This window comes from Psychrobacillus faecigallinarum, from assembly GCF_014836595.1.
Taxonomy (GTDB): domain Bacteria; phylum Bacillota; class Bacilli; order Bacillales_A; family Planococcaceae; genus Psychrobacillus; species Psychrobacillus faecigallinarum.
Map to the genome: position 1 here is coordinate 115,344 of NZ_JACSQO010000005.1, position 57,671 is coordinate 173,014.

Consider the following 57,671-nt stretch of genomic DNA (forward strand, 5'->3'; position numbering starts at 1 on the left):
TATAACGGATGATCTGGTCCCACTAATTGAGGTCCTACTGAAGCATAAAGCTCTCCGTTTTCATCCTGTTCGATTTCTGCCACATGGCGGTAACGGAGCCCGGTATCCTTCGCTTTACGCACATCCTCTAATGTAATTTCATCGATACCTACTACACGTACCTCGTTCCAATCAGGCTGTTTTCCAAACGCTAATGCACTTAAAATCATTAATTTGCGAAATGCATCCTGACCAGAGATATCATTGTAAGGATCTGCCTCCGCATACCCTAATAACTGTGCTTCTTTTAACGCATCTTCAAATGGAGATTCTTCTAAACGCATTTGTGTCAAAATATAATTGGACGTTCCGTTTAAAATGCCTTGAATCTTTTTCACTGAGTTTACTTGAAGTAGATTTTTTAATGTCTTAATAATTGGGACTCCACCTGCAGTGGTCGCCTCATACCCTACAAAAACTCCTCGTGACTTTGCACGTTCCTGCAATGGGATACTATATTTTGAGAACATGACCTTATTTGCTGTAATGACGTGACAGCCCTTGTCTATCGCTCTACATAAATAGCTATAAGCCGGCTCTTCGTTAACTATTGCTTCAAAAACTACTTGAAGCCCAGGAATATTTTCAATATCCTCAAAGTCATCTGTCACTAATACGCCTGGGGTCTCGGGTCTTTCTTTAGCTAAATTATTAATGAGAATCGCACAAATTTCGATGTCCAATCCTAATGACTTTTTTAAGTCTTCTCGTTTTTCATTCACAATGTGATAAATCCCTTGGCCGACTGTTCCAAATCCTAAGATTGCTGCTTTTATTTTTGCCATGCTGTCTCCTCCAAATGAATCTGTACAATTGAATTTAAATAATCGTACTTGAATAAAATTTCAATTAACTAATTGACTATTTTACATATTGTAGACTATTTCCACTCAATTAACAACAAAATTCTATCTAGAGAGGACATTTGTTTTCTCTAAAAGTACTTTTCCGAGTGCTTCTTGTAAATCTTCTACTGCCTCCAAGCCTACAGACAAGCGAATTAGATCCTCTGTAACCCCTGTTTTTACTAAATCCTCCGGTGTAAGTTGTTGGTGAGTAGTGGAAGCTGGATGAATAATTAGAGATTTTGCGTCTCCCACATTTGCTACATGTGACCAAATCTCTATATTATCGATAATATGTCTACCTGCTTCTCTACCTCCCTTTGCTCCAAATGTCAAAATAGAACCGTATCCATTCTTTAAATACTTTTTAGCAAGTTCATGTGTAGGATGGCTTTCAAGCCCTAAATAGTTAACCCATGAAACTTCCTCATTGTCATTTAAGTACTCCGCAATTTTCTGGGCATTTTCGTTATGTCTTGGCACTCGTAAGTGAAGTGTTTCTAATCCTTGAAGAAAGGAGAAAGCTGCTTCTGGGCTTAGAGAAGGACCAAAATCACGTAGCAACTGGACTCTTAGCTTTATAGCAAATGCCACGCCTGGAACATCGATTCCGTAGCGCAAACCATGATAGGTTACGTCTGGCTCTGTAAAGCCCGGGAATTTTTCAGAATTCCAGTTGAAGTTACCTCCATCAACTACTACTCCACCAATTGTTGTACCGTGACCTCCAATCCATTTTGTCGCCGAATGGATAACTATATGAGCGCCATGCTCAATTGGATTTGAACCAAACGGAGTAGCGAAAGTATTATCTACTAGTAATGGAACCCCCACTTCGTTCGCAATGGTAGCTACCTGCTCCACATCCAGTACATTTAAGCTTGGATTTCCAATAATTTCAGCAAAAAAACCTTTTGTCTTCTCAGTAACTGCTGATCTGAAATTCTCAGGATCCGTTGAATCTATAAACTTTACAGTAATTCCATAGCGAGGAAGTGTATGAGCAAAAAGATTAAAGGTCCCTCCATATAAGTTTTCAGCTGCGATAATTTCATCTCCAGCGCCTGCAATATTTAAAATAGAAAATGCAATGGCTGCCATCCCTGATGAAAGGGCCACTGCGGCAGTACCTCCTTCAAGTAATGCAATTCTTTGCTCAAAAACATCAACTGTTGGGTTTGTTATTCGGGAATAGATGTTACCAGTCTCTTTTAATGCAAATAGATTTTGAGCATGCTCAGTGTTTTGAAATACATATGAGGTTGTTTTGTGAATCGGTACCGCTCTTGATCCTGTGACTGGATCCGGTTGTTGTCCACCATGCAATAGAAGTGTTTCTTTTTGAAGATTTGTCATTTTGAATTCCTCCGTTATTAGTAGATTAGATGGATGCTTGGAGGCGGGAGAGGATTATAGAACTGCCAATGTAAAAACCCCTCTTCACTTAAGAAGAGGGGTCAAATTGACATGTTCCTCCTCTTATCTTCCAAATTCATAAAAGAATTTGTAGGATTTAGCACCTTTCCAAGTAAAAGAACTTGGTGGTTGCCGGGCATCGTAGGGCCTATTCCCTCCGCCACTCTTGATAAGAGTATTAGATTAGTGTTCCATCTTGTTACACAGTATAAATCCTCCGTTATTTATAAGTCAAGTTATTTTATATAAAATTCTGAAACTTCATCATTTTATAATCGTTTAATATAATAGATAGAATATTATTTTTGGGGGTGTCATAGAATGATTATTTGGAGTGTTAGCATTCTTTTAATAGGCTACTTAGTTGGTTCGATTCATGGATCAAAATTAGCCCAATGGATGAGTGGTGTTAATATAAAAAAAGAAGGCTTAAATAATTCAGGAGCTTCCAACGCCACCATAGTGCTTGGATGGAAGTATGGCGTTTTAGTAGGAGCCATAGATATTTTAAAAGGCGCAATTATGATTATTGGGGCAAGATTAATTGCTCCGCAGCTGACCTCACTTAGTACCTCTGAGCATGATTTTTTGCTTTATATAGCTGGTGCTGCTGTAATCTTAGGGCATAACTTTCCTATTTACACAAAATTTAAAGGCGGTAAAGGCACAGCTTCCATCATTGGAGTACTGCTAGCGTTACATTGGCCGATTGGATTAGCAGGACTATTATTGTTAATCTGCATCACACTTTTGACTGATTATTTATTGATAGGTGTATTCTTTTTCTACCTTATCTTTATAGGAGCCTCTATATGGACCGCAGATGGAATAGGTCCAATCATAGTTGCAGGATTTCTATTTCTAATGGCGTCGTTCTTACATATAGAGAATGTTCAGCGGTTAATTCGAAAAGAAGAAGTAAAGATTTCCTCTGTTATGAAGAAAAAAAAGCCATCACTGTAAAAGGAGTGGTTAAATGAGCAAAAAAAAGAGGTGGATTGTGCTAGTTCCTTTAATAATAATGGCAACTAGTGGAGTCGGTATGTGGATGCTTACAAGCAAATGGCTAGAGGATGGATTAAAACCTAAGGCAAACGGTTCCAATGAATACGCAATTGTGTTAGGGGCCAAGGTTAAACAAGGCCAGATTCCTTCTCTTGCACTACGATATCGTCTAGAGGCTGCACTAGAATATGCAAACACATATCATAATGTAAAGCTCGTTGTGACTGGAGGACAAGGACCGGACGAGGATATAGAGGAAGCAGTGGTTATGAAGGAATATCTCATGGAGAATGGAATCCCCGAGAGTCGAATAATCGTAGAAGATCAATCCACTTCTACGTATGAAAACCTTCTGTTCTCCCAACAGCTTCTACCCGATAGCGTTACCTCTGTCACAATTATTACGAGTGATTTTCATCTACAACGGGCAAAGATTATTGCAGAAGGAATAGGATGGAATGCAGATGTGGTTGCTGCTAAGACACCACTAATTTCAGAGTCAAAATTGCGATTACGTGAAAGGGCTGCCTTGCTCAAAACCTTTGTATCTGGAAAATAATAAAAGGGAGAGATGCAAAAATTATAATCTCTCCCTAGCTAAAAGAACGGATTGACTTCTTTATCCGAGCTCCCTTTGTTACATCGATTCTCCTCTGTATCTTTCTATCCACTATAAGCTCTTGCAGAGTTTACTTGAGGCTCTTTTTAATTCATCGTTAATCCTTCACCCAATAAGTGCTGCCATCATCTTTTCTATCTAAAAACCCATACTCGATTAAATAACGTCTTAACGTCACATAATCCTCATAGACATTTTTTAAGATCGTATTTATTTCTTTTTCAGTGTAATTTTTCTCTTGTTCAAAACGTTGAATAATAACTCTAAGTGTTGAAAGCTTTTGTTTTTCCTTTTTCGGAAATTTTAGCATTGGTCCGTTAATCCCCTCGGGAAAAAATTTGCTTTCGAGTTCAGCTTGTTCTTCTTCCGTGATATTGTAGCGATCATCCACCATGGTTGCATTCTTGTGAACAGGCAGGAATGCAGGGGCATGATTATCTCTTTCCTTCAACAGTTCCATCATTGTTAAAAATATTTTCGCCTGTCTTTCCTTTTCCTTTAGAACAAACCGATGATTTCGAATAGTTGAGGCACTCCCTATTCCTAGCTCCTTTTGGATCTCTAAATCACTCTTCCCCTCAAAAAATAGACGAATCAGACTGTTTTGATGTTCGGTCAAGCCCGTTAGCTTTTTGTTTAAACCACTTAAATACTCAAAAATTGACACATGTTTGTTGCCGATATGACGAATCATAAACTTCTCAGCTTCATATAACACATTATTCTCCGGGTAGATGACACCCTTTTCTATCTGTTCCCCACATAGCAAACACTGAAAAACGTTTGTTTCTTCCACGTATCCCTTTTTCATCTCTTCAATGGTAACTTCCCAAAATTTTTCTATCATGACTAATACAAACAACTCCTTAATATGTTTATTTATTTACAAACATATTATATTATTATCTATAATAAAACAAGTTAAATTATAAGTTGCAATTTATCTGAAAATAATAAACAATTAGAAGGAATAGATTAATATATATATAGGGGGAAATACGTTGGTTACATTTAAGGAATACAAATATAAGAGACCAGATTTACAAGAAATGAAGATGGCTTTTCATGAACTATTGGCTAAAATGAAGGAAGCAACATCTGTTGAAGAGCAGAACTCGGTGATTGAAGAAATAAATGCAATTCGCAACAATTTTTCTACTCAGGCTAACCTTGTTTATATTCGAGCTTCTATTGACACAAACGATGAATTTTATCAAAAAGAACGAGATTTCTTTGATGAAATTAGCCCTGAGGTAGATGAGCTTGTAACGGAATACTATAAAGTTCTAGTAAATTCCCCATATAGAAACGTATTGGAACAGAAATGGGGTAGCCAACTATTTGATCTTGCGGACTTTCAAATCAAGGGGTTCTCTTCAGAGGTAATCAGTTTAATGCAAAAGGAGAATAAACTAACTTCTGACTACTCTAAGCTTGTTGCATCGGCCGAAGTCGAGTTTGAAGGGGAAAAATATACACTCGCACAACTCGGAAAATTTACGGAGTCTACTGATCGTGAAGTAAGAAAAAAGGCTAGAGAAGCTTCAGCTGGATTCTTTCAAGAAAACGAAGAAAAATTTGATAGTATTTATGATCAACTTGTTAAAATTCGTCATGAAATCGCAACTACACTAGGCTATAAAAACTTTGTTGAGCTTGGCTATGTTCGTATGAATCGAATCGACTATAACGCGGAAATGGTTAAAAAATTCCGTGACCAAGTACGTGATCACATTGTTCCTCTTGCAAATAAGCTATATGAAAGACAGGCTAACCGCATTGGAGTAGATAAACTTAAATTTTACGATGAACCACTTAACTTCTTAACAGGGAATGCTACTCCACAAGGCTCTCCACAATGGATTATTGATAATGGGAAGAAAATGTATGAAGAGCTATCTCCAGAGACAGCTGAGTTCTTTCAATTTATGATCGATCGTGACTTGATGGATTTAGAAGCTAAAAAAGGGAAAGAAGCTGGCGGCTATTGTACGTTTGTAGATGACTATGAGTCTCCATATATCTTCTCTAACTTCAATGGAACCTCAGGAGATATTGATGTTCTTACTCACGAAGCAGGTCATGCATTCCAGGTATATACTAGTCGCAACATTGGGATTCCGGAATATATTTGGCCAACCTTCGAATCCTGTGAAATTCACTCGATGAGTATGGAGTTTTTTACTTGGCCTTGGATGGAACTTTTCTTCAAAGACCAAACAGAAAAATATAAATTTGCTCATTTAAGCAGTGGGCTTCTCTTCTTGCCTTATGGAGTAGCTGTAGACGAGTTCCAGCACGCTATATATGAAAATCCAGAAATGACTCCTGCAGAAAGAAAGGCCACGTGGAGAAATATTGAACAAATTTACGTACCTCACCGTGATTATGATGGCAACAGTTATTACGAAGCTGGTGGCTTCTGGCACCGTCAGGGACATATATACGCAAGTCCTTTCTATTACATTGATTACACATTGGCGCAGATTTGTGCATTCCAATTTTGGAAACGTTCCAGAGAGGATCGTGAAGCCGCGTGGAGAGATTATTTACACCTTTGTAAATTAGGAGGCTCTATGTCCTTCACCAAGCTTGTAGAGGAAGCTCATCTCATTTCTCCTTTTGAAGAAGGTTGCGTGGAATCAGTTATTGGTACGATTGAAGATTACTTAAATAGCGTAAACGACGCTGCTCTTTAATATTAGAAAGTAAGGGGTTTATACTTTATGAGAAATCCTGCTGGTTTTTGGATACGCTTTTGGGCAAGTCTGTTAGATGCAATTATTATTGGAATACCGTTATCACTAATTAGCTTCATATTTTTAGGAGAAGGTGATACTTGGCTTACCACAATTGGTCAGACATTCTATTCCTTTGCAGTACCTATTTTTTGGGTGGGATATACGGTAGGTAAAAGAATCACAGGTATTCGAATCGTCCAGATAGACGGATCTAATGTAGATATTTGGACGATGGTAAAGAGAGATTTAATCGCAGGGCTTCTTTATGGGTTGACTTTAGGTATTGGTGTCATTGTAAGTGCCTTCATGGTAGGTTTACGTGAAGATAAGCGAGCTCTTCATGATTTTATAGGGGGAACTTATGTAACACATAATCCTCCTTATTATGAAGATTAAACGCCTATATCTGCCCCGGCAAGCAAATTTAGAAAAGCGAAGAGGCAGTTCCCGAGCGGTGAGCGGTCTCAGCTTTTTGAGATTTGATCTCTAGTGTCCGAAGTATAGGACTGGGACAGCATGTCTCAGTCCTTTTAGTGTGGTTATATAGAATTTATTAGACTAGGACCTCATACAATATCAGGAAAATATTTGTAAATAACAAATTTAAAGGGGTGCAGTTATGTGGAGTAAAATCTTATCCATTGCTATTGCGTTAATGGGAATCATCTATATATTCTTGATTCCTCATGATCCAGTTGGATTAAAAATCACGTTCAAATTAATTCCTATGTTGCTTATTATTTTATTTGCGTTCCATCAAGCGCCTGGTTTGCCAAAGATTTATAAAACACTCATTATTTTAGGACTTTTTGTATGTATGCTTGCAGATGGATTAATTTATTGGTTTATAGTTGGTCTCATCACATTTTTGATTGGACATATTATTTACATTTTTGCCTTTAGAAAAATTAAGAAACATTCAATTCCTAAGTGGGCAGCCGCATTATTATTAATATATGGTCTCATTATGACCATTTGGCTAGCAGGAACGTTATGGTCAGAAAAGGAAACCATTTTAGCTGTTGCTGTAGTTCTCTACATAGCAGTGATATTAACTATGGGATGGAACGCTTTCCAAACAGGGAATAAATTCGTCATTATTGGTGCTACTTTGTTTATATTCTCTGACTCTATTCTTGCAATTAACAAATTTATAATAGACGTTCCTTATGAGCATGCGCTAGTAATGCTTTCATATTACGGAGCACAATTTCTATTTGCATTCAGTATAATTTCCCATTATTCCGCTACACGGAATAATCTGTTAAAATAAACATATGCTTTGCATATTGGAGGAGATTTTAACATGAAAGAAATACTGATTGAACGCTTAACCAGATACGCAAAAATAGATACTCAATCCAACGCTTCGAGCACTTCTTGCCCTTCTACCGAAGGTCAATGGGACCTACTTCATTTATTGGAGAAGGAATTAGCAGAGCTTGGAATGGAAGAAATAACATTAGATGAGAATGGTTACTTATTTGCTTCTCTTCCTGCTAACACAGATAAAGAAGTGGCTACAATTGGCTTCTTAGCACATGTGGATACAGCAACAGACTACACAGGCAAAAACGTAAATCCTCAGCTAATCGAAAACTATGATGGACAGGATATTCAACTAAATGATCATACTGTAATGTCTGTTACAGACTTTCCAGAACTAAAACAGTATGTAGGTCAGACATTGATGACTACAGATGGAACAACTTTACTAGGTGCTGATAACAAAGCAGGAATCGCTATTATTATGACTGCTATGGAATACTTCCTGCAAAATCCGGAAGTTAAACATGGGAAAATCCGTGTAGCATTTACACCAGATGAGGAAATTGGTCGTGGGCCACATAAATTTGATGTAGAGAGATTCGAAGCAAAATATGCGTACACAATGGACGGAGGTCCACTTGGGGAACTGCAGTATGAAAGCTTCAATGCAGCTGGCGTTAAAGTGACCACTCATGGTAAGAGTGTGCACCCTGGCTCTGCTAAGGGAAAAATGGTGAATTCCATTACAATGGCTACTAAATTCCAGTCTCATATGCCTACAGATGCCGTGCCAGAAAAAACAGATGGAAATGAAGGATTTATTCATCTGATGAATTTTAATGGAGATGTAGAAAAATCTGAGTTAAGCTACATTATTCGTGATCATGATCGCGAAAAATTTGAAGCTAAAAAACAGCTTTTCCAAGATACTGCAGAAAAAATTATAGCCGAATATGGAGAGAAAGCAATTACTGTTGACGTAAAAGACCAATACTATAATATGGGCGAAAAAATTACCCCTGTTATGGAAATTGTGGATATAGCGAAGAATGTTATGGTTGCATTAGATATTGAACCATTAATCATTCCTATTCGCGGAGGAACAGATGGTTCTCAGCTTTCCTTCATGGGTATGCCAACTCCAAATATTTTTACAGGTGGAGAAAACTATCACGGAAAATACGAGTATATCTCTGTAGATGCAATGGAAAAGGCTACAGAAGTGATGAAGGGAATCATTCAATCTTTTGAAAAACAGGCCTAAGTAGGTGCTTCCATGCGTGAAATATTATTAGGAATTCTAGCCTCACTATTTTTTGCTGTTACATTTATACTTAATCGTTCTATGGAAGTATCGGGGGGGAGCTGGCTTTGGAGCTCTTCTCTTCGTTACTTTTTTATGGTCCCATTTTTATTCTTCATTGTTTTCTTTAGAAATGGATTACCAACTATGGTTAAGGAGCTTAAAATTGCTCCATTAACTTGGTTAATCTGGAGTTTTGTAGGATTTGGTTTGTTCTACGCTCCTTTAACCTTTGCCGCTGCCTATGGTCCTGGCTGGCTGATTTCTGGAATGTGGCAATTTACCATAGTCTCAGGAGTATTATTAGCCCCCTTTTTCCTTGTAAAGGTTGGAGATCGACTCATAAGGCAGAGGATTCCACGGGTGTCCCTTCTTATATCTTTGATTATTTTGGTAGGTATTGTACTTATACAAGTACCTGATGTCCAAAACTTAAACGGGAGCATGTTGCTTTTAGGAGTTTTACCCGTTCTAATAGCCACTTTTGCTTATCCACTCGGAAATCGAAAGATGATGGAGCACTTAGAAGGCAGGCTTGATACATTTCAAAGAGTCCTTGGAATGACTATTGCTTCTATGCCATTATGGATTATACTTGCTCTCTATGCAGCCTTTACTGTAGGACTTCCTTCCAGCAGTCAAGTATTTCAGTCCTTTATCGTGGGAGTTAGCTCTGGAGTTATCGCTACCACCCTCTTTTTTATGGCAACCGATCGAGTACGAAACAACCAAGGAAAATTAGCGGCAGTGGAGGCTACACAATCTACAGAAATTATCTTTGTAATAATTGGAGAAATGATTTTATTAAGTATCCCTTTACCTCCTGCCTTAGCATTAGTAGGCTTAGGAGTTATTATCTTCGGTATGGTATTACACTGCTACTATACAACGGTTCAAAGTACTAAACTGATAACTTCTAATACTAGGCCAGATAACTAGAAAAAATAAGAGACACTCGTTAAGTCCTTTGACGAGTGTCTCTTTTTATATTTTGATTAACTCCTTGTTACACTGTAGCTTCTGCCACTTGGTTTTTTTCTGCGATGTAGCGAGCTACATGCTTGTAGCTAACAGCAAATACGATAAACGTGAGTACAAGGAATGCTACTAGGCAGATTAGAAGCACAAATGCATTTGCCATCATAAATCCAGGATCACCTAAAGAAATAACAGCTTTCAGACCTGCATTTGAGTATGTCAGCGGTAAAAACTTACTAAGTGCCTGTAAATTTTCCGGTAACATAGGTATCGGCAGATTGGATCCTGTTGTAGAAAGCTGAAGTACGATGAAAGCTAGAGCGATAAAGCGACCAATGTTTCCTCCTATTGCCACTAAGAAGAAAATAATAGACATAAACGCCAAGCTAACAAAGATTGTAAACAATATAAACAATCCAACGTTATTTACTTGAAGCTTTAAAATGAATAATGAAAATAAGGATACCATTAGACCTTGTGCTATAGCAAATAATGAAAGCTGCATTAGTTTACTTGCGTACCAACTAAACAGTGAACCAGGTAAAGTAACGGGACGTTTGAAGTCAACTATAAATGATAATATTAAAATGCCAACAAATAAAGCTAAAGAAATAATGTATGGGGCCGTAGAATCGCGATAATAGTTATAGCTATTCACCGTTTCACCTTTAAAGCTAACTGGATTAGAGAATTTAGTAATGTTGGCTTCACTCACTTGAATACCGCTAACCTGATCAGCTCCACCAGCTAAACCAGTTTGAAGCTCCTGACTTCCAGATTGCAATTGATTAGCACCATCATTTAGTGATGTTACACCTAAAGTCATCGTCTCCCAACCAACCGCAACAGTTTGGTTTCCATCACTAATTTGTGTAAGTCCTGCTTTTAAGTCGTTTACTGCATTTCCAATCTTCGTCCAAGAACTAGCTACAGTAGCATTTCCATTTGCTACCTGATTTGCTCCTGTTTTTAGTCGAGTAATTCCAGCATTAGCTGCTGTTTGCCCTTCCACTAATTGATTGATACCAGCATCCAGCTGCTTAGATCCAATGGTTAGCTGAGTCGCTCCTGCCACTAATGCATCTGCTCCCTGCTTTAACGGCTGAACCTGTTGATCAAATTGAGCAAGACCTTTTGTAATCGCATCACTCGTACCAACAAGAGTCATAAACTCAACATCTGTTGCAAGCTCAGGATGTTTTGCTAAATAACCTTTCAAACCTTCTGTTAACCCTTGAGAACCTCCTGAAAGCGTTTTCGTGGATTCCGTCACTTTAGCCATTCCGCCTGCTAACTGCTCCGCTCCTGGCTTTAACTGTTTCTCTAAGCCTGTCGATAATGTTGTACTCCCTGTACTAACGGTCTTTAATCCATTTAGTACTTGGTCAGATCCTGCTTTAAGAGAGTCTATGCCTTGAACAACCTCTTTTGAACCTGCAGCCAACCTTTTAATATCTTTCTCTCCGCCTTTAATCGAACTAAGTAATTGGCTAGCGCCATCCTCGGCTGTCTTAGCTCCAGATGCTAGCTTTTGGATATCTCCAGACTTCTCATTTAGAGATTGTAATAATTGACTCGTACCTGCGGAAAGATTAGCAGTCCCCTCATATAGTTTGCTAGAACCATCTGCTCCCGAAGCGAATCCATTAGAAATATCACCAAATCTAGCAAATAATGTTTTGGTGTAAGTCTCAGTAATTTTGTTTCCTAGCTGTTCTCGAATTTTTTCTGTTGCACTTTTGGTTACCTGAGCAGCCATGAAATTTAAACCTTCATTTTGAGTATAAATTACTTCTGCCACCTCTGGATTAGCATCAAGTACAGTCGTTACTTTTCTAGAAAAATCCTCTGGAATTTCAATTGCCATATAATACTTCTGACTCTTCAGCCCCTTTTCAGCTTCTTCCTTCGATACAAAGTTCCAACCAAGTGAAGGATTTTTCTTCAAGTCTGCCACTAAATCATTCCCCACATTTATTGGAGCTCCCCCTGATTCAGCGCCGGCATCATTATTAACAAATGCCACTGGTAAATTGTCAAGATTGTCATACGGTCCCCAAGTAGCAGATAACAAAACAGCTACATAGACTACTGGAATTAACAAAACTCCAATTAGTGAAAATAACACCCCTTTTTTCTCTGTTAACTTGGATAACTCCTTGCCTAACATTTGGAACGCACCCATACATAACCCCCTATTTAAATTAAAAAATGCAGAAATAAAAAATGAATGGCCATTCATTTTTATTTCTACATTAATTATATTTTAAATTTTTAGATTTTTCATTATTTTTGTTGAATAGTAATAATAGACTACAAATATCAAAATATCACTGTTCTACAATATGATTTTCCAATGCTCTTCGGACACTATTCACAAAGTCTCCACCAGCTCCCCAATCAAAACGGAGAAAAGCCCCTTGTCCTCCTCCAGAGGCAACAGCATGAACTTTTGTGTCTCCTTCTAGGTTATCCAATGTAATAGTTAGAGAAGCTCTATTGCTAGTTCTATAATAAAATTTTTCTATTACACAAACAACAACCTCTTGACTTCCCACAGAACGTTTATAAACGTCTAGAACCTTACCAGAAATAGACCCTGTAACAATTGATTCTTCTATCACTCTCAGAGCATTAATAGGTGTAATTTTCACATAAAAATCTCGCACATCTTTCATTGTAAACTCCCCCTTTCTAAATTTACGGTTAAAAAGGTAAAAGGTTCCAAATACTAACGGAAGTATCTATTTTGATTTAGCGCAAAAAATAATCAGCATCCTAATTGCAATCTTTAGGTAGGCTATAAAATTGTCATGCGGTTCATTCCATTTTCTCGTAAATAACTACTGTTGAATCGCTCATAATAATTAATATACAAACAAATTGGACAAGGATCTTTATAATAGCCTTTCCTACTGCTCCTGCTTCATCAATAATATATGATTATTATTACTTGCACTTCCATGAAAAAATTTATCGCTATAAAAGTTAATTGGGAATGCATCTACAATTTCAAATCTTTTTTAATCATCACCTAATGATCGATCTCTTAATGTCATTGTCCACTCGCTATCCATTAATACCTTCACATTTCCTTATAATTTGTCCTGTTTTGCTTTCTTTTATGTCTGGTTCATTCTGTTATTCACAATCCAGATAACATTAAAAAATTGAAGATACAATCCCACCGCTACTATTCCAACTAACCTTGAAAGCCAGGCGAGGTAAAAAATTCATAAAAAAAACGACATCACTTAGGATGTCGTTCAAAATATGCACGAACTTAACGTTGAGGGGGTTAAGTCTGCAAAAATTCAGCCACAATTTGGAGAAAAGTTGCTGGTAAGAACCTTCTCACTATTTGAGCAAGCTCTATACGATAATGATAATCATTTTCAATTGGGTTGTCAACTATTTATAAATTTTGGTTTTTACTTGGAATTATAGCTCTTATACTTTTTATAAAAATTTGATTAAAATCTAATATGCATATTCCCTAAAACTTTGGGAATAGCTAAGAACAATCCAAAAAAAAGGAGTGAGAAAGAATGGATCGCAAAATAGACAAACAAGTGGAAGTCGCATTGGAAAGCTTCAGTACTGATGAAAAAAATGATATCCTAAAAAACTTTACTACGTTTAAGGACTATCTATCTGACAAAGTGAGAATCGGTGAAAAAATGGGTCTTAGCGATGATACTTTAGCGAAAGCTACTGAAAAAGTTGCTGGATACCTTGCTGCTAACGAAGAACCGAAAAACCGAGAAGAACACCTATTACAGCAATTGTGGAAAAGTGCAGATAAAGATCAACAACATGCGCTTAGTCATATGCTTTTAAAGCTTACAAGAAATGAAGGATAGACGGGAAGAATCAGATGGTCGCTTACTCGATAATCCCGATAGGGTAAAGACAACGAAAATGAGTCTGTTTGATATGCATGAAGATATGCAAACCGTCGATGCAATTTCTGTAGAGGATTTAAACATACAGGTGCAAGATGAAAGAAATCATACCCACACAAAAGACCGTTCTTCAAGTGAAGAACGATTTCCCCCAAGATAAGTTTCAAAATGCTCCTAGTAGCAACAAAAAAGAATGCTCCGTTCCCCTCGGAGCATTCTTTTTTTTATTATAAATATACTAAGCATATTAGCACCGATAGCTGTTTTTTTACTATAGCCTAATGTGTCTAAAAGAAAGCTAATACATATCGCAGCTGTAAAAGTTGGTAAAATATAGCCGCCAGTAGAACCAAATAACCCCGCTTAATTGATTTATATATTTAATTATTTTAGGTGCACGAGGTAAGACTATTTCTTAATGCCAACGGTTTAATGCATTTTCTACCGATTCTAATTTCACCGTACTTTTTTGCATTGGAGGTGGGCAGGATTTATTGTAGGCTAAAATCTTTTCATTCACCTTTGTAACTCGGAAGTGCAGGTCCTCATTAAGACCCTGTGCATACTTCGTAGCGATATGCTGTAATTCATCACGGATCTCATGCTGTAGCTTGAGCCAATGTGGTTTATATCCGGCATCCTTAGCTACTTTCTGAAAGTGCTGAAAGATGTCCCCCTTAAAATACTCTTCAGAAAGCGGCTTTCCAGCGCCCTTTAAGTTTTCCATCCCACCAGTTTTTTCATAGTTCCTTAGAATGTCCCCCATCAAATCATTCACAGGAGGAATATATTCGTCTTTGTCCATCATTAATCCTCATTTCAAAGAGATATGTGGAGCTTTTTCCGACAAAACTAATAAGAATTTCTGTTGCTCACTAGGCGAAATAATCACACTACCAAGGGATGCTTTTTTATAGTGAATCTCAATTGCATCCTTGGAAGAAAGAATCCGATAACCAGCTAGAATCTGTGAAGTTTTATTGACCTTCGTAATATCTTCATATGGAATTTTACTTCTGAATGGTCCCCCTTTAATAAATAAATAATTCTCCTTGAAGGAGTATTCAATATCAAAGGTCAACCACAAAATAAACGCAACACACATGACAAACAATGAACTAATAATAATTACAGCTTTTACATCTACATTATCTGACCATAGTTCATAAACTACAGGTACCAGAGTAGCAAGAGCTACTATAGATATCGCACTCATGATTATATAAGTAAAGGTTTTATCAATTTTAGATTTAAAGGTCATCCCATCGCCTCCTAAACAGATTTCGTGGCTGTGTCCTTAATACCTTCCCGGTGGGCATAAATATTTTTCAAAATCGCTTTTACTACCGCATAGGTTGGTACCCCTAAAATGATGCCCATAAGACCGGCAATATTTCCTGCTGCTAAAATAATCGTGATTACCGTTAACGGATGAATATCCAATGATTTACCCATTACATTAGGCGTAATGAAGTTACTTTCAATCTGCTGAGCAACTAGCATAATAATTGCCACATAGATAGCTAACTTAGGCTCTTGAATTAAAGCAATAATGAGAGCAGGCACTAATGATATATACGGCCCTAAGAAAGGAATAACATTCATAATCATCCCAAACAGTGCTAGCAGTAATGCATACTCTAGACCAATAGCTGTATATCCGATAAATAGCATAACTCCCACTAGAAAACTAACAAACAATTGCCCTTGAACATAAGAACGAAGTGTATCGTCAATATCCGATAAAGTTTTACGTATGAAGATTTTCTTTTCACCTTTAAAGAACTGCGTAATGAAAGGAACAAACTTCTCGTGATCCTTCAACATATAGACAAGGAAGAATGGTACAAGAACTAGTAAAAACACTCCTTGGAATACATTTTGGATAAACTTAACTATAAAACCACCGGCAGATACTGCTATTGTTTCAATTTTCCCGCTTGCGCTATCCAGAGTTGCTTGGAGTGCCTTTGGTAGTTCTCCTATTTTCTCTCTCTGAGAAATTGTGTAATTAATAAAATCTTCTATTTCTTCTACCATTTCTGGCGTATTATTTACTAGGGCATTCACCTGTTTCGTCAATACGGGGCTTACAAGTGCTGTAAAGCCCCATATAAGTAGACCGATTACGATAAATATAGATATAATACTTGCCCACCTAGGAAACTTTTTGGATTCTAGCCATTTTTGAAGAGGTCTTGATAAATAGAACAGCACCCCTCCTAATAATAACGGCATAAAAATTGCTTGAGCTATTATCATAAATGGAGAGAAAATAGACTTAACTTGCATGAACATAAAAATAATCAATAACGTAAATAAAATTGCAGTTCCAACTTGAAACCATAGTTTTTTAGTCAACTAACTTTCACATCCTCAATGTATGTTTAACTTAATATTCTATACGCATTATCTTTAGGTAAGTTTCACTTATATACGTATCGTAACATTTTTATAGTAAACTGTTAATAAATCTTAATTTGGAGAGGGGGGAAGACTTTTGGAATACTATAAAACACTGCGCCAATACGTTGGTCATCAGCCCCTTATACTTCCTGGGTCAGTCGTGCTAATACTAAATAATAATAAAGAGATACTACTTCAAGAAAGAGCGACAGGAGTTTATGGTCTGCCGGGCGGTCTAATGGAGCTGGGTGAAAGCTTGGAAGATACTGCACGCCGAGAGGTCTTTGAGGAGACAGGCTTGCGTATAGGTAAACTTACACTATGTCATGTCTATTCTGGTCAAGATTATTATATTGAAAACCCAAACGGAGATACTTTCTATTCGGTTACAGCTGTCTACAAAACAAACGAATTTGAAGGTATTCTTACTCCAGATGGCTTGGAAACAATCTCTCTTCAATTTTTCCCTCCAAATAACTTGCCCGAAGGTATTGTAGCATCTTACCGCACCTTTATAGAGAACGAGCTATTCTAATCACTAGTTGTTAAACTTAACATACTAGGTGAGAATCTGTCTCTTTTGATTCAAGAATATACAAAAGAATAAAATAATTAGTAAAAAGTCAGCGGCCTAATGGATGCTGACTTATTTTATCTTATTCATGATATGCCTACTTATCTTTATATTCAAATCCTGGGAATTTTACTACTTCCCACTTCGTCTTGCGTTATCTAAATCCGAATAATTTCCGTTATCAAAAACAAGTAAAAATTCACAGCCCTCTTCAAGTAGTCTAAACAAATTTGAAAAGCATTTGCTTTCATACTAAAAAAAGAGAAGGAAAATTCCTTCTCTTTTTTATTTATGAGCAATATGAACTTTTAGAAGTTTACCCTTTATCGTTGTATTTCTCATCTTTTTCAAAACAAGAGGACCTTTTCCATTTAGGATTTCAACGTAAGAAACATTATCTTGAATAGTAATAATACCTATATCATCCGCAGAAATGCCTTCAATTTTAGCTATTGTTCCAACAAAATCTACTGCACGGATTTTCTTCTTCTTCCCACCATTGAAATATAACTTAGTAATATTAGCGTTTAGCTGCTCGCCCTTCGATTTTTTAAATTCAGGCTGCTCCTGCATTTTCAAATCAAATGCGGCGCGATTCTGAACCACCGCTTCTGCCTTAATTTCACTTCCACTTGGAATTTCAAAGCCAACAAAAGCTTCTATTTCTTTCACAAATTTATCTTCGTGAGGAGTTGCTAGCATAATGGATTTTCCACTTCTGCCTGCTCGTCCTGTTCTACCTGTCCGGTGCACATAGCTTTCTTGCTCTAATGGCACATCATAATGTACTACATGGGTAATATCTTCAATATCTATACCTCGGGCTGCAACATCCGTAGCTATCAAATAACGGAACTCTCCTCTTCGGAAATCGTCCATTACCTCAAAACGATCCTCCTGCATCATGCCTCCATGAATCTTATCTGCTGTATAACCTTTTTGATCCAATGCATCTACCAGCTGATCTACGCGCTCTTTCGTACGGCAAAAGATAATACAGCTATCAGGATTTTCTACGATAGTTAATTTTTCTAAAAATGCTAGCTTCTGATCATCTTTTACTACATATTTTACGTGTTCAATTTTAGGGGCGTCTTCTTCACCCGCGTCTATTTCTATTGATACTGCATCATTCATATATTTGCCGCTTAACGTTTTTATTTCCTGCGACAAAGTAGCAGAAAAAAGCATCGTAGTTCGTTTTTTAGGAAGTAGCTTTATAATAGATTCCACTTGATCAAGGAAGCCCATATTTAACATTTCATCTGCTTCATCGATAACTAAGTATTCTATCTTGGACACATCCAATGTTCCTTTTTCCATATGGTCAAGCACTCTACCTGGTGTACCTACAACAATATGTGTTTTTTGTTTTAATGCCAGCTTTTGTTTTGCAAAAGGCGATTTTCCATATAACGCTAATCCTTTAATTCGCTTATAGCGACCGATATTCGTAATATCCTCTTGAACCTGCACTGCAAGCTCTCTTGTTGGGGTTAACACTAATGCCTGAGGCTTATTTTCTTCCCAGTCCACTAACTCACATAAAGGTGTAGCGAATGCTGCCGTTTTACCACTACCAGTTTTGGATTTCACTAGAATATCTTGCTTTGACAACGCTACTGGTATCACCTTCTGTTGTACCTCGGTTGGTTCTATATATCCTAATTGTTCTATAGCTTGCAATATTTTATCATCTAACTTAAATTCTTTAAAATGCATCATGCATTATCTCCTCTATATGAAACCTTTTTTATCTTGCCATCTATTTATATCATGAACAAATTCGTAATTCTCAAACCCTTGGATCTATACGTTATATCTAAATAGGTTATATTTCTAATACTTCCCCAAAACTTCTCCTTAAATTCTAAAGAGAGTTCGACAGCTTTCGCAAGGAAACTCTTTTTAATAATCTTAATCTACAATTTTCATCATAGAACTGTGGTATAATTACCATATCGCTCTGTGAGTGAAAATAATTGAAAAGAGGCAGATACATGAGTTTCCAACGACAACCTAAGGACGTTTCACCTTTCGTGGCAGCACGGAAAATTGATGAGAAGATCTCTTTTACACGTAATGACGTTGAAGTACAAGGTACTATTTTTAAAATTTTAGAGCAATCTGTTATTGTCGAAATATCTATGGAGGATGCGAAGAAAATTAATGTTCCTTCCAACCTTACAGTAGTATCTCATAAAAATTATACGGTGCTATAACGAAGTATTTCTTCCAGAAAAGCTTGACCATATTTGTCTCGCTTATTAGCACCTACTCCATGTACATCTAATAATTCATCTTCGGTTTGCGGACGCTTTACACACATGTCTTGTAATGTTTTATCAGAAAATATAACAAACGGTGGAACACCAGCTTCGTCCGCAATTTTTTTCCGAAGTACCCTTAAACCTTCAAATAATGGGTCGTTCTTAGCGATTTGCTTTGTGACCGCCACTCCCTTACGAGTTATCTTTCTCTTTCCTAACAACACATCTTTTCCTGCATCTGATATATAAATTGTCGGCATACTACCCTGCTTTACTAATAGTAATCCTTCCGCAATCATAAACTCCATAAGCCCTAAAACTTCTTTAGAGGATTTATTCTTTAAAATCCCATAAGTAGATAGCTTAGTAAACCCAAAATCTACTACTTTTTTGTTTTGAGAACCAGTTAATACTTGAGCGATAATCGTCTTACCAAATTTTTGTCCCATCCTTACCACACAAGATAGAACCATCTGTACTTCCTTTGTTACATCCTGCACTTCTCTGGAATCCGTACAATTTCCACATTGACCACAAGGTTCTCCATTTGGCTCACCGAAATATTGGACAATGTACTGCTGTAAGCAACTTTCTGTATGACAGTAGTCTACCATTCCTTGTAGCTTTTCTAGCTCTTGTGGAATTCGTTCACGGTCCAAAGCCTGATCTATTAAGAATCGTTGAGTTTGTACATCTTGAGATGCATATAACACGACACATTCACTTGCGAGCCCATCACGCCCAGCTCTTCCAGCCTCTTGGTAATAACTTTCCATGTTTTTTGGAAGCTGATAGTGAATGACATATCTGACATTGGACTTGTCAATTCCCATTCCAAAAGCATTTGTAGCCACCATAACTTGTGCCTCGTCTGTTAGAAATCGCTCCTGCTCCTTATTTCTAAATGCCTCAGGCAATCCAGCATGGTATTTAGCTGCTTGAACCCCTGATTTGTTTAATAAATCATACAGCAAATCTACAGTTTTTCTTGTTGCTGCATAAATAATACCAACTTCGTGCGCATTCTTTTTAATAAAATCCTTCAGAAATTTATTCTTGTCTTGTCCAAGTACAACAGAGAACGAAAGATTGGCACGAGCAAATCCAGTAATGACGGTATTGTCGTCATTAATTTGGAGTAAACGACAAATGTCGTCTCGTACAGCTGGTGTTGCTGTCGCTGTTAGTGCTAGTACAACAGGGGGGTCTGTAAATACGTCCTTTAACCGATGGATAGCACGGTAGCTAGGTCGAAAATCATGTCCCCATTGCGAGATACAGTGAGCCTCATCAACTGCTATTAATGGCACCTTCACTTTTTTTAATTGGTTTAAAAAACTTTGAGACTCCAAACGCTCTGGTGCAATATATAGCATTCTATATTGGCCATTCAAAACCTCTTCCATCGTTTCTCTGACTTCTTCTGCCGTCAATGTACTATTGATAAAAGTTGCTGGTATCCCAGCCTGCAACAATGTGTCGACTTGATCCTTCATCAGAGAGATTAGAGGAGAGATTACTATCGTTGTACCATCTAATAATAGGGACGGAATTTGATAGCAAAGAGACTTTCCGCCTCCTGTTGGCATTACGCATAGGCTCGACTTGCCATCCATTACATAGTTTATAATAGTCTCTTGTCCTTCTCGAAAAGAGTCATACCCATAATATTCCTGTAGTAGTTGAGTTGCATTTTCTAGCATGCTGGTCGCTCCTATCTAGTGAAGTAAAAAGGGAAACAGATTATTTTCCGCTTCCCTTCTTTTTATTCCCTGTATTAGTTTGATTTGTTTGGGGTTTTGGATCAACTTTGTCGATGTCTGGTTTTAAGAGGATATACCCTAAGAGAGAGGACACAATAGCTGCACCAAGTGCGATAAGGATCTTATTTATAATAGTCACTTCATTATATTCTTCTTGAGATAAAATAATCGATGCCAATACAGCCACAATTACCATGATCGGTATGATAACTTTTGATTTTTTCAAAGCGAACTTCCTTTCCGACATATAGTTTAGTATACCATAAATTCATAGGGATAATGTGAGTACATGGGTGAAATATGGAATGAGTTTGTTATCTTCTTGAAATGAGCCAATTAAAGTTATGTAAGATATGCCCTCCTACAACTCATTAATTGTCTCGTATAAGCACTTATGTCTTCTTCTCCATAAATTCCTTAAGCTCCACACCAAATACCCCATTCCTTTTTAAATCTAGTTTCTTATGTGATAATAGAGTAAACACATTTTAAGGATGAATTTGATGAGAAATGAAATAGATATAAAAGTAAAAGAGTTGTTAGCAAATGATTTACAGAAGGGCGTTCCTGTTTTATTGAAGGATGGCTTTCATGAAATAGATTCGTTAGTAGATGGCACAATCTTAAAGCTGCGTAATCCCGGTGGAAAATTTATCGGGAAGGGCTACGTCGGAAAGCAAAATAAAGGGATTGGCTGGTTACTTACCAAAAATGAAGCCGAAGCAATTGATACTGACTTCTTCCTAAAGAAAATCACCAGTGCTTTGAAGCATCGGGATGATTATTTTAATAGCGATGATACAACTGCTTTCCGCATCTTTAATGGGGAAGGAGATGGAATCGGCGGTTTAACTATTGATTATTTTGATGGTTTTTATTTAATCAGCTGGTACAGCCAGGGGATTTTTGCGTTTAAGGAGCTAATTTTAGAAGCATTGGAATCTGCTGTCCCTTCCTACAAAGGAATTTATGAAAAGAAACGATTTGATACTAAGGGACAATATTTAGAGGACGACGATTTTGTCAAAGGCAATCGAGGAGAATTCCCTCTCCTAGTAAAAGAAAATGGGGAAAATTTTGCAATATACTTGAACGACGGTGCGATGGTCGGAGTCTTTCTAGATCAAAGGGATGTCCGAAAAAAAATTCGTGATGAGTATGCCAAAGGAAAAAATGTTCTTAATACATTCTCTTATACTGGTGCATTTTCTGTTTTTGCTGCAGCTGGTGGTGCTAAGAAAACTACTAGCGTCGATTTAGCTAAGCGTAGTTTGAGCAAAACAACTGAGCAATTTGAGGTAAATGGAATTGACGTTGAGAAGCAGGATATCATCGTCATGGATGTCTTTGATTATTTCAAGTACGCGAAGCGCAAGGAGCTATCCTTTGATATGGTCATTTTAGATCCCCCTAGCTTTGCACGTTCGAAAAAGTATACATTCAGCTCTGCCAAAGATTATACAAAATTATTGAAGGATGCAATTGCTATTACTGAAAAAAATGGTGTAATAGTTGCCTCCACGAACAATGCAACCTTTGGAATGAAAAAATTTAAAAGCTTTGTAGAAAAAGCTTTTAAAGAAAGCAGTCAAAAGTACGTAATTGAGGAAGAATTCTCTTTACCAAATGATTTCCGTACTTCCCCACTTTTTAAAGAGGGTAACTATTTAAAAGTACTTTTCATACGAGCTATATAAGAAAAGTGTAAGCGGCTGATCTGCACCGACAAGCAAATGCGGAAATACGAGGAGGCAGCTCCTCAGCCACCGCAGTAGTTCCTCATTTGACCTCGAGGGGCAAGCCGCTGAAACTGGACAATAAGAAAAGGGTAAGCGGCTGTTCTGCACCGACAAGCAAATGGAGGCATTTCTTCATTCGATGCAAATATCCTTGGTTGCGCTGAACCGGACAAGTAAGTAATGGGACAATGTTTTATCATTACTGCAAGGTTCCGGGTGTTCTCTGCAAGGGTTAAGTAAATTTGTGCAAGGTTCTAACCCTTTTCCGCAAGGATTTGGACCATTTGTGCAAGGTTTATCCCATTTCCCGCAAGGTTTACAATGCGCTCGATAAGCTTCTTTGTTTGGCGCTCCAAGCAAATATAAAAGGGATGGTCGTGATTCAAGTCACAGCCATCCCTTTTTTTTAGATTAAGCTCTTTACCACTTTAGATGTTGTAGCGCCATCTGCTTTTCCTGCTAGTAATGGTTTAGCAATTTTCATTGCATCTCCCATGTTCATTCCCTTAGTAACTCCAGCTTCTGTTAGAGCTGCAGCAATTTCTTCCTCACTTAATTGTTTAGGCAAGAAGCTCTTCAGTAATACCAGCTTTGCTTCCTCTTTTTCGATTAAATCTTCGCGTCCTGCATCTTTTGCGCCATCCAATGCTTGGTTTGTTTGTTTTACTTCACGGTTTACTACCGCTACTTCCTCTTCTGGAGTTAAAGAGGATCCTTTTTCTTTTTCTGCTTTATCTAGAGCTGCCTTTAAAAGGGTTAATACTCCCTTAGAAAGCACATCTTTATCACGCATCGCTTGTTTCAATTGATCAAATACTGCTGTTTTTAACATTTTAATACTTCCCTTCTACTTTACATCTCATTTATTTTATTATAGTCCACCTCTTCTTCTGCTGTAAAATTTAGTTGCATTTAATATATAAGCAAAGTATTATATAAGCGATTACTTATATACAAAAGGAGAAATATCATATGACACAGGAAATAGAACGAGCAGCGAATATATTCAAGCTGTTGGGTGATAAAACACGACTCAGCATGATTAAGATGCTTGAATCTCAAGATTATTGTGTTTGTGAATTTGTGGAGATATTCAAAACTAGCCAGCCTGCCATTAGTCAGCACATAAAAAAATTAAGGGATGCCGAGTTAGTTCAAGAGTCTAGACGGGGCCAATGGATTATCTATTCACTAAATAGAGATAATGAACTCTTTTCGCTTGTGAAGAGCATTCTTGCACACCTGCCGAATCAAGACTTTAACCTGAAGCAGCTAGAGGAACAAGGACGACGTATTTCATGCAAGTAATTATTGGAGGTTTATAGATTGTCACCACTTATTTTAGCAACGATTATTTTTATCGTCACACTTATCTTTGTCATTTGGCAGCCGAGGGGCTTGAATATTGGTTGGTCTGCCTGCGCAGGGGCAATTGTAGCATTGTTAGTTGGGGTCGTCGGATTTAATGATGTCCTAGAAGTTATAGATATCACCTGGAATGCGACCCTTTCCTTTATTGCCATTATCCTTATATCTTTAATCTTGGATGAGATTGGACTTTTTGAATGGGCTGCTCTTCATATGGCTAGAGCAGCAAAAAGCAACGGTATTAAAATGTTTGTCTATGTCAGTCTCCTAGGTGCAATAGTAGCAGCTTTCTTTGCTAATGATGGGGCTGCACTAATCCTTACGCCAATTGTATTGGCAATGGTTCGTAATTTGAATTTTTCGGAGAAAATGATATTCCCCTTTATCATGGCCAGTGGTTTTATAGCAGATACGACTTCTTTACCGTTTGTCGTCAGTAATCTGGTAAACATTGTTTCTGCTGATTTCTTTGGCATTGGTTTTATAGAATACGCTTCTCGAATGATTCTACCGAATATATTTTCTTTAGCTGCAACTATCCTTGTATTGTTGTTTTATTTTAGAAAAAGTATCCCAAGAACGTATGATTTAACAAGGTTAAAAGAGCCTAAAGAAGCTATAAAAGATAAGAAAATGTTTCATCTATCCTGGTTTGTGCTTTCTATTTTATTAGTTGGTTACTTTACAAGCGAATTTATAGGACTTCCAGTTTCATTTGTAGCAGGTTTGGTTGCAATATTTTTTATTGTTATGGCAAGAAAAAGTACGGTTGTGGATACTCGAGCTGTAGTAAAAGGAGCACCCTGGAATATTGTCTTTTTCTCTATTGGTATGTATGTAGTCGTTTATGGCCTTGGAAATGCTGGTTTGACACATGCTTTGGCAAAGATTATTGAGGGAGCAGCAGAACACGGATTATTTACTGCAACGATGTCTATGGGCTTCATTGCTGCATTCTTATCATCAATCATGAACAATATGCCTACTGTAATGGTCGATGCCTTAGCTATAGCCGAGACGAATACTACGGGCACGATTAGGGAGGCACTTATATATGCCAATATAATAGGTTCCGACTTAGGTCCTAAAATTACACCTATCGGATCACTCGCAACCCTTGTTTGGCTTCATGTTCTTTCACAAAAAGGCGTTAAGATTTCTTGGGGAGTTTATTTTAAAACAGGTCTTATCTTAACAATACCTATATTATTCATTACACTCTTAGGATTATATTTATCCTTAATAGCCTACTAAAAATAAAGGAGTAGATCTAATATGACCAACAAAATAATTTACTTTTTGTGTACGGGTAATTCCTGCAGAAGTCAAATGGCAGAGGGCTGGGCTAAACACTATTTAAGCAAAGACTGGACAGTAAAAAGCGCTGGAATTGAAGCTCATGGTCTCAATCCCAACGCTATAAAAGCCATGAAAGAGGCTGGCATTGATATTTCTAACCACACTTCGGATATTATTGATGAGGAAACACTTCATCAAGCAGAACTAGTTGTCACTCTATGTGGAGATGCTGCAGATAAATGCCCCGTCACACCTCCTCACGTAAAGAGAGTGCATTGGGGGTTTGATGATCCTGCCAAAGCAGATGGCTCGGAAGCACAAAAATGGAGCACCTTCCAGCGAGTTCGTGATGAAATTGGAGAAAGAATTAAGCACTTTAGCGAATACGGAAAGTAAATATAACTTCGAGCATAAAAAGCTCGAAGTTTTACAGAAAATAGTTGTATTTTACAAATAACTAGCATATGCTATATTCAGAGGTGAAACACATGGATAATAAACGAGAGCTTTTTCAAATACTTACACGTAGATTTGGATTATTAAATAAAAATTGCTGTACAATAGGGGCGGTGGACGTTTCCACCATACAAAGCCATATTCTCTATGAAATCGATAAACAGCCAGAAAGGTCCATGCAACAAATTGCTGAAGCTCTTGCAGTAGATATCACCACCTTTAGTAGACAAATTCAAACATTAGTTAAGATGGAATTAGTAAAGAAAACACCATCACATACGGACAAAAGAGTTTATCTACTTTCTTTAACAACTCAAGGCAAGTTCGTCGCTACAACTATAGACCAATCGATGAATGACTATTTAGAAGAAGTATTTTCCCATATGAATGATTTTGAAAAAGAAACTGTCATACGCTCGATTCAATTATTGAATCAGGCGATGGCCAAATCAACTGTTTGTTGTACCCCACTACTTTAAGCAAGTGAAAGCTTGCTTAAAAAAATAGTAATTACTTGCAATTTACAAATAATATATTGGAGGTTATTTAAATGAATCAAATACAATTAAAGCCTATTAGCACTGGATGCTGTTGTTCTCCTTCTGAAAAAGTTAAACCGAGCAAAGATTTACCTATTGCCATTATTGGTGCTGGACCAATTGGTTTAGCTGCTGCTGCTCATTTGGTAAATGCAGGAGAACGTTTCATAATTCTTGAGTCAGGTCAAAATGTTGGCCACCATATTACTTCTTGGGGGCATGTTCGTTTATTTTCCCCATGGCAATATAACGTGGATAAAGTTGCGAAGAAATTGTTGGAGAAACAGGGATGGATTGCTCCAAATCCTGAGGAACTTCCTCTAGGTCAAGAACTGGTTAGCAATTATTTAGAGCCTTTAGCTAGTCTTCCAGAAATAAAGAGCTATCTTTTCCTTACTACGAGAGTATTATCTATTAGCAAAAAAGGATTAGATAAAATGAAGACTGCTAATCGATCAGATGCCCCCTTCGTACTTTACACGGAGCAAGGCGGACTATCGAATAGAATCGAAGCGAGAGCTGTTATTGATGCAACTGGAACTTGGTCCAATCCAAATCCCATTAATGCAGACAATATATGGACTAATACGGAAAAAGATTTAAAAGATCATATATATTATGGAATTCCTCATATTCTTGGATCAGCTTTACAAAAATACAAAGGAAAACGAGTAGCGGTTGTTGGTGGTGGTCATTCGGCTATCAATACAATTCTAGAGCTCGCTCAGTTAAAAGACGATGTGAAAATCACATGGATTATGAGAAAGAAAAATGTAGAATCTGCATATGGAGGAGAGGAAAAGGACGCACTTGCAGCTCGAGGGAAATTAGGAAGTAAAATTCACCAGTTAATCGATTCAGGCAAGATTCAAGTATTTACACCATTCCACATCCACCAGCTTATCAAGACAGAGAAAGGTATTGAGATTGGTGGAGAATTCGCGAGCAAAGAGATGGTTCTCCCACCTGTCGATGAAATAATTGCTAATACAGGTAGTCGTCCAGATCTTTCCATGACAAGAGAGATTAGATTAAGCATTGATACTGCTACCGAGAGCGTAGAGGCTCTGGCTCCGTTAATCGACCCTAATCTTCATAGCTGTGGAACAGTTCGTCCTCATGGAGAAGAAGAATTACGACAGCCTGAAAAGGGATATTACATTGTTGGTATGAAAAGCTATGGTCGAGCACCTACATTTCTAATGGCTACAGGATATGAGCAAGTGCGCTCTATCGTAGCATATCTGACGGGAGATTTGGTTTCTGCCAAAAATGTTGAGTTAGATTTGCCAGAAACCGGTGTTTGTAGTGTGAATTTGAATGACCCAGCATCTACTTGTTGCTAGGAAAAGCGAGTAGGCTCTATAGTTTTTTCTAATATAGAATCAAGAATCTATACTAAACTTCACAAAAATATATCTCTTTAAAAAAATCCCGAGAACTTATGTCTCGGGATTTTTACGTATATTTAAACTTCCGCTTGTACTTCTACAACGGTTTCTTCAACTTCCGAACGAGACATTTTTTCTTGTCCATTCTTTAGTGCTTTTAATGTTTTATGAGCTAATGCAAGAGGTAGCTTGCAGAATAATAGGATGCTTTTGCGATTAATGCTTTTAATATATTCATCCGCTTTAGCTAGGTTGCCCTCAGCATATTCAAACATATCTGCTCGTGTCCATCCTTCTGGGAAAAACTGAACCCCGCGCTCACTATCCTCTTCCTTATTACGTAAAATATTTACTGCCTGTAGGCCTCGACCATAAGCAATTGCTAGATCACGGTCTGTTTCAATGTCAGCATTCCATTTCCATAGGTCAGAAAGCATTACACCAACAAGCCCAGCTACATAGTACGTATACTCGTCCAAGTCTTCTTTTGTTTTTACTTGCCATTCCTTCTTTGTCCACTTTGCCATTCCTTCTGCCATTTCAGCAGTATAGGTCTTAACAGTCTCTACTAGATCTTTCGGACAAATTTCAAGCCAATCTCCCAGTCTTAAGGAAACTGCTGGCAGAGTTTCTTGATATGGAGCTACAAGCATTTCATATTCTTTTTTATCAAAATCATTTACCAGCATTTTGCTAGTTTCTAATAGTAAACGCTGTTTTGCTTGTGAATCTAATGTTTCATGGTCTTCAATCTCGTCAATTGCACGCATACAGAGATACGCAGAGGCAACCGCCTTTTTTAGAGTAGGTTCTAAAAAAGTAATTGGTATATAAAAGGTTCTGCTTGTTTTCTTCAGCATATCCATTGCTTCTTTTTGTAATGTTGCTACTTCACGCACAACTAGGCCTCCATTTCACAATCTACTCTATCCTCTATTGTATCGGATTTTCACAAAAAGATAAAACGACTCCTTACAGTTGTCGTAAATCTGTTACAACTTCGCTTGTATAATATTGTTCGCTTTCCACAAATCTAATTAGTTTGGAAGCAACTTCCTCCGCACTACTTAACTGACCGGTATTCTTATATTCCTTGAAACGATCAACTAATGGAAACTCACTTTCCGTGGATTCCCGAATTCTACCTTGCATATTTGTATCAATAATTCCTGGAGCAATCGAAACCAATTTCACTCCATTAGATTTGCTTGCCTCCTCCAGCTGAACTGCTTCAGTAAATCGATCTAGACCAGCCTTCCCAGCACAATAGCTGCTCCACCCCTCATATCCCTTACGGCCCGCGCCAGAAGAGATTTGCATAACCTTCTTTGGAATTTCTTTTTGTTCTGTCATCTTTATAAATGTTCCCGTCAAAATCATAGGCGCAGTTAAGTTTACTGCAATACTTTTTGCCACTAAATTGTTATCTATATCTCCCGCTGTCCCGATAGGTTCAATTGTTCCTGCGTTATTGATAAGTGTTATAGTCGTTGCACCCTCTATGACTTCATTCATCAACTCTTCCATAGTTTCCGCTATTTTTTCAGTTTTAGCTAAATCTAATATGAAGTGATGATAATTAGAATGCTCAAATTTACTTTCTCCTCTAGCAATCCCATATACCACTTTATTGTTGTCTAGTAATTGCTTTACTAACTCTTGTCCAATACCGTTAGTTGATCCCGTTACGATAAATACATCCATTTCATTTCCCCCTTCAATTGCTATTACTATTAGCATATCTTTCCTTTTAGCTACTTTCAATTATGTTTATGTACAAGTTTGGAGAAAATAAAAAAAGACCTCGAAAATATTTTTTCTAGGTCTAGTCAGAATCACCAGCAAGCTTTCATTAAATAAAGTCCATTAACAAGCTATTAAACCTTTCTCTTTCCTCCCAGAAGGGACCATGACCACTGTAGTAAAACGGCAACAATTGTGAGTTTGAAATTTGCTGATGAATTTCCTCAGCTTGAGAAAAAGGGATAACCCTATCATGGATGCCATGTACAATAATCGTTGGTGTAACTATTTGGCGTAGATCCTGTTGAACATTTTCATCTCTAAGTAACTCGATGACTGCTGCTGTAGACCACCCAGCTGCTTGCAATCCCATGTGAAAGAACCAATCACAAAACTCCTCCGTAGCATATTGAAAAAAGAAACTATCCGTTACTTCTCGCATCATCTTAGGTCGATCATTCAATGCTAAATGTAAAAAATGGTCAGCTGTGTCTTTTGTAAAACCTGTTGGTGCTGCAGAATCCACTAAAACAAGATGTGTAACACCTTTTCCATTGTACCTAGACATATAGCGTATAGCTATTGCCCCTCCTGTTGAATGACCTACTAGTGCAAAATCATCTAATTGAAGTGCATCTACTATTGCTAGAATATCATCCGCCAGCCTATCATACGTGTACCCGTCTATTGGTTTATCAGACTGGCCAAATCCTCTCCAATCCAGACCTATACAGCGATACCCCATATGTGGGAGCACATCAAACTGATACTCAAACTGCTTGTGACTTAACGGCCAGCCATGAACAAACAAGATGGTTTTTGAGCCGGTAGGATTTATGTCTTCCACATATAAATTCACACCTGGTTCTACGTTTACAAAATACCCTATACTACTTCCTCCATTGTTCAATTGATTTTCATTAGCGTATTCATCTCATTAGACATGAGTTACTTTTGACATAAAAAGTCCCATTCTAGCCTTGGGAGGGCATAGAATGGGCGCAGCTATTAAGAGTAAGTCACTCTCTATTCAGTTATTCAATACCTTCTATCGTTACTTCCTTCACTGGTAAGAATAACTCTCCAGTTTCTAAGTACTTCACCTGTACCTTGTCGCCTACTTCCATATAAACAACGAATGGCGCCATTTCTGAAGAGACAATGTAATTTATTTTATTGTCTAGCAAGAACGATACTTGCGTGAAGTCTCCCACACGTTCTTTAAATACACGTACTACTGTGCCAGAGACTGATTTTTCCTCAGCGCTTGAACTGCCATCTACTGTACTTCCTCCACGCTGAATTGCTGTTTTATAGAGTTTTAATGCCTCATTCGGTGTATTACCATATACCGATATTTCTGGGTTAGCGGCTGAGACGATAAAGTAATTCTGTAAGAATCCGTTTGAATCCAGTACTGGTGTTAGCCAGCTTGCCTCTCCGTAGAAATTATACAGAACTGGCATTTCACCGGACCATTTCTTTTCAATAAATTTCTTTTCAATAATTTGAAGTGCCCCTTGCGAGTCCATATAGGAATCCTCAAGGTTTCCAGTGTAGTAGGTCGCTTTGCCTGTTCGCCCGTCCGTCAAGGAATAGCCAAGCATAGAATCTACACCTTCTTTTGGACTCGTAAAGTCTGTAAAATAATACATTTCTCCATTTTCAGTGAAGATTGGGCTGACGTTTGCCTCTGTTCCCTCATCTGAAGGTAGCCTCACGTCCTTTTTACCAATCAAGCTATTGATAAACCCATGTACATATTTTCCGTAATAGCTATTTTGTAAGCTAACCGTCTCTGGTGACACCGCACCATCGATAAATTCTGGGACATCTGCAAGCGCAAACGATTCTGTTTGGCCTGTTGAAGGGTCTACAACGACAATACCTTCTACATCAAAACCGTTACGAGCTGTGATGAATTTACCATATGATCGAATATAATATGGCTCACCATCTTCATCAATTTCTAATTGTGCATCTCCATAAAAGATTTTATTCGGATGCTTCATACGCATATGTCTTTCCAAGTTTTTATGAAGATATGATGATGGTGTATAAGTCATGTCTGCTTTTACAAATTTCGGATTATCCGCCGAATCGGTTGCACTCATTGTAAAATACCCTGGAGTAACATCCCCATTCCACCACTTGAAGAATCCTGAAAATTCTACGGGTGCAATATAAACGTACTTGCCATCTACTTTTTGAATTTGTAAATTACCCAATTCATAATAGCTTGTGTTTGGCACTTGCCCAAATGCCTTCTTCATTTTGTTACGAGCAAACTTAGGAGGAACACTAGCTGGTGTCTTTGTTTCATCGAATGCTTCGATTTCCACTTGTTCATCCATTTTCGCTACATCGTACTTTTTATCAGCATTCCAAACCGGAGCTGAAAGCATATAAATCGTTAGAGCTAAGCTACCCAGTAAAAGAACTCCTTTTACCTTTTGTTCTACGCCTCTTGCCAAAAATGTTCCTGCAAAAGTTATAATCACTAGCCATGGCCATAAGGCAGTCCAGTTTCTATCCAAATTGGTTACATAGTATATAATTGCAACTACGACGAATGTTAGGATTGTTAGTAAAGCAATTGAAGAAACTTTATCTTTTCGATCGCCGCCGAGTGGGACTACTAATAATGCAGTAACAATTGCGACTACGGCTGAAATAATAAATACATAAGCCATTTATCCATCCTTCTTTCTTTTATTCATACTTCTTTATACGGTCGTAAGAAGAAATAGTTTCAAGCTTTTCGTTATATTGATTTTTGAAAGTAGCCATAAGAGCTGATAAATTGCCGCCATTATACCGTTTCTATACGCTCTTCATACGATTTTCATAGCTATTTTTTCTCATATAGGATTTTCTTTAAAACAAAAATACCCTATAAGATGACCTTTTTTCAAAGTGTCTATCTTATAGGGTACCTTTTGTTGAGATCCAAAAAATTATTTTAATTCATTTAAGATTTCATCTAATTTTTCTGTTTCTGTTGTTACACCGTTGCTTGAGAAGTACCAGTTAACACCGTCTAGGTATACGATTTTGCCTTCTTTGTAAGCACGAGTTTGTTTGATAATATCATTTTCGATGTCTGCTTTAATTGTTTCTACATCAGAAGCAGTACGATCAATAATTAGTAATACTTCTGGGTCAACAGAAAGGATTGACTCGTAAGAGAAATCAGAACCATGTGATGAAGCTTCAATATCAGTAGTCGCTGGTTTAAAGCCAAAGTCATTATATACGTAAGCAAAACGAGAATCTGCCCCGTTATCGAAACCAGAGATTTTCTTATCGTTGTACATTGCTACTAATGCGTTTTCATAACCTGCTGCTTTTTCTTTCACAGCATCTACTTTCTCTTGTAACGCTGCTTTTAATTCTTTAGCTTCTGTTTCTTTATCAAAGATTTGAGCTGCTAAGTCAACTGTTTCATTTACAGCATCAATATAGTTTTGGTTATCAGAACCGATGAATACTACGTTCGGTGTGATTTCTTTCAATTCTTCATAGAATGGAGATTGACGACCAGAGATAAAAATAACATCTGGTTCAGCAGCTGCTACTGCTTCAAAGTCAATTTGTTTTAATGTACCAACATCAGCAACACCGTCAACAACATATTTTTCTTTTAAGTGCGGAGGGATGTTACCTTTACCACCGCCAGCTGCGATTCCTACGATACCTTCCACACCTAAAGCATCAAGTGTATCTAAGAATCCATAGTCCAATGTGATAATACGTTCAGGCATTTTTTCTAATGTAACATCTTCAAATGTGATTGTTGTACCTTTTTCTTCATCTTCACGTGAAGCAGTTAAGGAAGATACTGTCATTGGGAATGCAGAAGTTTCCGCCACCTCATTTTCTGCAACAGGTGTTTCTTTATCAGTAGATTCTCCAGCTGATGATTCGTCATCTGAGTTACATGCTCCCAGCATTAATGTTAAAGCTGCTAACGCAGTTAAAAGTTTCCATTTCTTCATCTTTTGCTTCCTCCTAGAAATACTATCTTTAATTGAAAATGATTATCATTTTCATTCGTCTGTAATCAGTTTAAATGAAACGCACAAAATTTGTCAACTCATTTTTGCAATTAATTCTCATTCTCATTTAAACCGCATTAAATACGTGCATAAGTGACTAGACTCATGCACGCAGATTGAATCTTCTACCTATTAGAGATAAAACATTTTGCTGAAAATTAATGGGAATTGAAGTATACGCAAATACGGCAACCATCTTGCACTTGTACAGGAATATCCATATCATATACATCACGTAAAGCTTCCGAGTTAATAATCTCATGCGTTGGACCATCCTTTACAAGACGGCCATCCTTTAATGCTACGATGCGATCAGAGTATACAGAAGCAAAGTTAATGTCATGTAATACAATGACTACAGTTTTCCCTAAATCATCTACAAGCTTGCGTAAAATTTTCATAATTTGTACAGAATGTTTCATATCTAGATTATTTAAGGGCTCATCTAATAAAATATATTCTGTATCCTGAGCAATAACCATTGAAATAAATGCACGCTGTTTTTGACCACCCGATAACTCATCTAAAAAACTATCTTGCATCTCGGTTAAGTTCATATATTCCAGTGCTTGGTCGACCAATTTTTCATCCTCTGCATTTAGTCGGCCCTTGGAATACGGATAGCGACCAAAGGAAACAAGCTCGCGAACAGTTAAACGTATATTTAAGTGGTTTGCCTGTTTTAAAATAGCTACTCGCTTTGCAAAAGTATCTGACTTCATTTTCTTTACGTCCGTTTGATCTAAAAATACTTCCCCTGTATCAGCATCTAATAGTCGGCTCACCATTGATAACAAAGTGGATTTACCAGCACCATTTGGGCCAATAAAAGAAGTGATAGCCTTTGGTTGGATTTTTAATGTTACATTTTCAACGACCGTTTTTTTCCCAAAGCTTTTAGAAAGCTCTTTAATTTCAATCATTCTGCTTTCCTACTTTCCTTTAGTAATAAGTAAATAAAGTAAATCCCACCGACAAAGTTAATTATTACACTAATCGTTGTATTCAAATGGAATACATGCTGCACGAGAAATTGTCCTCCGACAAGCGCTATAATACTAATCAGGCTCGCCCCAACAATCAATACAGAATGTTTATAGGTGTCTAAATATTGATACGCTACATTCGCTACAATTAAACCTAAGAATGTGACAGGTCCAACTAACGCTGTTGAAGTAGCTATTAACACAGAAGATAATATTAAAACTTGTAGTACGATTCTGTCATAGTTAACACCTAGATTGATGGCATTATCTCGACCTAATGATACAACATTCAAATCTCTCAATAATCGAGAACCATACAAAAATGCAAGTCCCAGTATAACTATTGCAATAAGTAACAATTCTGTTTTCACATTCATAAAGCTTGCAAACAATCGAGCTTGTAGACTTTCATACTCTACAGGATCAATAATAACTTGCATGAATGTTACTAGACTTCCTAACAAGGTTCCAATAATCATACCCGCTAACAATAGAAGGAAAATTGGATATTTATCTGCTCGGAATAAAAAACGATATAAGATTAAAGCGAAAATTACCATCGCAATAATAGATACACTAAAGTTTAAGTAACGGCTTACGACGAAAACAGAAGCTGAACCTGCTGTAAAGTATATTACCGTTTGCACTACTTGATACATAGAGTCAATACCCATTACGGAAGGTGTTAATAAACGGTTATGTGTTACAGTCTGGAATATAACCGTCGCATATGCAATTGCTGTACCAGTAATAACCATTGCAGCTAAACGCTCTAAACGCTTTGGAAAGGCATAACTGAAACCACCCTGAATATTATAAAATGCAAACAACGCCATAAATATTAACGCAATAACACCTAAAATAATTAGCTTGGTACTATTTTTTCGCATATGCTTTCCCCCTAAACAACATAATTAAGAAGATCGCACTGCCAATTACGGCGACTGTCGTATTAACCGGAATTTCATATGGATGGACAATTAAACGGCTTATAATATCACATGCGAGTAAGAATGCAGCACCCATGAAAATAGTATGCGGTATTGTCTTGCGTAAATTATCTCCCAGATACAAAGAAACAAGGTTAGGAACGATTAAACCTAAGAATGGGATAATACCTACTGTTAAAACAACCGTTGTAGAAATTATCGCTACAATGACAAGACCTATATTTAACACTGTACGATAACTTAGGCCTAAGTTTTTTGCAAAATCCTCACCCATACCTGCTACAGTGAATTTATTTGCATAAATATAAGCAATAATAATCGCTGGTACAGCTACGTATAGTAATTCATAGCGCCCAGAGACAACTAATGTAAAGCTCCCTAAAAAGAATGATTCAACATTTTGTAAAACATCTGCTTCATATCCTAAGAATGTTGAGATGGCCCCAATGATATTACCGTACATAATACCGATTAAAGGTACGAAAATAACATCCTTAAATTTAATACGCTCAAGCAATTGCATAAAGATAAAAGTTCCAATTAGAGCAAATGTAAAACTAAAGAAAATCTGTCCCATATAAGACATATTTGTAAAGAATATCATCGAAACTATAACACCTAGTTTTGCTGCATCAAGTGTACCAGCCGTTGTCGGTGATACGAATTTGTTTCGGCTTAAGCTTTGCATAATTAAGCCCGCAATACCCATTCCTGCACCAGCTAATATAATTGCCATTAAGCGTGGCAATCGACTCATTAAAAAGATTTGGGTCTTTTGGGAGTCCCAATCAAGCAGATCACTCGGTTTAATATCAATGGCTCCTATAAATAGCGAAATAAAGGATAGGATAATAGTTGCTACTACTAATATCCATAATCTCATTTGTAATCCCCATAAAAAATTATTTTTCTCAATTTTATTGATAACGATTATCATTATTGAGTCGTCTTTCATTATAAACAAGGAATATAGTAAAATCAACCTGTTCTACTCGATAACACTATTAATTTTCACTATTCTTTGTACTCTAAAATTACGAGACTTCATAAAAAGATATGGAAGAAGGGCAATTCGACTCTCGCTTACTTTCCCTATCAAGCGAATATAAAAAAACTGCCCATTTTTATTAAGCAGCTATATTACTTATTAACTTTTTGTAGTAGCATTTAATTACTTATTAAAATTTTATCATCCTGTTCAAATGTAAATCTTATATATACTTCTAAGCATCTCCATGGTTGCGATTCTTCAGCGAAATCCATTTGCTCGTTCATCATTTGGGACTTCATCCATTACCCTAAGCCCCCCCAAACATACAACTTATTATTTGAAATGTATACTTCTACATACTAACTTCTTCTAGACATATCGTCTTTTTCTTTTTAACCTCAAAGCCCCTCTTCCAGCTGATCGTCACCATAAAGGCAGACACGACCAATACGCCACTTAGAACATAGAAACACATGACGATTAGACCTGAAGAAACCATTCCAGTAAAAAGGGCTAGCAATAAAATTCTTATGAGTAAACCAATGGAACGAAACAAACTATCAACCCTACCAATGATTTCGTTTGGAATTTGATCCATCAGGAAGGAATTCCTCGCAACCCGAGCTCCACTGTTTCCAATCGCTAAAAACAACATTAATGTTAAGTAAATAGGTAGTTCAACAAAGACTATCATGGAAATCGCAACCGTATAAATAAGCACTCCTAAAATGATTGTCTTCTCATTTCCTAGTTTTTGCGCCAGAATAGGAACAACAATACCTGCTAGCACTGCACCAGCAGCATATATCATCCCTTCTAAACCATATACACTTGCATCCGCGTCTAACACCTCAACTAGATAAACAGGAAACAAATAATTTGTTAGCATGACCCCTATAAAAGGCATAAAAGAAAATACTAAAAAGACAAACATGGTTGGACGAGCCAACATATAAACTAAGCCTTCCCACGTTTTACCTTTCTCCACCTTTTCTGCCTTCGGTCGTTTTACTCTTGTGTAAGGTAGCTTAACATAAAAGTATATCGCTGCTCCGTACGTCAATACATCTAATAATAAAATATAATGTAAATCCCATTTCATCAGTAAAATACTCGCCACTCCCCCAGCAATCATACTAGAAAGCTGGCCCTGTACCTCCATCGTTCCATTTAAAGACTTATACTGATCCTTATGGAAAATTTCTTGATTCATCGCAAACATGGTTGGATAAAAAATTGTGTAATATAGACTACCAATCATATAAATTAGTGTATAGTGCCAGATTTCATAGGATAAACCTAAAAATCCAATAGAGGCAAAAAACAATAATACAACTAAACAAACCACTTCGCTGATTAAAAGTAATTTCTTTCTGGACATTCTATCCACTAAAGAACCTACAAAGGGCGTAATTATAAAACTAATGATAGTCATAGAAATTGTAATGTACCCAAATACAGCATTGCCATCGTCACTCGTCACTAGCATCCAAGGAATTGCAATCATCGTTATTCCTGAGCCAATAGAGGAAGCTATATTAGCAAATATAATTAACCAAAATCGTGAATCCTGATATAAAGTTTTCATCGTCAAACACCCCTTAAAATATTCTTACTATTTTAAATATAAGGGAATCGAAGTATCGCGCATTCAGTCAAAGGTCTTGAATGGTTCTCATACATTTGACTGAAGAAAAGAGAGGATGCAGCTCTTCATCCAACACAATACTCCTGTTTGTGACAAGCTTGCACAGGAACTTCATAAAAAATTTGAAAAAATATATACCTGATTTTCTAATAAAAAAATCATTTTTACCTTAATGGGTCGTAATCCCAGTAGATAAAAATGATTTATTTGCCTTACATATTATTTTAAGACCTCAAGTGAGATAAAACCTTTTGGTTACTTCAAAACTACTTAGGGAGCTTTGTCGATTATAGACTCCCTAATGAATTTTCATTAAGGGTCTATAATCGCTTTATAGCGTTTCCTTATATACAACGAACCATTCTTCGTCTTTTTGGAAGATACTTGTGCCTACCCAGCCCGCTGCTAGTAATTTTTGCTGTTCCTCTATGTCCCCCATTTTCATATGGAGCTCTTTTTCGCCAAATGTTATAAAATCATTTCCATCGATTCTCTTGTAAAATATGTAACGCAGCATATTATCATACTTACGTTTGAGAGCTTTAATAACCATTCCTTGGCTTAGCTTGTCTTTTAAGCTGGCAAAGTTAAATGGTGCTACCGTCGCACAAATATAGATGTATGTAGAATCTTGCATAAGCTCCATTACAAGGTCCGCTAGTTTTCTTTGGAGGCCGTAACCGCGGTATGTAGGATGGACATTCGTAATTTCTTGATAGACAACGTCACCTAATTGTTCTTCCGAAAGACCAATATCATATCCTAAATGATGCTTGTCCATTGCTGGAATCGCAAGGGTGCGAAATGCGATTAGCTCCTCACCTGCAAATACACCTACCATTAAACGGTGCTCTAGAGAGTCTTCGAATTCCTCCTTTGTAAGGGGCTGTAAAAACTCTTTATTATCTAAGTTTTGCAAGACAATGTCCTGTAAGGCTAAAATTTGTTCTATATTGTCCTTTGTTAACTCTCGAGCTGGGTACTCTTTTTCCCCAAGACTGACTATCCACTCTTTCATTGATGCACTTCCTCTTACTTCATTACTTTATCGGAGAACTCTGTTAACTCTTTTAACACTTCTTCATCCACGTCTATACCTAAACCTGGTCGCTCATTAAGTTTAATAAAAGGAACATCATAGCGCAAATTTCCAACGTCCTTCGAGAACTTAAGTGGACCCGTCAATTCGACACTCGTAAATGCTTTTTTAGAGAATGCTACATGAAATCCTGCGGCTGAACCAATGGAAGACTCGACCATAGAACCGATTTGACATTCTAAGCCTGCCATTTCAGCCATATGAGCAAGCTTCATAGCGGGATATATACCGCCACATTTCATCAGCTTAATATTCACTTTGTGTGCAGCTTGCTTCTCTATTAACTCACGCATATCACGAAGTCCTCTCAAGCCTTCGTCCATCATAAGGGGGGTACTAGTTTTTGCCTTGACCTCCACCATTCCGTTAAAATCATCTGCCATTACAGGCTGTTCCAGCCAATCTAGTCCTGTATGCTCTAGCTGACGCATCGCAGAAATAGTATTAGCACTATTCTTCCAACCCTGATTTACGTCTACTCGAATGGCAATCTCATTGCCCACTTTTTCTCTAACTGCTTGGATTCGTTTTACATCAGCCTGTACTTCTGTTCCTACTTTCATTTTAAATGAAGTATAGCCCTCTTTCATACGTTTTTCTGCTTCTTCTGCCATAGATTCTGGGGAGCCTATGCTCAATACATGAGTAACTGGAAATCTTTCATGATAACGCCCACCTAGCAATTGGTATACTGGAACACCGAGTTTTTTACCGACCACATCGTAGCAAGCAATGTCTAAGGCTGCTTTAGCTGCTGGTGCTTGGTAGACAGCTTTATCCATCTTTTCATGAAGTCGCTCAAATTCCATCGGATTTTCTCCGATTAAGGCTGGTGCTAAAGTATTTTTTAGCATAGCATATGTACTCTCCCATGTTTCTCCTGTTACGTGCTCGTCTGCGACTGCCTCTCCATATCCAACTAGGCCTTCTTCTGTTGTGAGCTTCACTATGATAGAAGGCATATCATCGTACGTATGATAACTAATGATAAATGGATCGATTAATGGTAATCTAATAGCAGATATTTCTATTTCTTTAATTTTCATATTTTTCTAACTTCCTTTACATATTTTTATTTTTTGGTTATAGTTGTCGTTAAATAGTCGTTAAATACATAAAAAAAGGGGGATATCATGCAATCACGTATAGCAGTTCTTGGCTCTACAAACTTTATAGAACGCTTGAAGCATTTCGAACATGAGATGCCTTTTATCCGATTGGATTATTATCACTATAATACTCCAAAAGAGGCGAAGGAACTAGTAAAAAATATAAAACCATGCGCTGCTGTATTTTTCTCTGGTTCGCTCCCCTACCTATATGCAAAAAAAGAGAGAGAGCTCTTGCCTGTACCTTCCTATTATTTAAAGCAGGATAGTACTTCTGTTGCTACTACATTATTAGCAACTTGTCATACACCTATTCATCAAATTTCCATGGACTTAATAGAACCAAGACTTGTAGAAAGCGTCTTACAGGATATCAACCAAACAGCTGCAGTTCCCTTTCTTATGCAAATTGATCCTGCATTCTCTTTAGAAGAGGTGGTGTCTTTTCATATTAACCTACAAAATGCCGGAAAAACAAAGCTTGCAATTACTTCTGTCCACGCTGTTTATGAATCTTTGATGCAAAGTGGAATACCTGTCGTTCGAATGATTGACCCAAAAAACTCTATTTTAAAAGCGATTGAAGAAACCAATTCATTAGCAATTCTCGCAAAAAGTGAAGCCTCCAAAATTGCCGTTTGCTCTATTTTGCTAGACCAGGAGGACTCTAGTTCAGCAACCTCCTTGAATAAAGTAACAAATTCCATAGACGCTTCGATTGTTAAAGTCGATGACCTGCTTTATATGCTTTTCACTACTCAAGGAAAGGTTCAACTTGCCTTGGAGAGCAACGTGGTGAATAGCTGGTTCGACCTTTTTAGCACCCCCGTCCGCATTGCCTTTGGGTATGGCACGACAGTGTTAGAAGCTAGTGAAAACGCTAAGGATGCCTTAAGACATGCTACAAAAAACAATATCTATCTAATGAACCAGGAAAAACAACTAACTGGTCCACTCCTTCAGAATGAAACTAAAATCGACTTAAGAACGAACGATCCTAGGCTTGTTTTAGTAGCCAAAGAGACAAAATTAAGCCCGGCTAATCTTTCTAAAATTATGCAATTTAGTCGCATCCACCATTCCGTCGAGTTTACTGCACACGATTTAGAAGTCTTTTTAAAGGTCAGCAGGCGAACAACTGAAAGGATTCTTAAAAAGTTGTCGGATCACGGTTATGCATCCATCGTTGGTGAAGAAATGACCTATCAGCAGGGGCGACCTCGAGCGGTATATGAATTTAACTTTCCTACCTATTAAATATAAAGCCTGCTGAGTTCTAGGTAATTTTTGCTGAACGGTCATAAATTTTTTTATCCGGTCATAAATCTTTTCTATCCGGTCATAAAAAGCTTTTTGGCATTAAAAAGCCACTTAAAAAGAAAAGGAAAGCTCAGCTTATCACTGAACTTTCCTTTTTTATGCTTCTGCAATCTCTTTGTTTAAAATCTCTTGCTTTTCTTCCTCAGAGATTTTTACAATGGAGAAACCTACTGCTGCATAGATAATAGATAGAATTGGCACTGTATAGTTTAATATTGCATATGGTGCATATTCAAAAGCTCCTACCCCTAGTGTCCCTAATATGAAAACACCACAAGTGTTCCAAGGTATAAATACCGATGTCAAAGTTCCTCCATCCTCTAAAGCTCGTGATAAGTTTTTAGAGTGCAGTCCCATATTCGTGTACGCTTTAGAAAACATTCTAGCTGGTACAACGATCGAGATGTATTGCTCTGAACAAGTAGCATTCGTTGTAAAACAAGCTAATATAGTAGCAGCTACCATAGAAAATGCTGTCTTTGCAAGCTTTAAAATCTGATTCATAATAGACTGAAGCATCCCTGAAAACTCAAGTATCCCACCAAAGGTCATTGCAACAATCGTCATTGACACCGTGTACATCATAGAATCTAACCCACCACGGTTAAAGAGTTCATCTACCATTGCGTTACCTGTTTCAATAACGTATCCACTTTGAAGAGCACTAACAGCTGAAGCCACGTCTCCTCCTTGAACAAAAATCTGAGATAGGAATCCTAGTAAAATACCAACTACTAAAGCTGGAATAGCAGGTACCTTTAGAGCAACTAATACAATTACTGCTAACGGAATTAGCAATAACCACGGTGATATAACAAAGCTTTGATCAAGCACGCCTATTGTTTGCTGTATGCTTTCCTGATCAATGCTGCTGTTTTTATATTTCATTCCTAATAGACCATAAGCTACTAACGCAATAACTGCTGCGGGTATAGTAGTGTAAAACATATGTCGAATATGTACGAATAAATCTGTTCCTGTAAGACCAGCCGCTAGATTGGTTGTATCGGACAACGGTGACATTTTGTCTCCAAAATAAGCTCCAGAGATAACTGCTCCAGCTATCATAGCAGCCGGAATTCCCATACTTAAACCGATTCCCATACCTGCAACCCCAATTGTCCCCATCGTGGACCAAGAGCTACCAATTGCAAGCGATACTATCATACAAATCACACAAATTGTAACTAAGAAGAAAGCTGGCGTTATGATTTTTAGTCCGAAATAAATCATCGTAGCAACTACACCACCGCCGATCCATGCTCCTATGATAAGACCTACCAATATAATGATGACTACCGCTGGAAGCGCTAGTTTAATCCCCTTGTACATCATTTCCTCGACTTCATCCCATTTAAAGCCATGTTTCCAAGCAACAAATGCTGCTATGATTGTACCAACTATTAACGGAATGTGAGGCCCTTGCTCCAACTTAACTACAGTAATAATCATTGTTAAAATCATTACTAATAAAGGCGTGATCGCCCATATCAAGGACATTTCTTTTTTCTCTAATGGTTTCTTTTCTTCTACCATACCAATTCACCCCTTCGCGACTTGTTCAATAATTTACAATTGTCGTTTATTAGTCGCTATTAGGGATATATTAATCTTTTATTAAAATTACGTCAATCTTTTTTAGCAATTTTTAAAAGCGCTTTCATAAGCACTTGAGCACCGATATAGAGGGCTTTGCGATCAAAAGTCATATGAGGATGATGAAGACCAGGAGAAAGGTCTGCTCCTATGCCAATCATTGCAGCCTTTAATTTCGGCTGTCTAATCGTATAAAAATGGAAATCATCACTACCAGATGTGATTACCTCTTCTGCTAGGTTCTCTGTTCCAATCGCTTCAATGATACCTTCTCTAGCTATTGAAGCGGCTTCTTTTGAAACTTCTGCTCCAGGAGTAATATCTTGCCACTCCCATTCTATTTCTATATCAAAAAGCCCTTGAAGAGAAAGTAAGTGTTTCTCAATTTGCTCTTTCATTTGTTTAAGCACATTGTTTTTTTGAGCACGTGCATCGATCGAGAAGCTTGCTGTACCAGGGATAATATTGGAACTTTCCCCACCAGCCTGTATTTTAGTCAGTTTTGCAGAGTATGCCTCAAAAGGAGAAAAGTATAGGTTTTTTAAAGATTGATGGATTGCAACTGCTACATCAATCGCATTCTTTCCTTGATGAGGTCGAGCTCCATGTGCATCAATCCCTTTAATTTTCCCTTCAAGGAACATTGCTGCACCGTGGTGGATCGCTGGTGCCACCTTACCAAAAGGTAGCTCTTCCACGGGTCTTAAATGCACTCCAAAGAGATGGGTAACATCCTCTAGTGCCCCTCTGTCAATCATAGAATTCGCACCATTTCCCTTTTCCTCCGCAGGCTGGAATATAAAGCGAATACGTTTATCCAGCTTTGCATCCTTCAATAAAAGAAGAGCTCCTAAAACCATAGAAATATTCGCATCATGACCACAAGAATGATTTGCTTGGTATATTCCATCTACCTCCTGCCATAATGCATCGATATCTGCACGAATTGCAATCACTTCTTCTCCCTCGCCTATTTCTGCCAAGAGACCTGTTACATCTTCAAAACGTCGGTAAGGAACATCTAGTGAATCAAGGATTTCAGCAATTTTATTGGTTGTTTCGAATTCCTTCCAGCTTACTTCCGGATATTTATGAAAATGTTCAAACCACTCTAATATTTGAGATTCTACCTGCATCTTTTCTCGCTCTCCCTTTACTGTTAATGTATGTATAGACCCCTATTGAGTCTTTATTTTATAATTTCGCAGACTCTGCCTATTTGACCGTCCGTCAATCTTACTTTTATGCCGTGTGGATGAAAGGTTGAATTTGTTAAAATATCTTGAACTACTCCCTTTGTTTTATTGCCTGAGCGCTGATCCTTTTTTAAAATTATATACACTTCTAGTCCTGCATGAATATCTTTTCTATTTTGTCCGTTCATATAATTCACCTCTTTTTGTATCGTACCACTTTCATGCTGTGCTTACATCCATTTGTTTAATACTATATAAATTGTAGAAAAATAATTCCTATCCCTTAGCGGTTTTAAACATCACTCAACTACAAATCACTGGTAATTGTCGCTACGTTTTTGGAAACATCCCAAGTCTAGGCATAAGGCTGTCATATGAGATATTCTCAACATACATATAATTTAGCTAATAATCAAAAAATCCTCCCTATAAAAAGGAGGAAAATGATTAGTTGTACTGCTTCTCTACATACTCTGGTAACACGAAGCTCTGAACCAAAGCGCTCTAATTTTGTTATCCCTATAGGAATCTTATTACATACTACTAGGCAAATTTTTTCAATATATTATTTATGTTGTTGCTTCAACCACTCTATTGCCACATTCGCATGTAAACTAGCACCATATTTAAAGATTTCTTCCTTTTGTTGCATGCGTGGATTATAAACCGGTGCCTCTCCTTCTTTACCTGTCCCTAAAATAAGAAATGCAGACTGTACAGATTGAGAAATATAAGAGAAATCTTCTGAACCACTCATTATATTTCTATGTTTAAACATTCTGATCTTTCCATAAATGAAGAAACAAAAGAAAAATACTCTTTTAAAGAGCTTATAATTCCAAATGGAGAAGCATTTTTACTAAAGTATAATAACAATCCTTTAACCTTAAAAAAAGGAGATGTTGTTTCCTTCCATGTAGCGCAAAATCAGCGCTACACCACAGAGGATGAAAATGTTTATAGAACGGGTATAGGATACTACGGCTGGGAGAGGAAGGTCGATCAACTATGGTGCCATTGAGCCCATCCGTTAGTCTGACTCCAACGACCACGGTGCATCACAGACTGTCGCACTCTATATGAGTAGCACTCATGGGAGATTAATCCTACTCTGGTTATTGCACCAGCCTGCCTTTATTCTTACAAGAATATGGAGTTGATTCTTGATTTACCTTTTAACTTAATATAAACATTCTAAGGCTCAGCTTTTTTTTAAAAAAGCAATTTCTGAGTCTCTTTTGTTATACATTTTTGTATATTTTGAGCATTTTTTAATTTTCATGGGAGTTGAATTACAAATGATTATTCTACATTATTAAGCCAGTCAACTAATTTTGAAATTATTTCTGCATAATACTTGATTTCCTTTATTGTTCCTACTACTTGTGTCGTACCCATCTTTTGTTCTTCTCCGTCTGTGCATTCAATCCACAAAGAACGCTTTAAATTGTATTCAAGCCATCCTAATTTTCCTAAATAACCATTTTCTAATACAGTAGACCAATTTGCCTGAGTTTCTCCGTTTCTCTTTTTATATCCATTTATAAAAGCAAAAAATCTTTCTTTAACTATGTTTTCTGTCTTATCTTTAGACCAGTATAGTGCAGTTTCAATTAAATCGTGCATTGGATTAACATAACCAGCGGACTCCCTATCAATTATAACTGGATTATCTTTATTCCATAAGACATTTTTGGGGTCTAAATCCCTATGACTAATAACTAAATTTGTTGAAAGTACTCTATTTGCTTTGTATGCTAAAGTACTCCACTCATAAAGTTTATCAACAATTTCAAGTAGAGATTCAACCCATTCAGCATTACTTTTTTGTCCTTGTTGAATGTAATATTCCCAGTTTACGGACTGTTCATTGTTGCCCAAATCTTTCTTTAATTGAAGTTCCGAAAAATCTGTACCATGGATGTCAGCGAGGATAGAACCTATTTTTTCACTATGACTACTATTAATTACACTTGATTCAAGAGTTATACTCTCTATCCAATCGAAAACAATATAGAATTGACTATCTATAGTTTGAATAAAATTTCCATAAATTATTTTAGCTGGAACAGCAGGTACTTTCTTTGACACCAAATTTGCAACCCTCTCTGAATTAATATAATTCATCATTGCATCTGGTCTTAACATAATTTGAGGATTTAAGATTTTTACGGCATATTTTCCTTTATCTGTTTCAATAGCATACGTCTTATGTAAAAGACCGCCTGATATTGATACTGGAACCCCAATTATTTCACCAAGTTGGGATTCATCACTTAACTTTTTAAATAATTGATTATTAACCATATCTCTACCCCTTATAATCTTTTATTAAAATAAACTGCCCCATTAATTCAATAAGAAAAAAGGCTTTACTTCTTCTTGAAGTAAAGCACCCGTTAGCCATCCATGTAGCGCAAAACCAGCGCTACACCACAGAGAATGAAAATGTGAAAAACGGGTATAGGATACTATGGCTGGCGAAGAAGGTCGATCAACTATGGTGCCATTGAGCCCATCCGTTAGTCTGACTCCAACGACCACGGTGCATCACAGACTGTCGCACTCTATATGAGTAGCACTCATGGGAGATTAATCCTACTCTGGTTATTGCACCAGCCTGCCTTTATTCTTACAAGAATATGGAGTTGATTCTTGATTTACCTTTTAACTTAATATAAACATTCTAAGGCTCAGCTTTTTTTAAAAATCTTATTCTGAGTCTCTTTTGTTATGCATTTTTGTATATTTTGAGCATTTTTTAATTTTCATGGGAGTTGAATAAGATTTTTTTAGTCAGAGATGATGATTACATTTTCTGCAACTTGCTCTTGGTCGGTAGAATTTGGGTTTTCAATTAAATCAAAGGATACTTTTTGACCTTGTTTAAGGAATATGAACCCATTCGGAAATCTTTCTTTATCAGGTAAAATCGAACTGAAATGAACAAAAACATGATTTCCATCCTCACCGTCAAGCATAATACGACCATAACCCTTTTCTTCTTTAAACCATTTAACAATTCCCTCTCGTTTCATATCTGTTCGACCTCCAATTCATTTTTTTACTCAACTAAACTGCCGCGCTAGTTAACTAAGAAAAAAGGCTTTACTCCTTCTTAAAGCACCAGTTAGTATCAATTTCTACCCCAATACCTTTCAATTTCATTTGAGGCTTTCCTCGTCTCTGAACCCATATACTTATAAGCTTTTTTTAATAGCTTTTTAGAGTCGCCAAGTTGTGCAAGTATAGTAACGCTTAGTAATTCTTTAACTTCATCATCTCCTGAAGTTGCCATCAGTTCAAGATAATCAAATAATTCCTTTATCTTTGGTATATCCTTCTCTTTTCCAATGAGTTCATTAAAATAATTGCTGCATTCACCAAAGAAGACATGATTTAGGATTTCACCATTAAATTCAATATGTTCTTGTAAGTAACGCTTGTACTCTTCAAATTCATCTGTAAAGTGTATTGCTAAGTCTTTATATTCCATTTTTTCTCCTGTTGCTGAACAATTGTATTTATAATTTCTTATTCAACTAAACTGCTGCTTTAGTTGAATAACATATTACCCGCTATGAATTTCAAAGCAAAAACATCCAAATGGTAAATGTTCTTCTTTTAACTCCATTTCTGATTTTGCTATTTTCATCATCCTAGGTAAAATATCCCTTAAGGAGTCCTTATATTCTTCAAGTGCCTTTTGATATGAAACAATATCGTTATGTTTACATAATGGATATAGTATGGCACCTAGCTTCACATCATTAAGTGCTCTAGGGGTATCTATTGGTTCAAGACAATCTAAGATATGCATCTTTTGGTCCTGCTCATCAAACCAATCTCTACATTCTATATAAAACATGAATTCCTCGAATTCAATTTGCATATCTACTTCCTCATTTATATAGAATGGTGTAATCCTAATGTATTCGGTAGTTGAATCAGAACTAATAATCTCATCTAATATTCCTTTTAACTCAGTAATGGTTGGGTAACGTCTATATTTTCCATTGTAGTAAACAGTGTTATTGTAAACTATTTCGTTAATTTCCCCTTTATCTTTCCCTATTATTTTCATCGCCTCCTTTATTACATATTTAAGCCCACTTCTTATTGAAGTAAAGCACCACGTTAGTTTAAGTACATTCCTTCACAAACTTTTTTATTCACTCTTGCAAATAATGGATCTTTATAAGTGTTTTTATTTATAAAACAAAGGATTATCAAATTATATTATAGAATAATGTAAAAGAGGTGTGTCTCTTCCCATGAAAGGATAGTGTGAGTGCTAATGATAAATGAAGAATGGAAAGAAGCCTATGGTCAGTATGACATTCCAAACGAAATTCACCTTTTGCATCAATTAGAAAATGAATTAAGGAACGAAGGACTATCACTTAGTCAAATTGCTTTTCAACCAATTAATCTATTCGATCCATATTCGATTACCCCTCCTGATTTGATTCCTTTTGCTAGTACTGGTGGCGATGGTATTCATTTCGGTTTTTTAACAGATTTTCATTCAGTTTCGAATTTAAGCGAAGCACCAATCGTATGTGTTTCGCCAACCAATGATCCTCCCCTGCGATATATGGCACGAAACATTCGAGAGTTTTTAAACTTAGTCTATTCTGTTCCTTATGCTGAAATGCTCGAAACCATGTGGAACTACGATGATGAAAAACAAGTAATTGGACTGGTAAAGGAATTCGAGAAATACACCTCAAGTAATTGGGAGGAAAATCGTAAGTCTATACTAACGCGTTATCAGCAAGTTTTTGGAACGAAGAAATTGGAGGTATTGAGCTATTTCCATGAAGTGAAAAAAGACAGGGCTGAATCCATCCATATGACTACATTGGATGGACTTGGGGTCCTTTGTGCAAAACCATCTATACAATCAAAACAGCACTTCAATTTCCCTCAAAATCGCAATTGCGATGAATCGGAAGTGGTGAAGATGAAATCTTTTTTGGATCAATCTAATGAATTGGAAAAACTTGCATTTGTTCGTGACGCGAATTATTGGTACATCGTGACGTCAGGTTACCATGAAGCAGTCTGGGAATTGATCCTAGAATTACTGACATCATTGAAGCTAAAAGATGAAGTGGAACGTGTTTCTGAAAGGTGCTAAGCACATTAAGAATCGTAAATATTGAGACATTATTACCTATGATAAAAAGCCTGAGAAAACTTCAGGCTTTTTACTTTAAATAATAAACCAAAAAGGTAATTCGTTATTCAACTAAACTGTTGCTTTAGTTCAATAAGAAAAAAAGCTTTACTCCTTCTTGAAGTAAAGCACCTCGTTAGTTTAAGTACATTATTTCACAAACTCCTATGTTGGTTGATTCAAATTATGTGCTGCTTTTAATTAAAAACAGCAACTTTGTTATGCCATACTTAGTAATTAAATCAGATTATTCATCTCTTTTAAAAAGTAATCAAGCCACTCATTTTGAGGAGAAACAATCTGCGGCAAATTATCTAATTGAGACCAAAATAATTTAAACGTATGATTATCCGTCTCAATTTCCCATTCATTAAACTCACTGTTTGATTGTAGATGATAAAATTGTCTTGTTATTTTTATTGCTAAATTTGTTTCTTCTACCCAACCAGTTATCTGATAAGATATGTAATTCGGCTCCGGATATTTATCTCCTTCTTTATAAGAAATTTGTACAAATTCCCCATGTTTTCGTTCATGAAGTACAGTGATACCTCTTCTAATTTCTGCCCATTGGAAACTTGACGTGTCTGGTTTTGAATATATTTTAGCATTATTAAAAATGATATATTTTCCTTCTAAGTTTTGTTCCTGACTCCCAATGGCTTTACATTTAACGAATTCTTTAAGACCAGTTTCTTCAATTGCTTCTCTAATAGCTGCTTGATAAGAGTCCTCATTAATTTCTACTGTGCCTGCTGGTATTTGAATACCTGCACTGGGATGTTGTATTAAAAGAAGTTCTAGTTTGTTATCGATTTTTCTAGTAATAAAGCATGTAACCTTTCCTAATACTTTTTCCATAGTCTCCTCCATAAAAATATAAATTGGGTTAAACACTATTGAGCTAAACTGCTTCGTTAGTTGAACAATATAAAAGAGACGTCTATACAGCTCATTGATCTTGAACAAAGGATTTAAGGTCTTTTTCTTTTTTTAGATAAATTTATTATTAAAAGAATAATAGCAAGTGCGAAAATTAAAATAAACCCGACTATGCTAAGTATAAAAATTAGTCCAGGAAATCCTATGTTGTTCATAATAACACCTCCTCATAATGCAGAAACCACTACTATAACAACTACTTCGTCACTAGTCTAAACAACACCTGCTTATTGAACTAACCTGCTTCGTTAGTTTGATAAGAAAAAGGCTTTACTCCTTCTTAAAGTAAAGCACCCGCTAGTTCAACAAGGATAGTTTTAAATAGTCTTCAGGGGAGGATGACCTTTTTGAGCTGTTCTTTCGTTGATAAACTAATATCATTTGTACCAACCAAAAAAGAATATCCGTGTGAAATCACTTCTGTTAGAGTGTCACTTGGACCTAATTCGAATATAGGATACTGTACCGAGACTTTACCCTTCAATTCATCTCTATCCTGTATCTTAAATCTTATTTCCTTTGATGAATTAGTTATAAAGAAATCATCTAAGGTTAATTTCCATCCAACATCGTCTAGTATAATATCCAGTTCATCTATCGAATGAACCTCGTCAATTCTGTACCTAAGCCTTTTGTCATCATTGTCTAAATCATCCACTTCTCTTACAAAGTTATGGATAACCTTTATAGGGAAACAGTTATAGTTTTTCCAGAAGTCAGATAAAGTTGTTCCATATTCTCCGTCAACACTATACATATATTCTGGTTCTTTTGTACAATCACAAGCCCAAAAATCTATACGGTTATTTATATACACCGTTCGGTCATTAATATTAACCATATTACTTTCTCCCTCCTATTTAGTGCTTCAACTTCTTATTTTCCTTTTCATTATTCCTTTTTCTTATTCAACTAACCTGCTTCGTTAGTTTAAGTGAAAACCTTCACAATCTTATTCAAATCTTAACATAACCATCCAATTTGTTCCTATCTGTTTTTAAATAAATTAATAATTGAAAGCTCGGATCTCCTGACATCCTTTTCTCCACCTCGGTTGAAAACTACCCTTTTTTCCTTTAATTCATCCTATTTGCTCGATATTCCGGCATTTTTGCGTTCATCCTTCTTTCAACAACATTAACTCCTAACTAAAACGACCAAAACCCTGTCATATAAGGGTATTGGCCGTTTTAAGTACAGCAGGTTATTTGAGTTAATTACGATTATACGAATTGTTTGTAAACCTAATAAAATTATTTGAAGTTTCCCCTATTTCGTCTTTCACTTATTTCTAAAAGGATAATAGTCAGTATTCTGTTAACATTAAAACGTCGAAATTGGACAGAAAAAAATCCTGTGTGTAAAATTATTGTTCTTTTTTCATTAAGTCCGGAAATTATTGCCTCAAAATTGGACAAAAATTTCTAGACTTTTTAAAATACTTTATATATCGTGTAAATTATTCAAATGTAATTGTATCTCCAATAATAAATGTTTCACTCTGAGAACCGTCGCCATTTGTCCACTCAACAACTATCTCTGATTCATTAAATATTTCTTTAATATCCTCTTCACTTAATCCTTTTGAATAAAAAGTCAGCTCATATTGATATTCAGCAAAACTCTCCTCAGAGTTATCTTGTGAAGTACCCTTCCCTCCCCAATAACGCTTTATTTGGTCATGATTATCTAATACACCGCTCCAATTATCAAACATTTCAATTTTTCTTTCTGTATCACTTTTATGCTCCATATAGAAATTGAAAGTAAGTTTTTTAAAGTCTTCTTTTTTTGATTCGCTGTATTCAACTGGTCGCCCTAAGGTATTGAAATCTTCTTCTGTTAAGTTAGAAATTACCGTTCCAATTGTGATTTCAGGTTCTGCATTGTTACAAGCGGTTAATATGCTGCAGATCCCTATTAGTATGATTATGAGCCTCTTCATAACTATTTCCCCTTTGAATTTAGTTATTACATATTTTTTATTATAGTTTATCAGTATCCCTCTTCACATAATATTCATTTATGAATATTATAAACAATTAAATGTTCTAAAAATTATAATATTTTTATAGAGGTTAAAAACAATTATAAAGGAGCTGAAGATTTTGAAGAAGAAAAATTTATTGTTTGCATTATCTCCATTTATTTTAGGCCTATCTATAATGGGTAGCTCTACTACCGAAGCTAGTAGCATTTCTGAGAAGGAATATGAACAGAAAACTGAAGTTCAATTATCAAATATTTTTAATGAGACTAGCTTATCTTCTTTAGATTTAAAAGGCACTAATCTTACCAAATCAATTGCCCAACTATCTGACGAAGAGTTTGATCGTTTTATGTATAATGTCGTTAAAAACAACGATGAAAGTACCGATACTTTAACAAAAAAACTCGATGAAGTTGGAGTTGAATTTGCAATTAAACCTAAAGGGAACGAAGGAATCTCAATTAATGCTGTTAAGTCTAATGATGTGACTTTAACTGCTTATTCTTCAAAACGTTCTGGAGATTCTTATTATCGCATCAGTGGAATGTGGGATGCATCAATTGGAGAAGTTTATTCTGCAACAGAAGATCCAGTTTCTATTGAATGGGACCCAAGTGCCGCTACATATTATGGCTCAGCGGGAGATAACAACGTATCTTCAGTTTCAGATGTAGGGCAAAAAGGTCAGGGAATAGTTATGTTCACAGTTGTTGACGATGGTCAGTTTGATGGATACGCAACTGTATATGTAACTAAAAAATCATCTTCACAATTATTCTATGGTATTAAATATATTCATTCTTACTCAACTTTTAATGCTGATGTCGGTGGCGAAGCAGGTATTAACTTCGAAAGAGGTGGAATTACAGGTGGGTTTACCTTTAATATCCAACAAAAAACAAACGTTGTTACATGGCAAAAATGGGACGACAATACCCTATACTATTAAGTAATTTATGGCATATAACCTTAACCTCTATTAGTTCCAGGTGTACAATAACTCCCTTTAATTTGTTAGAAAAATATATTCATATTTTTCTCTAGCTATTAGAGGGAGTTATTACGAATATATTACTTTGTAAAGGGCAAGATAAGAATAACCCTCTAAATTTTGGATATTACAATGTTAATTCTAATTTAAGTGCTTCCAGCAACTTCTCCTCTTCTAATACCTCGACAATGTTTAACCCTTTCTTAATCCATTGTTTACCTTGTTCCTCACTCCCAGTTCGTTCCATGCAAATTCCTTTACGAATGTAACATATAGCAAGCGGAATATAAGCATTTAATTGTTTGCATTTGGGTTCTATATTTAAGATCTCTGTTAATGCCTCTGAGTATTTTTTATTAGAAATATATAGATATGATAGGTTAAGTATTATGTTTATTGACATACGATCGATGTTTTGGAAGTTTTTATACCGGTCAATACTTTTTTGTATAAAATTCCTTGTTTCCATTATTGTTTCTAATGGAAATATAAACATAATTGCATTAAAAAGATAGATGTCGGAAATATATAGTTGTTCCATTTTTTTTAATCTATCCCAAATCTCAAAAGCAGGTATACGAGCTTGCTCAATGTCATTGTCGTTATTCAAGTGAATCAATGCACTACATAACGTTCTAATGTCTTTTATATCCTCATCGTATCTACTATTTAGAATTAGTTCACATTCATTATAAATTTCTTTTAATTTTAAATTACTGTTATAAGGGGCATAAAAAAATTTAATTAATAGTTTCCTTTTATCTGAATAACTATAACCATTTTTGATAAATTCAAATTCCTCTAAATCCAACCCGACTTTATCAAGAATCATCATAAATGAGGTAGCTCTTATTTCAATTGCATCTACCTCAAACTTCGAATAATTACTTTGTGAAATATGAGCACTTTTAGCTATTTCTGCTTGGGTAAATCCTTTGGAAGTTCTTATTTTTTTTATTAATTTACCTAACATGTACCAATCCCCTCCACTAATATACTTATTAAATTGGTTTTGTATGTTATTCAATTATGAATATTTTGGTAGATTCATTATATTTTACCCTATTTTTGAAAATAGGAGGTGAAAATTATATGGATCAAATCGTAACGATATTAGTTTGGTTAACAGGAGTAGGATTTTGAATTCTTAATTTTGAAAAACTATAAGAGATAGCTCTTTTTCTATTAAATAATACGGCCCTATCTGGGGCCTTTTTGTTTGGTATAAAATATACAAAAATACACCTCACTTGTGACATAGTGTGCATGTCAGTATGAGATGTATTAGCAGTGTTCAATTAATTTAAGAAAGTTTTGAAAAATAAAAATAAGAATGTTCATATTTGATTAGCGGGCATCAAAAAAACCGTATTGTACCAATAAAACAATAGGCACCCTTTGTTAATTTTGTATAGTGACCAAAGTCTTCAGAGCCACGGAAAGCCTCATCTAATTCAATTAATTCTATGTTTTTGGATTTTGCAGCTAAGCGAATCTTATCGGCACTTTCTTTATGGTTTATAGTTTCTGGGAATTCGTCGTTATAAGAGAAACTTACTTTTAACCCGTGTTCTACACCTTGAGCTTTCGCGAAGTTTTCAAGATTTTCTTGAAGTTGTTCCAACTCTTCTTCGTATAGAGCTCGAATTGTTATTCGAAGATCTCCTTTAGAAGCTGCAATACCAAAAGCTTTTTCACCAACATCAATTTGTACGACCGTGCATAAAACAAGACCTTTGCTTTTTTCTGGAGATGTAAATTCGGAAATTGCTTTGATAATATTAGCAAAAGCTAAAGATGGATTGGTACCAGTTTCTGGCTGACTTGCATGGGCAGGAGAACCTTCCAAATGTATCGTCATCCCTTTTGAAGCACAAAAACTTGTACCATCAATAATCCCAACAGCCTTATAAGATAATCCACTCATATTATGGTAAGCAAAAATTTCATCAATATTGTGTTCCTTAATTAATTCTACGCATTGAATAGCACCATCTCCAGTCTCTTCAGCAGGCTGGAAAAGAAAGAAAATATTTTTGTCTGCACCCTTCTCATTAATTTCAAGTGCAAATCCTGCTAATGTTGCAGCATGACCATCATGTCCACATTTATGTGCTTTTCCGGGAAATTGAGAAGCCCAAGGAAGATCAATGACCTCATCCATTGGTAGTGCATCATAATCTGCACGGAATGCAATGCTAGGCTTATCTAAGCCGGCACGATAAACCGCATAGAACCAATTTCCTTTATCTACGATTTCTAGTTTTGTATACGCTTTCAAAAAATCTATTAAATATTTTTTTGTCCAAACCTCCTCGTTAGAGAGCTCTGGATGCTGATGTAATGTATGTCGTAATTTTTTCGCTAGTTCAAAGTTTTTTTGAATCAATTATCCCATCTCCTTTAAATACATCTTCGTTTCAAAAGCAAAAGTAACCATTATAATATATTTATGCATATTGTATATTAAATTCATTTTCTCTTATTGTATATTATATTTTATGTTTTTAATTTTTACAATAAAATAATTATTTACATTATTTGAAGTAATGTTTATAAATCAAACCCTTACATAATACAAAAGGATTCGGAATAAGTTCATTCCGAATCCTTTTGTATTTGACCATTAACTGTCACATAAAAAAATAGACAGACTCAATTGACTTGAGTTGTCTACTGTCCTTTATATTTTCTACAATGGTATTATCTCCACTTTATCTGTATCCCAATGTACTTCTTTTATATACCTTTCTAATTCACCTAACTCACCATTTTTAAAAAGCTCCAACATCTTTCTATGTTCATCGTTCGTCACTAAGAGCCTTTTTTTCAGCTCTTCCTTGTCTTCAAAATGATAAACGCTCTTTAAAAATCTTTTTTCTGATTTTAATAGAAGGCTTACAAGGCTTTTGTTTGGACACACCGAAAGATAGACATTATGAAAAGCTTCCTGCATTTTATGATACATTTGGAAATTTTCCGTATTTATTGCTAGTTCAATACTCTGTATATAGAAATCCATTTCCTTCATGTGGTTCTCAGTCAAGAGCGGTGCTGAAAGTGAAGCAGCTAAGCCATCCAATGCACCAATAATAAAATACGTTTCTTTCGCTTCTTCCTTTGTAAGTTTTTTTATCACGAACCCTTTTCTTGGCACATTATCTAATAGACCTTCGGAAGAAAGCTGTATAAGTGCCTCTCTAACTGGAGTTCTACTAACCTTTAAACTTTCACTAATCGCGGTTTCATTTACTTTACTATTGGCGATTAATTCTCCATTGTTAATCTTTTCTACTATATAATTATAAACGTGGTCTTTTAAAGATAAATATTCTGTCATAAAAATACTCCTTGCATTATTTAATATATAAACTAAAACGTATGAATTTGAACTTGGAGCGTGTATAGGATAATTATTAATCTGTATTCTTAAGTAAATAATAACGAGTTACCTAAAAGCCTACTTTAGATTAATTAACCTAAGCTTTTTAGGATAGGTTCTTACTTAATAATCTATCATTGTTGAGTATGGAATATGAAGTATTTAACTATTATTGTACATCAATTGGAAAAATTAAGCTTTACTTTTAACACTAGTTTGCAATAGACCCTCTGCTTAGATGTTATTCTTTTTTACACGCTATTTTCCAAAGTTATTGTATGTTTAAAGCTAAATGAATAATTTTACTTCGGAGGTGGCTGGTTCTTTCTAATCATCTATTAAGCCTCTTTGCAGTTATGTTCTTTGGAAAAAGCTAGAGTTCATGCTATACTGTGAAAGAATTTTTTATTACAAAAGGAGTGTTTTATAATGGCGAAAAAAGGTTATTTCCTTATGGAATCTGGGGACAAAATTGAATTTGAATTATATCCAAACGAAGCACCAAACACAGTAGCAAACTTTGAAGAATTAGCTAACAGTGGTTTTTACAACGGTGTAGTATT

59 protein-coding genes and 1 riboswitch (2 of these 60 cut by a window edge) are annotated in these 57,671 nt (G+C 36.3%); of the genes, 21 read left to right on the plus strand and 38 right to left on the minus strand.

The features are described from left to right. Positions 1-824, minus strand: partial view of a homoserine dehydrogenase gene (locus tag H9650_RS11655; RefSeq protein WP_144538345.1) — the 5' portion only. Its footprint begins 163 nt before the window's first position; the window shows 824 of its 987 coding nt (coding positions 1-824); it begins with the start codon at positions 822-824; its stop codon lies beyond the left edge, outside the window. Between the two features lie 123 nt (positions 825-947). Beyond that, the gene (locus H9650_RS11660) at positions 948-2,240 is read right to left on the minus strand and encodes an O-acetylhomoserine aminocarboxypropyltransferase/cysteine synthase family protein (protein ID WP_151111699.1); all 1,293 of its coding nucleotides are present in this window, start codon (positions 2,238-2,240) and stop codon (positions 948-950) included. 120 nt (positions 2,241-2,360) lie between these two features. Further along, positions 2,361-2,476: riboswitch (SAM riboswitch) on the minus strand. Positions 2,477-2,621: 145 nt separating this feature from the next. Here H9650_RS11660 and H9650_RS11665 point away from each other — a divergent pair. Both H9650_RS11665 and H9650_RS11670 read left to right on the plus strand, forming a co-directional pair. Next, positions 2,622-3,263: a glycerol-3-phosphate acyltransferase gene (locus tag H9650_RS11665; RefSeq protein ID WP_151111701.1), complete on the plus strand. Its 642-nt coding sequence runs from the start codon at positions 2,622-2,624 to the stop codon at positions 3,261-3,263. Between the two features lie 13 nt (positions 3,264-3,276). Next, positions 3,277-3,864, plus strand: coding sequence for a YdcF family protein (locus tag H9650_RS11670; RefSeq protein WP_191697296.1), 588 nt, complete (start codon positions 3,277-3,279; stop codon positions 3,862-3,864). Between the two features lie 157 nt (positions 3,865-4,021). Here H9650_RS11670 and H9650_RS11675 read toward each other — a convergent pair whose 3' ends face one another. Continuing rightward, positions 4,022-4,771 carry a DUF2087 domain-containing protein gene (locus H9650_RS11675; RefSeq protein WP_191697297.1) on the minus strand — a complete coding sequence of 250 codons (750 nt, stop codon included), beginning with the start codon at positions 4,769-4,771 and terminating at the stop codon, positions 4,022-4,024. Between the two features lie 154 nt (positions 4,772-4,925). On the opposite strand from H9650_RS11675, the gene H9650_RS11680 reads away from it, so the two are divergent. The 5 genes from H9650_RS11680 (at position 4,926) to H9650_RS11700 (ending at position 10,176) form a co-directional block, all read left to right on the plus strand. Continuing rightward, positions 4,926-6,623 (plus strand): M3 family oligoendopeptidase, encoded by a 1,698-nt coding sequence (locus H9650_RS11680; protein WP_191697298.1) that lies wholly within the window; start codon positions 4,926-4,928, stop codon positions 6,621-6,623. A gap of 27 nt (positions 6,624-6,650) precedes the next feature. Next, complete coding sequence (locus H9650_RS11685; protein WP_191697299.1) at positions 6,651-7,061, plus strand: RDD family protein; 411 nt, start codon at positions 6,651-6,653, stop codon at positions 7,059-7,061. A 223-nt stretch (positions 7,062-7,284) separates the two neighbouring features. Next, positions 7,285-7,938 carry a lysoplasmalogenase gene (locus tag H9650_RS11690; protein WP_191697300.1) on the plus strand — a complete coding sequence of 218 codons (654 nt, stop codon included), beginning with the start codon at positions 7,285-7,287 and terminating at the stop codon, positions 7,936-7,938. Positions 7,939-7,971: 33 nt separating this feature from the next. Beyond that, positions 7,972-9,198: a peptidase T gene (pepT, locus tag H9650_RS11695; RefSeq protein ID WP_191697301.1), complete on the plus strand. Its 1,227-nt coding sequence runs from the start codon at positions 7,972-7,974 to the stop codon at positions 9,196-9,198. 12 nt (positions 9,199-9,210) lie between these two features. After that, positions 9,211-10,176 (plus strand): DMT family transporter, encoded by a 966-nt coding sequence (locus tag H9650_RS11700; RefSeq protein ID WP_191697302.1) that lies wholly within the window; start codon positions 9,211-9,213, stop codon positions 10,174-10,176. 67 nt (positions 10,177-10,243) lie between these two features. Here the strand turns inward: H9650_RS11700 and H9650_RS11705 are convergent, their stop codons facing one another. Together H9650_RS11705 and H9650_RS11710 are read right to left on the minus strand one after the other, a co-directional pair. Then, positions 10,244-12,400 (minus strand): YhgE/Pip family protein, encoded by a 2,157-nt coding sequence (locus H9650_RS11705; protein ID WP_191697303.1) that lies wholly within the window; start codon positions 12,398-12,400, stop codon positions 10,244-10,246. A 145-nt stretch (positions 12,401-12,545) separates the two neighbouring features. Beyond that, positions 12,546-12,893 carry a DUF6054 family protein gene (locus tag H9650_RS11710; protein ID WP_144538334.1) on the minus strand — a complete coding sequence of 116 codons (348 nt, stop codon included), beginning with the start codon at positions 12,891-12,893 and terminating at the stop codon, positions 12,546-12,548. An 870-nt stretch (positions 12,894-13,763) separates the two neighbouring features. On the opposite strand from H9650_RS11710, the gene H9650_RS11715 reads away from it, so the two are divergent. Next, the gene (locus H9650_RS11715) at positions 13,764-14,078 is read left to right on the plus strand and encodes a DUF3243 domain-containing protein (protein WP_144538333.1); all 315 of its coding nucleotides are present in this window, start codon (positions 13,764-13,766) and stop codon (positions 14,076-14,078) included. Continuing rightward, positions 14,068-14,280 (plus strand): hypothetical protein, encoded by a 213-nt coding sequence (locus H9650_RS11720; RefSeq protein ID WP_144538332.1) that lies wholly within the window; start codon positions 14,068-14,070, stop codon positions 14,278-14,280. Before H9650_RS11715 ends, H9650_RS11720 begins: the two co-directional genes overlap by 11 nt. Positions 14,281-14,535: 255 nt before the next feature. Here the strand turns inward: H9650_RS11720 and H9650_RS11725 are convergent, their stop codons facing one another. From H9650_RS11725 to H9650_RS11735, 3 genes are read right to left on the minus strand one after another with little or no spacing between them, the layout of a single operon-like run. After that, a complete protein-coding gene (locus H9650_RS11725; protein ID WP_151111719.1) occupies positions 14,536-14,925 on the minus strand; it encodes a DnaJ family domain-containing protein in 390 nt (129 codons plus the stop codon). A 9-nt stretch (positions 14,926-14,934) separates the two neighbouring features. Beyond that, positions 14,935-15,381, minus strand: coding sequence for a PH domain-containing protein (locus H9650_RS11730; protein WP_144538330.1), 447 nt, complete (start codon positions 15,379-15,381; stop codon positions 14,935-14,937). Positions 15,382-15,392: 11 nt separating this feature from the next. Further along, a complete protein-coding gene (locus H9650_RS11735; protein ID WP_191697304.1) occupies positions 15,393-16,481 on the minus strand; it encodes an AI-2E family transporter in 1,089 nt (362 codons plus the stop codon). A gap of 139 nt (positions 16,482-16,620) precedes the next feature. On the opposite strand from H9650_RS11735, the gene H9650_RS11740 reads away from it, so the two are divergent. After that, positions 16,621-17,061 carry an NUDIX hydrolase gene (locus tag H9650_RS11740; RefSeq protein ID WP_191697305.1) on the plus strand — a complete coding sequence of 147 codons (441 nt, stop codon included), beginning with the start codon at positions 16,621-16,623 and terminating at the stop codon, positions 17,059-17,061. A 324-nt stretch (positions 17,062-17,385) separates the two neighbouring features. On the opposite strand, the gene H9650_RS11745 is transcribed toward H9650_RS11740, so the two are convergent. Then, complete coding sequence (locus tag H9650_RS11745; protein ID WP_191697306.1) at positions 17,386-18,825, minus strand: DEAD/DEAH box helicase; 1,440 nt, start codon at positions 18,823-18,825, stop codon at positions 17,386-17,388. A gap of 275 nt (positions 18,826-19,100) precedes the next feature. Between H9650_RS11745 and H9650_RS11750 the strand changes: the two genes are divergently transcribed. Further along, positions 19,101-19,322, plus strand: coding sequence for a DUF2187 family protein (locus H9650_RS11750; protein ID WP_144538323.1), 222 nt, complete (start codon positions 19,101-19,103; stop codon positions 19,320-19,322). On the opposite strand, the gene recQ is transcribed toward H9650_RS11750, so the two are convergent. Both recQ and H9650_RS11760 read right to left on the minus strand, forming a co-directional pair. Further along, positions 19,307-21,073, minus strand: a complete 1,767-nt coding sequence (recQ, locus tag H9650_RS11755; RefSeq protein ID WP_191697307.1) for a DNA helicase RecQ — start codon at positions 21,071-21,073, stop codon at positions 19,307-19,309. The two genes, H9650_RS11750 and recQ, sit on opposite strands and share 16 nt — an antisense overlap. 40 nt (positions 21,074-21,113) lie before the next feature. Next, positions 21,114-21,359, minus strand: coding sequence for a hypothetical protein (locus tag H9650_RS11760; RefSeq protein WP_144538321.1), 246 nt, complete (start codon positions 21,357-21,359; stop codon positions 21,114-21,116). Between the two features lie 277 nt (positions 21,360-21,636). Here H9650_RS11760 and H9650_RS11765 point away from each other — a divergent pair, with 277 nt between their 5' ends. Beyond that, a complete protein-coding gene (locus H9650_RS11765) occupies positions 21,637-22,830 on the plus strand; it encodes a class I SAM-dependent rRNA methyltransferase (protein ID WP_191697308.1) in 1,194 nt (397 codons plus the stop codon). Positions 22,831-23,278: 448 nt separating this feature from the next. Here H9650_RS11765 and H9650_RS11770 read toward each other — a convergent pair whose 3' ends face one another. Further along, entirely contained in the window at positions 23,279-23,704 is a 426-nt protein-coding gene (locus H9650_RS11770; protein WP_144538319.1) for a GatB/YqeY domain-containing protein, read from the minus strand. 140 nt (positions 23,705-23,844) lie between these two features. Between H9650_RS11770 and H9650_RS11775 the strand changes: the two genes are divergently transcribed. The 5 genes from H9650_RS11775 (at position 23,845) to H9650_RS11795 (ending at position 27,880) form a co-directional block, all read left to right on the plus strand. Beyond that, the gene (locus tag H9650_RS11775; protein WP_144538318.1) at positions 23,845-24,180 is read left to right on the plus strand and encodes an ArsR/SmtB family transcription factor; all 336 of its coding nucleotides are present in this window, start codon (positions 23,845-23,847) and stop codon (positions 24,178-24,180) included. Between the two features lie 18 nt (positions 24,181-24,198). Continuing rightward, positions 24,199-25,494 (plus strand): arsenic transporter, encoded by a 1,296-nt coding sequence (locus H9650_RS11780; protein ID WP_191697309.1) that lies wholly within the window; start codon positions 24,199-24,201, stop codon positions 25,492-25,494. Positions 25,495-25,515: 21 nt separating this feature from the next. Next, positions 25,516-25,935: an arsenate reductase (thioredoxin) gene (gene arsC, locus H9650_RS11785; protein ID WP_144538316.1), complete on the plus strand. Its 420-nt coding sequence runs from the start codon at positions 25,516-25,518 to the stop codon at positions 25,933-25,935. 92 nt (positions 25,936-26,027) lie between these two features. Further along, complete coding sequence (locus H9650_RS11790; protein WP_191697310.1) at positions 26,028-26,474, plus strand: MarR family winged helix-turn-helix transcriptional regulator; 447 nt, start codon at positions 26,028-26,030, stop codon at positions 26,472-26,474. A gap of 71 nt (positions 26,475-26,545) precedes the next feature. Then, on the plus strand, positions 26,546-27,880 hold the full coding sequence (locus tag H9650_RS11795) for an NAD(P)-binding domain-containing protein (RefSeq protein ID WP_191697311.1): 1,335 nt from the start codon (positions 26,546-26,548) through the stop codon (positions 27,878-27,880). A gap of 122 nt (positions 27,881-28,002) precedes the next feature. Here the strand turns inward: H9650_RS11795 and H9650_RS11800 are convergent, their stop codons facing one another. From H9650_RS11800 to H9650_RS11850, 12 genes are all read right to left on the minus strand, one after another. Beyond that, positions 28,003-28,824 (minus strand): squalene/phytoene synthase family protein, encoded by an 822-nt coding sequence (locus tag H9650_RS11800; protein ID WP_225321611.1) that lies wholly within the window; start codon positions 28,822-28,824, stop codon positions 28,003-28,005. 73 nt (positions 28,825-28,897) lie between these two features. Continuing rightward, positions 28,898-29,629 (minus strand): SDR family NAD(P)-dependent oxidoreductase, encoded by a 732-nt coding sequence (locus H9650_RS11805; RefSeq protein WP_191697312.1) that lies wholly within the window; start codon positions 29,627-29,629, stop codon positions 28,898-28,900. Positions 29,630-29,777: 148 nt separating this feature from the next. After that, complete coding sequence (locus tag H9650_RS11810) at positions 29,778-30,557, minus strand: alpha/beta fold hydrolase (protein WP_191697337.1); 780 nt, start codon at positions 30,555-30,557, stop codon at positions 29,778-29,780. Between the two features lie 145 nt (positions 30,558-30,702). Then, positions 30,703-32,361 (minus strand): sulfite exporter TauE/SafE family protein, encoded by a 1,659-nt coding sequence (locus tag H9650_RS11815; protein WP_191697313.1) that lies wholly within the window; start codon positions 32,359-32,361, stop codon positions 30,703-30,705. A 264-nt stretch (positions 32,362-32,625) separates the two neighbouring features. Next, positions 32,626-33,666 carry a siderophore ABC transporter substrate-binding protein gene (locus H9650_RS11820; RefSeq protein ID WP_191697314.1) on the minus strand — a complete coding sequence of 347 codons (1,041 nt, stop codon included), beginning with the start codon at positions 33,664-33,666 and terminating at the stop codon, positions 32,626-32,628. A gap of 218 nt (positions 33,667-33,884) precedes the next feature. After that, complete coding sequence (locus tag H9650_RS11825) at positions 33,885-34,649, minus strand: iron ABC transporter ATP-binding protein (protein ID WP_191697315.1); 765 nt, start codon at positions 34,647-34,649, stop codon at positions 33,885-33,887. Beyond that, positions 34,646-35,602 carry an iron chelate uptake ABC transporter family permease subunit gene (locus tag H9650_RS11830; protein WP_151111746.1) on the minus strand — a complete coding sequence of 319 codons (957 nt, stop codon included), beginning with the start codon at positions 35,600-35,602 and terminating at the stop codon, positions 34,646-34,648. The genes H9650_RS11825 and H9650_RS11830 overlap by 4 nt, the downstream gene beginning before the upstream one ends. Continuing rightward, positions 35,589-36,545, minus strand: a complete 957-nt coding sequence (locus H9650_RS11835) for an ABC transporter permease (protein WP_144538308.1) — start codon at positions 36,543-36,545, stop codon at positions 35,589-35,591. Before H9650_RS11835 ends, H9650_RS11830 begins: the two co-directional genes overlap by 14 nt. A gap of 284 nt (positions 36,546-36,829) precedes the next feature. Next, a complete protein-coding gene (locus H9650_RS20675; protein WP_255475357.1) occupies positions 36,830-36,952 on the minus strand; it encodes a hypothetical protein in 123 nt (40 codons plus the stop codon). 53 nt (positions 36,953-37,005) lie between these two features. Beyond that, a complete protein-coding gene (locus tag H9650_RS11840) occupies positions 37,006-38,241 on the minus strand; it encodes an MFS transporter (RefSeq protein WP_151111748.1) in 1,236 nt (411 codons plus the stop codon). A 391-nt stretch (positions 38,242-38,632) separates the two neighbouring features. Next, positions 38,633-39,319 (minus strand): GNAT family protein, encoded by a 687-nt coding sequence (locus tag H9650_RS11845; RefSeq protein WP_151111750.1) that lies wholly within the window; start codon positions 39,317-39,319, stop codon positions 38,633-38,635. Positions 39,320-39,333: 14 nt separating this feature from the next. Continuing rightward, entirely contained in the window at positions 39,334-40,446 is a 1,113-nt protein-coding gene (locus tag H9650_RS11850) for a mandelate racemase/muconate lactonizing enzyme family protein (RefSeq protein WP_191697316.1), read from the minus strand. 87 nt (positions 40,447-40,533) lie between these two features. Between H9650_RS11850 and H9650_RS11855 the strand changes: the two genes are divergently transcribed. Then, positions 40,534-41,766: a transcriptional regulator gene (locus H9650_RS11855; protein WP_151111754.1), complete on the plus strand. Its 1,233-nt coding sequence runs from the start codon at positions 40,534-40,536 to the stop codon at positions 41,764-41,766. Positions 41,767-41,925: 159 nt separating this feature from the next. Here the strand turns inward: H9650_RS11855 and nhaC are convergent, their stop codons facing one another. The 8 genes from nhaC to H9650_RS11895 all read right to left on the minus strand — a co-directional run bounded on the left by nhaC (position 41,926) and on the right by H9650_RS11895 (position 48,705). Continuing rightward, entirely contained in the window at positions 41,926-43,365 is a 1,440-nt protein-coding gene (gene nhaC / locus H9650_RS11860; RefSeq protein WP_144538303.1) for a Na+/H+ antiporter NhaC, read from the minus strand. A gap of 92 nt (positions 43,366-43,457) precedes the next feature. Continuing rightward, positions 43,458-44,561, minus strand: a complete 1,104-nt coding sequence (locus H9650_RS11865; protein WP_191697317.1) for an amidohydrolase — start codon at positions 44,559-44,561, stop codon at positions 43,458-43,460. Between the two features lie 53 nt (positions 44,562-44,614). Then, a complete protein-coding gene (locus H9650_RS11870; protein WP_151111760.1) occupies positions 44,615-44,809 on the minus strand; it encodes a YwbE family protein in 195 nt (64 codons plus the stop codon). 377 nt (positions 44,810-45,186) lie between these two features. Next, positions 45,187-45,399, minus strand: a complete 213-nt coding sequence (locus H9650_RS11875) for a hypothetical protein (protein WP_191697318.1) — start codon at positions 45,397-45,399, stop codon at positions 45,187-45,189. Positions 45,400-45,923: 524 nt separating this feature from the next. After that, positions 45,924-46,928, minus strand: coding sequence for an aminoglycoside phosphotransferase family protein (locus tag H9650_RS11880; protein WP_191697319.1), 1,005 nt, complete (start codon positions 46,926-46,928; stop codon positions 45,924-45,926). Between the two features lie 485 nt (positions 46,929-47,413). Beyond that, complete coding sequence (locus H9650_RS11885; protein ID WP_154311934.1) at positions 47,414-47,659, minus strand: cold-shock protein; 246 nt, start codon at positions 47,657-47,659, stop codon at positions 47,414-47,416. Positions 47,660-47,757: 98 nt separating this feature from the next. Then, positions 47,758-48,117, minus strand: a complete 360-nt coding sequence (locus tag H9650_RS11890; RefSeq protein ID WP_191697320.1) for a DUF7674 family protein — start codon at positions 48,115-48,117, stop codon at positions 47,758-47,760. Positions 48,118-48,192: 75 nt separating this feature from the next. After that, a complete protein-coding gene (locus H9650_RS11895) occupies positions 48,193-48,705 on the minus strand; it encodes a hypothetical protein (protein ID WP_191697321.1) in 513 nt (170 codons plus the stop codon). Between the two features lie 207 nt (positions 48,706-48,912). Between H9650_RS11895 and H9650_RS11900 the strand changes: the two genes are divergently transcribed. Continuing rightward, positions 48,913-49,764 (plus strand): hypothetical protein, encoded by an 852-nt coding sequence (locus tag H9650_RS11900; protein WP_151112170.1) that lies wholly within the window; start codon positions 48,913-48,915, stop codon positions 49,762-49,764. Between the two features lie 276 nt (positions 49,765-50,040). Here the strand turns inward: H9650_RS11900 and H9650_RS11905 are convergent, their stop codons facing one another. The 3 genes from H9650_RS11905 to H9650_RS11915 all read right to left on the minus strand — a co-directional run bounded on the left by H9650_RS11905 (position 50,041) and on the right by H9650_RS11915 (position 52,690). Next, entirely contained in the window at positions 50,041-50,664 is a 624-nt protein-coding gene (locus H9650_RS11905; RefSeq protein WP_191697322.1) for an NUDIX domain-containing protein, read from the minus strand. A gap of 409 nt (positions 50,665-51,073) precedes the next feature. Further along, a complete protein-coding gene (locus H9650_RS11910) occupies positions 51,074-51,586 on the minus strand; it encodes a hypothetical protein (protein WP_191697323.1) in 513 nt (170 codons plus the stop codon). 618 nt (positions 51,587-52,204) lie between these two features. Then, on the minus strand, positions 52,205-52,690 hold the full coding sequence (locus H9650_RS11915; RefSeq protein WP_151111770.1) for a hypothetical protein: 486 nt from the start codon (positions 52,688-52,690) through the stop codon (positions 52,205-52,207). Positions 52,691-52,871: 181 nt separating this feature from the next. Here H9650_RS11915 and H9650_RS11920 point away from each other — a divergent pair, with 181 nt between their 5' ends. Then, positions 52,872-53,684 carry a hypothetical protein gene (locus H9650_RS11920; RefSeq protein WP_191697324.1) on the plus strand — a complete coding sequence of 271 codons (813 nt, stop codon included), beginning with the start codon at positions 52,872-52,874 and terminating at the stop codon, positions 53,682-53,684. 169 nt (positions 53,685-53,853) lie between these two features. On the opposite strand, the gene H9650_RS11925 is transcribed toward H9650_RS11920, so the two are convergent. The 3 genes from H9650_RS11925 to H9650_RS11935 all read right to left on the minus strand — a co-directional run bounded on the left by H9650_RS11925 (position 53,854) and on the right by H9650_RS11935 (position 57,066). Then, positions 53,854-54,699 carry a helix-turn-helix domain-containing protein gene (locus H9650_RS11925; RefSeq protein WP_154311937.1) on the minus strand — a complete coding sequence of 282 codons (846 nt, stop codon included), beginning with the start codon at positions 54,697-54,699 and terminating at the stop codon, positions 53,854-53,856. Positions 54,700-55,083: 384 nt separating this feature from the next. After that, on the minus strand, positions 55,084-56,115 hold the full coding sequence (locus H9650_RS11930) for a M20 metallopeptidase family protein (protein WP_151111778.1): 1,032 nt from the start codon (positions 56,113-56,115) through the stop codon (positions 55,084-55,086). A gap of 303 nt (positions 56,116-56,418) precedes the next feature. Beyond that, the gene (locus tag H9650_RS11935) at positions 56,419-57,066 is read right to left on the minus strand and encodes a GntR family transcriptional regulator (RefSeq protein ID WP_151111780.1); all 648 of its coding nucleotides are present in this window, start codon (positions 57,064-57,066) and stop codon (positions 56,419-56,421) included. Between the two features lie 471 nt (positions 57,067-57,537). Between H9650_RS11935 and H9650_RS11940 the strand changes: the two genes are divergently transcribed. Beyond that, positions 57,538-57,671: the start of a peptidylprolyl isomerase gene (locus tag H9650_RS11940; RefSeq protein WP_144538301.1), read on the plus strand. The gene runs 307 nt beyond the window's last position; the window shows 134 of its 441 coding nt (coding positions 1-134); it begins with the start codon at positions 57,538-57,540; the stop codon falls past the right edge of the window.

Coding starts and splice junctions, on each gene's coding strand:
- H9650_RS11660 (WP_151111699.1), bottom strand. CDS start 2,240: ATGACAAATCTTCAAAAAGAAACACTTCTATTGCATGGTGGACAACAA.
- H9650_RS11665 (WP_151111701.1), top strand. CDS start 2,622: ATGATTATTTGGAGTGTTAGCATTCTTTTAATAGGCTACTTAGTTGGT.
- H9650_RS11670 (WP_191697296.1), top strand. CDS start 3,277: ATGAGCAAAAAAAAGAGGTGGATTGTGCTAGTTCCTTTAATAATAATG.
- H9650_RS11675 (WP_191697297.1), bottom strand. CDS start 4,771: ATGATAGAAAAATTTTGGGAAGTTACCATTGAAGAGATGAAAAAGGGA.
- H9650_RS11685 (WP_191697299.1), top strand. CDS start 6,651: ATGAGAAATCCTGCTGGTTTTTGGATACGCTTTTGGGCAAGTCTGTTA.
- H9650_RS11690 (WP_191697300.1), top strand. CDS start 7,285: ATGTGGAGTAAAATCTTATCCATTGCTATTGCGTTAATGGGAATCATC.
- pepT (WP_191697301.1), top strand. CDS start 7,972: ATGAAAGAAATACTGATTGAACGCTTAACCAGATACGCAAAAATAGAT.
- H9650_RS11700 (WP_191697302.1), top strand. CDS start 9,211: ATGCGTGAAATATTATTAGGAATTCTAGCCTCACTATTTTTTGCTGTT.
- H9650_RS11705 (WP_191697303.1), bottom strand. CDS start 12,400: ATGGGTGCGTTCCAAATGTTAGGCAAGGAGTTATCCAAGTTAACAGAG.
- H9650_RS11710 (WP_144538334.1), bottom strand. CDS start 12,893: ATGAAAGATGTGCGAGATTTTTATGTGAAAATTACACCTATTAATGCT.
- H9650_RS11715 (WP_144538333.1), top strand. CDS start 13,764: ATGGATCGCAAAATAGACAAACAAGTGGAAGTCGCATTGGAAAGCTTC.
- H9650_RS11720 (WP_144538332.1), top strand. CDS start 14,068: ATGAAGGATAGACGGGAAGAATCAGATGGTCGCTTACTCGATAATCCC.
- H9650_RS11725 (WP_151111719.1), bottom strand. CDS start 14,925: ATGGACAAAGACGAATATATTCCTCCTGTGAATGATTTGATGGGGGAC.
- H9650_RS11730 (WP_144538330.1), bottom strand. CDS start 15,381: ATGACCTTTAAATCTAAAATTGATAAAACCTTTACTTATATAATCATG.
- H9650_RS11745 (WP_191697306.1), bottom strand. CDS start 18,825: ATGATGCATTTTAAAGAATTTAAGTTAGATGATAAAATATTGCAAGCT.
- H9650_RS11750 (WP_144538323.1), top strand. CDS start 19,101: ATGAGTTTCCAACGACAACCTAAGGACGTTTCACCTTTCGTGGCAGCA.
- recQ (WP_191697307.1), bottom strand. CDS start 21,073: ATGCTAGAAAATGCAACTCAACTACTACAGGAATATTATGGGTATGAC.
- H9650_RS11765 (WP_191697308.1), top strand. CDS start 21,637: ATGAGAAATGAAATAGATATAAAAGTAAAAGAGTTGTTAGCAAATGAT.
- H9650_RS11770 (WP_144538319.1), bottom strand. CDS start 23,704: ATGTTAAAAACAGCAGTATTTGATCAATTGAAACAAGCGATGCGTGAT.
- H9650_RS11775 (WP_144538318.1), top strand. CDS start 23,845: ATGACACAGGAAATAGAACGAGCAGCGAATATATTCAAGCTGTTGGGT.
- arsC (WP_144538316.1), top strand. CDS start 25,516: ATGACCAACAAAATAATTTACTTTTTGTGTACGGGTAATTCCTGCAGA.
- H9650_RS11790 (WP_191697310.1), top strand. CDS start 26,028: ATGGATAATAAACGAGAGCTTTTTCAAATACTTACACGTAGATTTGGA.
- H9650_RS11795 (WP_191697311.1), top strand. CDS start 26,546: ATGAATCAAATACAATTAAAGCCTATTAGCACTGGATGCTGTTGTTCT.
- H9650_RS11805 (WP_191697312.1), bottom strand. CDS start 29,629: ATGGATGTATTTATCGTAACGGGATCAACTAACGGTATTGGACAAGAG.
- H9650_RS11815 (WP_191697313.1), bottom strand. CDS start 32,361: ATGGCTTATGTATTTATTATTTCAGCCGTAGTCGCAATTGTTACTGCA.
- H9650_RS11820 (WP_191697314.1), bottom strand. CDS start 33,666: ATGAAGAAATGGAAACTTTTAACTGCGTTAGCAGCTTTAACATTAATG.
- H9650_RS11825 (WP_191697315.1), bottom strand. CDS start 34,649: ATGATTGAAATTAAAGAGCTTTCTAAAAGCTTTGGGAAAAAAACGGTC.
- H9650_RS11830 (WP_151111746.1), bottom strand. CDS start 35,602: ATGCGAAAAAATAGTACCAAGCTAATTATTTTAGGTGTTATTGCGTTA.
- H9650_RS11835 (WP_144538308.1), bottom strand. CDS start 36,545: ATGAGATTATGGATATTAGTAGTAGCAACTATTATCCTATCCTTTATT.
- H9650_RS20675 (WP_255475357.1), bottom strand. CDS start 36,952: ATGAAGTCCCAAATGATGAACGAGCAAATGGATTTCGCTGAAGAATCG.
- H9650_RS11840 (WP_151111748.1), bottom strand. CDS start 38,241: ATGAAAACTTTATATCAGGATTCACGATTTTGGTTAATTATATTTGCT.
- H9650_RS11845 (WP_151111750.1), bottom strand. CDS start 39,319: ATGAAAGAGTGGATAGTCAGTCTTGGGGAAAAAGAGTACCCAGCTCGA.
- H9650_RS11850 (WP_191697316.1), bottom strand. CDS start 40,446: ATGAAAATTAAAGAAATAGAAATATCTGCTATTAGATTACCATTAATC.
- H9650_RS11855 (WP_151111754.1), top strand. CDS start 40,534: ATGCAATCACGTATAGCAGTTCTTGGCTCTACAAACTTTATAGAACGC.
- nhaC (WP_144538303.1), bottom strand. CDS start 43,365: ATGGTAGAAGAAAAGAAACCATTAGAGAAAAAAGAAATGTCCTTGATA.
- H9650_RS11865 (WP_191697317.1), bottom strand. CDS start 44,561: ATGCAGGTAGAATCTCAAATATTAGAGTGGTTTGAACATTTTCATAAA.
- H9650_RS11870 (WP_151111760.1), bottom strand. CDS start 44,809: ATGAACGGACAAAATAGAAAAGATATTCATGCAGGACTAGAAGTGTAT.
- H9650_RS11875 (WP_191697318.1), bottom strand. CDS start 45,399: ATGTTTAAACATAGAAATATAATGAGTGGTTCAGAAGATTTCTCTTAT.
- H9650_RS11880 (WP_191697319.1), bottom strand. CDS start 46,928: ATGGTTAATAATCAATTATTTAAAAAGTTAAGTGATGAATCCCAACTT.
- H9650_RS11885 (WP_154311934.1), bottom strand. CDS start 47,659: ATGAAACGAGAGGGAATTGTTAAATGGTTTAAAGAAGAAAAGGGTTAT.
- H9650_RS11890 (WP_191697320.1), bottom strand. CDS start 48,117: ATGGAATATAAAGACTTAGCAATACACTTTACAGATGAATTTGAAGAG.
- H9650_RS11895 (WP_191697321.1), bottom strand. CDS start 48,705: ATGAAAATAATAGGGAAAGATAAAGGGGAAATTAACGAAATAGTTTAC.
- H9650_RS11905 (WP_191697322.1), bottom strand. CDS start 50,664: ATGGAAAAAGTATTAGGAAAGGTTACATGCTTTATTACTAGAAAAATC.
- H9650_RS11910 (WP_191697323.1), bottom strand. CDS start 51,586: ATGGTTAATATTAATGACCGAACGGTGTATATAAATAACCGTATAGAT.
- H9650_RS11915 (WP_151111770.1), bottom strand. CDS start 52,690: ATGAAGAGGCTCATAATCATACTAATAGGGATCTGCAGCATATTAACC.
- H9650_RS11925 (WP_154311937.1), bottom strand. CDS start 54,699: ATGTTAGGTAAATTAATAAAAAAAATAAGAACTTCCAAAGGATTTACC.
- H9650_RS11935 (WP_151111780.1), bottom strand. CDS start 57,066: ATGACAGAATATTTATCTTTAAAAGACCACGTTTATAATTATATAGTA.